General features: G+C 69.3%; 48 protein-coding genes and 1 pseudogene (2 of these 49 cut by a window edge). 23 read left to right on the forward strand and 26 right to left on the reverse strand.

What is annotated here, in order from left to right:
• Together NI1_RS17660 and fadD11 are read right to left on the reverse strand one after the other, a co-directional pair.
• Positions 1-25 carry the 5' end (the start) of a TetR/AcrR family transcriptional regulator gene (locus NI1_RS17660; RefSeq protein ID WP_067822521.1) on the reverse strand. The gene continues 626 nt to the left of window position 1, outside the view, so only the first 25 of its 651 coding nucleotides appear in the window; its start codon is at positions 23-25; the stop codon falls past the left edge of the window.
• Between the two features lie 107 nt (positions 26-132).
• Entirely contained in the window at positions 133-1,935 is a 1,803-nt protein-coding gene (fadD11, locus tag NI1_RS17665; RefSeq protein WP_067822524.1) for a fatty acid--CoA ligase FadD11, read from the reverse strand.
• A 305-nt stretch (positions 1,936-2,240) separates the two neighbouring features.
• On the opposite strand from fadD11, the gene NI1_RS17670 reads away from it, so the two are divergent.
• The 4 genes from NI1_RS17670 to NI1_RS17685 all read left to right on the forward strand — a co-directional run bounded on the left by NI1_RS17670 (position 2,241) and on the right by NI1_RS17685 (position 6,725).
• Positions 2,241-3,629, forward strand: a complete 1,389-nt coding sequence (locus NI1_RS17670) for an MFS transporter (RefSeq protein WP_067821544.1) — start codon at positions 2,241-2,243, stop codon at positions 3,627-3,629.
• A 91-nt stretch (positions 3,630-3,720) separates the two neighbouring features.
• Complete coding sequence (locus tag NI1_RS17675) at positions 3,721-4,383, forward strand: response regulator transcription factor (RefSeq protein ID WP_067821547.1); 663 nt, start codon at positions 3,721-3,723, stop codon at positions 4,381-4,383.
• A 3-nt stretch (positions 4,384-4,386) separates the two neighbouring features.
• A complete protein-coding gene (locus NI1_RS17680; RefSeq protein WP_067821550.1) occupies positions 4,387-5,790 on the forward strand; it encodes a sensor histidine kinase in 1,404 nt (467 codons plus the stop codon).
• A complete protein-coding gene (locus NI1_RS17685) occupies positions 5,787-6,725 on the forward strand; it encodes a TAXI family TRAP transporter solute-binding subunit (RefSeq protein ID WP_067821553.1) in 939 nt (312 codons plus the stop codon). Before NI1_RS17680 ends, NI1_RS17685 begins: the two co-directional genes overlap by 4 nt.
• A 73-nt stretch (positions 6,726-6,798) precedes the next feature.
• On the opposite strand, the gene NI1_RS39880 is transcribed toward NI1_RS17685, so the two are convergent.
• Positions 6,799-8,247: a hypothetical protein gene (locus tag NI1_RS39880; RefSeq protein WP_067821555.1), complete on the reverse strand. Its 1,449-nt coding sequence runs from the start codon at positions 8,245-8,247 to the stop codon at positions 6,799-6,801.
• Between the two features lie 471 nt (positions 8,248-8,718).
• Between NI1_RS39880 and NI1_RS17695 the strand changes: the two genes are divergently transcribed.
• The gene (locus NI1_RS17695) at positions 8,719-9,129 is read left to right on the forward strand and encodes a Fur family transcriptional regulator (RefSeq protein WP_439957281.1); all 411 of its coding nucleotides are present in this window, start codon (positions 8,719-8,721) and stop codon (positions 9,127-9,129) included.
• A gap of 36 nt (positions 9,130-9,165) precedes the next feature.
• Positions 9,166-11,391, forward strand: coding sequence for a catalase/peroxidase HPI (gene katG, locus NI1_RS17700; RefSeq protein WP_067821560.1), 2,226 nt, complete (start codon positions 9,166-9,168; stop codon positions 11,389-11,391).
• A gap of 70 nt (positions 11,392-11,461) precedes the next feature.
• Here the strand turns inward: katG and NI1_RS17705 are convergent, their stop codons facing one another.
• On the reverse strand, positions 11,462-12,346 hold the full coding sequence (locus NI1_RS17705; RefSeq protein WP_067821563.1) for an endonuclease/exonuclease/phosphatase family protein: 885 nt from the start codon (positions 12,344-12,346) through the stop codon (positions 11,462-11,464).
• Positions 12,347-12,472: 126 nt separating this feature from the next.
• Between NI1_RS17705 and NI1_RS17710 the strand changes: the two are divergent.
• Positions 12,473-13,045 (forward strand): annotated as a pseudogene (locus NI1_RS17710) (alpha/beta fold hydrolase); the annotation flags it as partial.
• A 38-nt stretch (positions 13,046-13,083) separates the two neighbouring features.
• Here NI1_RS17710 and NI1_RS17715 read toward each other — a convergent pair.
• Positions 13,084-13,830 (reverse strand): SCO6745 family protein, encoded by a 747-nt coding sequence (locus NI1_RS17715; protein WP_067821568.1) that lies wholly within the window; start codon positions 13,828-13,830, stop codon positions 13,084-13,086.
• 294 nt (positions 13,831-14,124) lie between these two features.
• Here NI1_RS17715 and NI1_RS17720 point away from each other — a divergent pair, with 294 nt between their 5' ends.
• Together NI1_RS17720 and NI1_RS17725 are read left to right on the forward strand one after the other, a co-directional pair.
• Entirely contained in the window at positions 14,125-14,835 is a 711-nt protein-coding gene (locus NI1_RS17720; RefSeq protein WP_067821571.1) for a metal-dependent hydrolase, read from the forward strand.
• A gap of 17 nt (positions 14,836-14,852) precedes the next feature.
• Positions 14,853-15,347, forward strand: coding sequence for a phosphoribosyltransferase (locus NI1_RS17725; protein WP_067709131.1), 495 nt, complete (start codon positions 14,853-14,855; stop codon positions 15,345-15,347).
• A gap of 63 nt (positions 15,348-15,410) precedes the next feature.
• On the opposite strand, the gene NI1_RS17730 is transcribed toward NI1_RS17725, so the two are convergent.
• From NI1_RS17730 to NI1_RS17750, 5 genes are all read right to left on the reverse strand, one after another.
• Entirely contained in the window at positions 15,411-15,908 is a 498-nt protein-coding gene (locus NI1_RS17730; RefSeq protein ID WP_067822527.1) for a peptidylprolyl isomerase, read from the reverse strand.
• Positions 15,909-16,204: 296 nt separating this feature from the next.
• The gene (gene gloA2, locus NI1_RS17735) at positions 16,205-16,591 is read right to left on the reverse strand and encodes an SMU1112c/YaeR family gloxylase I-like metalloprotein (RefSeq protein ID WP_067821574.1); all 387 of its coding nucleotides are present in this window, start codon (positions 16,589-16,591) and stop codon (positions 16,205-16,207) included.
• 276 nt (positions 16,592-16,867) lie between these two features.
• Complete coding sequence (locus NI1_RS17740) at positions 16,868-18,178, reverse strand: bifunctional o-acetylhomoserine/o-acetylserine sulfhydrylase (protein WP_067821577.1); 1,311 nt, start codon at positions 18,176-18,178, stop codon at positions 16,868-16,870.
• Between the two features lie 28 nt (positions 18,179-18,206).
• The gene (locus tag NI1_RS17745; RefSeq protein WP_067821580.1) at positions 18,207-18,722 is read right to left on the reverse strand and encodes an OsmC family protein; all 516 of its coding nucleotides are present in this window, start codon (positions 18,720-18,722) and stop codon (positions 18,207-18,209) included.
• A gap of 69 nt (positions 18,723-18,791) precedes the next feature.
• Positions 18,792-19,217 carry a VOC family protein gene (locus tag NI1_RS17750; protein WP_067822530.1) on the reverse strand — a complete coding sequence of 142 codons (426 nt, stop codon included), beginning with the start codon at positions 19,215-19,217 and terminating at the stop codon, positions 18,792-18,794.
• A 50-nt stretch (positions 19,218-19,267) separates the two neighbouring features.
• Between NI1_RS17750 and NI1_RS39885 the strand changes: the two genes are divergently transcribed.
• Together NI1_RS39885 and NI1_RS39360 are read left to right on the forward strand one after the other, a co-directional pair.
• On the forward strand, positions 19,268-19,399 hold the full coding sequence (locus NI1_RS39885) for a hypothetical protein (protein WP_281179500.1): 132 nt from the start codon (positions 19,268-19,270) through the stop codon (positions 19,397-19,399).
• On the forward strand, positions 19,396-19,662 hold the full coding sequence (locus tag NI1_RS39360; RefSeq protein WP_067821583.1) for a hypothetical protein: 267 nt from the start codon (positions 19,396-19,398) through the stop codon (positions 19,660-19,662). The genes NI1_RS39885 and NI1_RS39360 overlap by 4 nt, the downstream gene beginning before the upstream one ends.
• Before the next feature lie 13 nt (positions 19,663-19,675).
• Here NI1_RS39360 and NI1_RS17760 read toward each other — a convergent pair whose 3' ends face one another.
• Together NI1_RS17760 and NI1_RS17765 are read right to left on the reverse strand one after the other, a co-directional pair.
• Positions 19,676-20,527 (reverse strand): fructosamine kinase family protein, encoded by an 852-nt coding sequence (locus NI1_RS17760; protein ID WP_067821586.1) that lies wholly within the window; start codon positions 20,525-20,527, stop codon positions 19,676-19,678.
• Positions 20,528-20,573: 46 nt separating this feature from the next.
• Entirely contained in the window at positions 20,574-21,365 is a 792-nt protein-coding gene (locus NI1_RS17765) for a helix-turn-helix domain-containing protein (protein ID WP_067821589.1), read from the reverse strand.
• A 145-nt stretch (positions 21,366-21,510) separates the two neighbouring features.
• Here NI1_RS17765 and msrB point away from each other — a divergent pair, with 145 nt between their 5' ends.
• Complete coding sequence (msrB, locus tag NI1_RS17770; RefSeq protein ID WP_067821592.1) at positions 21,511-21,966, forward strand: peptide-methionine (R)-S-oxide reductase MsrB; 456 nt, start codon at positions 21,511-21,513, stop codon at positions 21,964-21,966.
• Positions 21,963-22,478, forward strand: coding sequence for a peptide-methionine (S)-S-oxide reductase MsrA (msrA, locus tag NI1_RS17775; protein WP_067821594.1), 516 nt, complete (start codon positions 21,963-21,965; stop codon positions 22,476-22,478). The genes msrB and msrA overlap by 4 nt, the downstream gene beginning before the upstream one ends.
• Positions 22,479-22,555: 77 nt before the next feature.
• Here the strand turns inward: msrA and NI1_RS17780 are convergent, their stop codons facing one another.
• The 6 genes from NI1_RS17780 to NI1_RS17805 form a co-directional block, all read right to left on the reverse strand.
• Positions 22,556-23,422: an NAD(P)H-binding protein gene (locus NI1_RS17780; protein WP_084523357.1), complete on the reverse strand. Its 867-nt coding sequence runs from the start codon at positions 23,420-23,422 to the stop codon at positions 22,556-22,558.
• A gap of 45 nt (positions 23,423-23,467) precedes the next feature.
• Positions 23,468-25,414, reverse strand: coding sequence for a CocE/NonD family hydrolase (locus NI1_RS17785; protein ID WP_067821601.1), 1,947 nt, complete (start codon positions 25,412-25,414; stop codon positions 23,468-23,470).
• A 200-nt stretch (positions 25,415-25,614) separates the two neighbouring features.
• Positions 25,615-26,181: a sugar O-acetyltransferase gene (locus NI1_RS17790; protein ID WP_439957272.1), complete on the reverse strand. Its 567-nt coding sequence runs from the start codon at positions 26,179-26,181 to the stop codon at positions 25,615-25,617.
• 24 nt (positions 26,182-26,205) lie between these two features.
• Complete coding sequence (locus NI1_RS39365; protein ID WP_245663270.1) at positions 26,206-28,152, reverse strand: DUF4153 domain-containing protein; 1,947 nt, start codon at positions 28,150-28,152, stop codon at positions 26,206-26,208.
• 75 nt (positions 28,153-28,227) lie between these two features.
• A complete protein-coding gene (locus tag NI1_RS17800) occupies positions 28,228-29,157 on the reverse strand; it encodes a HAMP domain-containing sensor histidine kinase (protein ID WP_084523415.1) in 930 nt (309 codons plus the stop codon).
• Positions 29,158-29,252: 95 nt separating this feature from the next.
• Positions 29,253-29,939, reverse strand: coding sequence for a response regulator (locus NI1_RS17805; RefSeq protein ID WP_157535170.1), 687 nt, complete (start codon positions 29,937-29,939; stop codon positions 29,253-29,255).
• A 119-nt stretch (positions 29,940-30,058) separates the two neighbouring features.
• Here NI1_RS17805 and NI1_RS17810 point away from each other — a divergent pair, with 119 nt between their 5' ends.
• From NI1_RS17810 to NI1_RS17825, 4 genes are all read left to right on the forward strand, one after another.
• A complete protein-coding gene (locus NI1_RS17810) occupies positions 30,059-30,613 on the forward strand; it encodes a hypothetical protein (protein WP_067822541.1) in 555 nt (184 codons plus the stop codon).
• A gap of 411 nt (positions 30,614-31,024) precedes the next feature.
• Positions 31,025-31,597 carry a copper chaperone PCu(A)C gene (locus tag NI1_RS17815; RefSeq protein WP_084523358.1) on the forward strand — a complete coding sequence of 191 codons (573 nt, stop codon included), beginning with the start codon at positions 31,025-31,027 and terminating at the stop codon, positions 31,595-31,597.
• Positions 31,590-32,807: a Dyp-type peroxidase gene (locus NI1_RS17820; protein WP_067821607.1), complete on the forward strand. Its 1,218-nt coding sequence runs from the start codon at positions 31,590-31,592 to the stop codon at positions 32,805-32,807. The genes NI1_RS17815 and NI1_RS17820 overlap by 8 nt, the downstream gene beginning before the upstream one ends.
• 88 nt (positions 32,808-32,895) lie before the next feature.
• The gene (locus NI1_RS17825; RefSeq protein WP_067821610.1) at positions 32,896-33,231 is read left to right on the forward strand and encodes a YnfA family protein; all 336 of its coding nucleotides are present in this window, start codon (positions 32,896-32,898) and stop codon (positions 33,229-33,231) included.
• A 96-nt stretch (positions 33,232-33,327) separates the two neighbouring features.
• Here the strand turns inward: NI1_RS17825 and NI1_RS17830 are convergent, their stop codons facing one another.
• Positions 33,328-33,951 carry a TetR/AcrR family transcriptional regulator gene (locus NI1_RS17830; protein WP_067821614.1) on the reverse strand — a complete coding sequence of 208 codons (624 nt, stop codon included), beginning with the start codon at positions 33,949-33,951 and terminating at the stop codon, positions 33,328-33,330.
• A 106-nt stretch (positions 33,952-34,057) separates the two neighbouring features.
• On the opposite strand from NI1_RS17830, the gene NI1_RS17835 reads away from it, so the two are divergent.
• Together NI1_RS17835 and NI1_RS17840 are read left to right on the forward strand one after the other, a co-directional pair.
• Positions 34,058-35,509, forward strand: a complete 1,452-nt coding sequence (locus NI1_RS17835; RefSeq protein WP_084523359.1) for an MFS transporter — start codon at positions 34,058-34,060, stop codon at positions 35,507-35,509.
• Positions 35,506-36,195 carry an SGNH/GDSL hydrolase family protein gene (locus tag NI1_RS17840; protein WP_369690142.1) on the forward strand — a complete coding sequence of 230 codons (690 nt, stop codon included), beginning with the start codon at positions 35,506-35,508 and terminating at the stop codon, positions 36,193-36,195. The genes NI1_RS17835 and NI1_RS17840 overlap by 4 nt, the downstream gene beginning before the upstream one ends.
• A 68-nt stretch (positions 36,196-36,263) precedes the next feature.
• On the opposite strand, the gene NI1_RS17845 is transcribed toward NI1_RS17840, so the two are convergent.
• On the reverse strand, positions 36,264-36,614 hold the full coding sequence (locus tag NI1_RS17845; RefSeq protein ID WP_067821618.1) for a hypothetical protein: 351 nt from the start codon (positions 36,612-36,614) through the stop codon (positions 36,264-36,266).
• A 175-nt stretch (positions 36,615-36,789) separates the two neighbouring features.
• Between NI1_RS17845 and NI1_RS17850 the strand changes: the two genes are divergently transcribed.
• Entirely contained in the window at positions 36,790-37,779 is a 990-nt protein-coding gene (locus NI1_RS17850) for a glycosyltransferase family 9 protein (RefSeq protein ID WP_067821621.1), read from the forward strand.
• Positions 37,780-37,828: 49 nt separating this feature from the next.
• Here the strand turns inward: NI1_RS17850 and NI1_RS17855 are convergent, their stop codons facing one another.
• Together NI1_RS17855 and NI1_RS17860 are read right to left on the reverse strand one after the other, a co-directional pair.
• On the reverse strand, positions 37,829-38,809 hold the full coding sequence (locus tag NI1_RS17855) for an EamA family transporter (protein ID WP_084523361.1): 981 nt from the start codon (positions 38,807-38,809) through the stop codon (positions 37,829-37,831).
• Between the two features lie 64 nt (positions 38,810-38,873).
• Entirely contained in the window at positions 38,874-39,200 is a 327-nt protein-coding gene (locus tag NI1_RS17860; RefSeq protein WP_067821624.1) for an ArsR/SmtB family transcription factor, read from the reverse strand.
• Positions 39,201-39,383: 183 nt separating this feature from the next.
• Between NI1_RS17860 and NI1_RS17865 the strand changes: the two genes are divergently transcribed.
• Positions 39,384-40,058 carry a M23 family metallopeptidase gene (locus tag NI1_RS17865; protein ID WP_067821627.1) on the forward strand — a complete coding sequence of 225 codons (675 nt, stop codon included), beginning with the start codon at positions 39,384-39,386 and terminating at the stop codon, positions 40,056-40,058.
• Between the two features lie 192 nt (positions 40,059-40,250).
• Positions 40,251-41,327, forward strand: coding sequence for a hypothetical protein (locus tag NI1_RS17870; RefSeq protein ID WP_067821630.1), 1,077 nt, complete (start codon positions 40,251-40,253; stop codon positions 41,325-41,327).
• On the opposite strand, the gene NI1_RS17875 is transcribed toward NI1_RS17870, so the two are convergent.
• A complete protein-coding gene (locus tag NI1_RS17875; RefSeq protein WP_084523362.1) occupies positions 41,299-41,625 on the reverse strand; it encodes a hypothetical protein in 327 nt (108 codons plus the stop codon). The two genes, NI1_RS17870 and NI1_RS17875, sit on opposite strands and share 29 nt — an antisense overlap.
• 207 nt (positions 41,626-41,832) lie before the next feature.
• On the opposite strand from NI1_RS17875, the gene NI1_RS17880 reads away from it, so the two are divergent.
• A complete protein-coding gene (locus tag NI1_RS17880) occupies positions 41,833-42,168 on the forward strand; it encodes an RNA polymerase-binding protein RbpA (RefSeq protein ID WP_067709173.1) in 336 nt (111 codons plus the stop codon).
• 143 nt (positions 42,169-42,311) lie between these two features.
• Here NI1_RS17880 and NI1_RS17885 read toward each other — a convergent pair whose 3' ends face one another.
• From NI1_RS17885 to NI1_RS17895, 3 genes are all read right to left on the reverse strand, one after another.
• Entirely contained in the window at positions 42,312-43,103 is a 792-nt protein-coding gene (locus NI1_RS17885) for an ABC transporter permease (protein WP_067822554.1), read from the reverse strand.
• 74 nt (positions 43,104-43,177) lie between these two features.
• On the reverse strand, positions 43,178-44,170 hold the full coding sequence (locus tag NI1_RS17890; protein ID WP_067821634.1) for an ATP-binding cassette domain-containing protein: 993 nt from the start codon (positions 44,168-44,170) through the stop codon (positions 43,178-43,180).
• Positions 44,167-57,671: the 3' portion of a non-ribosomal peptide synthetase gene (locus tag NI1_RS17895; RefSeq protein WP_084523416.1), read on the reverse strand. Its footprint extends 208 nt past the window's final position; only the last 13,505 of its 13,713 coding nucleotides appear in the window; its start codon lies beyond the right edge, outside the window; its stop codon occupies positions 44,167-44,169. Before NI1_RS17895 ends, NI1_RS17890 begins: the two co-directional genes overlap by 4 nt.

The following is a 57,671-nucleotide window of genomic DNA, read 5'->3' on the forward strand; positions in this document are numbered from 1 at the left end:
GGTCGTGGGTGCGGGGCCGGGGCATGAACCGAACCATAACAGAGCGAATGCTCTGTTATCTAGGTGGTGGAGACGGACCGGGCCGCGACCACCGGATCCCCCGGCGGTCGCGGCCCAGCTCGACACCCTTGTTCAGGCGTTCGCGTTCTGCCCGGCGGCCGGTTCGTGCACGCCGTCGGGAAGTTCGGGGGAGTACATGCGCTCGATCTGCTCGGCGTATTTGGCGGCGATGGGTTTGCGTCGCAGTTTCATCGTCAGCGTGATCTCGTCTCCGCCCGGCTCCCAGAACGTGGGCAGGATGGTGAAGCGTTTGATCTGCTCGACCCGTGACAATTTCGCGTTCCCGGCCGCCACCCCGCGCGCGATCTCGGCGACGACTTCCTTGTCCACCGCCAGCGCCGCGACCGACCCGTCGGCCAAATGATGCTGCGTCGCATAGGGTTGCGCGGTTTCGGCGTCGATGACGATGAGCGCGGTGTTGTAGGCGCGCGCGTCCCCGATGGTGGCGATGGCCCCGATCAGCGGGGTGGCGGCCTTGACCGCGTTCTCGATATTGGCCGGTGACATGTTCTTGCCGCCGGCGTTGATGATGAGTTCTTTCTTCCGGTCCACCACCCGCAGATAGCCTTCGCTGTCCTGGGTGACGATATCGCCGGTGTGCAGCCACCCCTGCTCGTCGAGCGCGTCGCGGGTTTTGGCGGGTTCGCCGCGGTAGGCGCGCATCACCAGCGGCCCGCGCACCAGGAACTCCCCGTCCTCGGCGATACGTGATTCCAGGCCCGGCAACAGTTTCCCGACCGTCCCCAGCCGGGCCTGCTGCGGCGGGCTGACGCTGGCGACGCAGGTCAGCTCCGACATACCCCACACCTCGGAGATGGGGATGCCGAGCCCGAAGAAGAACCCGAGGGTCTCCGGCGGGATCGGCGCGGCCCCCGACAGCGCCCACTTCAGTTGATCCAACCCGATTTTGGCGCGCAGCTTCGACAACACCAGCTCATCGGCGCGCTCCCACTCCGCGGCCTGCGTGTCGTCCAGGGCCGCACCGGCCAGGTGCGCGGCGGCTTTGCGCGCGGCCACCCCCAGCGCCCACTCCAGCACGGATCTGCGCTCGGGGTCGGGTTCGCCTGCGACCGAGAACTCCACGGCCGCTTTGAGTTTCTCCCACACGCGCGGCACCGCACCCCACACGGTCGGGTGCACGTCGGCCAGCGCCGCCGGCAACTGGGTGCGGTCGGGTACCACGGTGATCTGGGTGCCGTAGTACTGGTGCAGGTACAGGGCGGTGACCCGGTCGGCCATGTGCGCGGTCGGCAGGAACGAGGTGACGCGGTCCCCGAACTCGACCGGCATCACCGAGGCGTAGGCGCGGCATTCGAAGGCCAGGTTGGCGTGGCTGATCTCCACGCCCTTGGGGTTGCCGGTGGTGCCGGAGGTGTAGCAGAGGGTGACGATATCCTCGCCGGTGATCGACTGCCAGCGGGCGTCGAAGTCGAAGTCCTCGCGCCCCGCGGCGATCAACTCCTGGACGCTGAGCGTGCCGGGCACCGGGCCGTCCACGCACACGATGGTCTCGATCGGCACCCCGCTCGCACGCACTCGCGGCACGTATTGGGCCTCGCAGATCACCACCCGGTTACCGGCATTGCCGAACACGTACTCGAGTTGCTCGGCCGAGAGGGTGTTGTACACCGAGAACGCGGTCGCCCCGGTGTGCTGGGCGCCGACCTCGAGCGGATAGAACTCGACCCGGTTGGCCATCATCAACGCCACGGTGTCCCCGCGCCCGATTCCCAATCCGGCCAGCCCCGCCGCCACCGCTTTCACCTGCGCCGCGTACTCGCCCCAGGTCAAGGTTCGGGTGCCGCCGATCGTGCGGACCGCGATCGCGTCCGGGTCGATCGCGGCCGTCGCCTGGAACGCCGCAGGGGACGTCATCGCTTCACTCATCACGCTTCTCGCTCCACTCACCACCGGGCCTTGCACCGACGGTAGAGCCGCACCCGCCCCCACACACCCCGAATCCGTACATTTCCCCCAGCCGGGTCGGGGTTGCCGCACCGCGCCCAGGATTTCGCTCGATTGCGCGATGCCGCCCGCCGAACCCGCCGTGTCCCCGCCGATTTCAGCTCCGCCGGCACCGGCGGCGGCGCCGCGATCCCGTTCGTCCTAAGGGACTGTTAGGAAACCCGCGGACCTCTTCTGCCGGGATGTGTCGCCCGCCACAGTGGGTGCGGGATGCGATGCGGCATCTCGCGCCAGTGAAGGAGAACCCAGTGACAACAACAGCGCCGGGCGGGGAACGCCGGGTGGTAGCGAACGTGCTGCGCGGCTCGATCGGCAATCTCGTCGAATGGTACGACTGGTACGTCTACGCGGCGTTCAGCGTCTACTTCGCCAAAGCGTTCTTCCCCGAAGGGGACGCGACCGCGCAATTGCTTTCGGCCGCAGCGGTATTCGCGGTCGGATTCCTGATGCGCCCGCTGGGCGGCTGGGCGCTGGGCCGCTACGCCGACCGGTTCGGGCGGCGCGCGGCCCTGACCCTGTCGGTGACGGTGATGGCGGCGGGATCGCTGTTGATCGCGGTGACACCGAGTTTCGCGACCATCGGGCTGGCGGCGCCGGTGATCCTGCTGCTGGCGCGGCTGTTGCAAGGACTGTCGGTGGGCGGGGAGTACGCCACCAGCGCCACCTACCTGTCGGAGGTGGCCTCGGCGGGGCGGCGCGGGTTCTACTCCAGCTTCCAATACGTGACCCTGGTGGCCGGGCAGCTGATCGCGCTCGGGGTGCAGCTGGTGCTCTTGCAGTTCCTGACCAGTGCGCAAATGTATGCGTGGGGTTGGCGGATCCCGTTCCTGATCGGGGCGAGCGCGGCCATCGTGGTGATGTGGCTGCGGCGCGGCATGGACGAATCCGAATCCTTCCGCACCGAAAACGCTGCCGCGCAACCCGGATCCGGTCAGGGCTCGTTGCAGGTGCTGTTGAAGTATCCGCGCGAATGCCTGCTCGTGGTCGGCTTGACCCTCGGCGGCACGGTGGCGTTCTACACCTACACCACCTACATGCAGAAATACATGGTCAACACCTCCGGCATCTCGAAATCGACCGCGGCGTGGATCAACTTCGTGGCGTTGCTGGTGTTCGTGGTGTTGCAGCCGATCGCGGGCGCGCTCTCCGATCGCATCGGGCGCCGCACACTGCTCATCACCTTCGGGGTGGCGGGCACGGTGTGCACGGTGCCGATCATGACGATGCTCGGCCACACCACCGACGCGATCCCCGCATTCCTGCTGATGCTGGCCGCACTGGTCATCATCACCGGATACACCTCGATCAACGCGATCGTGAAGGCCGAACTGTTCCCCACCCGCATCCGCGCCCTCGGGGTCGGGCTGCCGTACGCGCTGACCGTGGCGATCTTCGGCGGCACCGCGGAGATGATCGCGCTGGCATTGAAGAAGGCCGGCCACGAATCGCTGTACTTCTGGTACGTGACCGGCTGCATCCTGATCTCGCTGCTCACCTACTTCTTCATGCGCGAAACCTCCGCCGATTCGGCGATCGACGCCGAATCGCGAACCCCCGCGCAGGCACCGGCGGCGGGCGCGGACACACCCGTCACCGCCCGCTGAACCCCTCGAGGCCGGACATCAGCGGTGCCCGGCCTCACCCCATCCCGGCCCGGCGGCCCTGCGGCCGGCCCTTCAGGAGAGAATCAGCCCCATGCGTTTGGCGGTGGTCGAAGACGATGACGGGGTCGGTGACGCGCTCGTCGAAGCGTTCACCGCGCGCGGGCATCACACCGACCGGATGCGGCGCGGCGCGGATCTGCTGACCGCGCACCGCGGATACGACGCGATCGTGCTGGATCTGGGATTGCCCGACGCGGACGGGCTGACCATCCTGCGGCAGCTGCGGGAAGTCAGCACGGTACCGGTGGTGATCTTGACCGCGCGCAGTGACGAACGCTCCATCGTGCGCGGATTGCGCGGCGGGGCCGACGATTACGTGGTCAAACCGCCCCGCATCGCCGAACTGCTCGCCCGCATCGACAATGTGGCGCGCCGCCATGCGATGTCCGCCGCCCCGGCCGGGGCGCGGATCGTGCAGACCGGGGATGTGCGCGTCGATCTGCAAGCCCGGCGCGTGGAGCTCGCGGGCGTCGAGATACCGCTCACCACAAAGGAATTCGAGCTCGTGGAAGCACTGGTGGAGCGGCCCGGGGCGGCGGTGAGCCGCCAGCAGCTGATGGACCGCATCTGGGGGGACGCGTTCGTGGCGGTCTCACGCACCCTGGACGTGCACATGACCGGGTTGCGCGCCAAACTCGACCGGCCCGGACTGATCACCACCATCCGCGGCTACGGCTACCGCTGGGGCGAATGATCCGTGCGTCGCCGCCTGCTGTTCGCCTTGACCGTGTTCGCCACCCTCGCGGTGCTCGCGTTCGCGGTCCCACTGTGCCTGACCGCCGCCACCAGCCGCACCCAGCAGCTCGTGGGCGACCGGATCGGTGATGCCGACCGCTTCGCCGCGCTCGCGGTCACCGCGGCCACCCTCGGCGACAATCGCGGACTGGCCGCAGAAGTGGACCGCTACCAGCAGCTGTACGGGGAACCGGTGCTGGTGGTGGACGCACGCGGAGCCCCGATCGTCAACGCCGGAGTCGACGCCGGCGATCCGGCCATCGCCGCGGCCCTGGCGGCCGCGCGCCGCAATCAGCGGCCCGCCACCCCGGCGCGGCTGCTGCCGTGGGGGCCTTCGACACTGCTGATCGCCCGCCCGGTCGGCAGTGACGTGCACGTGGACGGCGCGGTACTGATCACCGTCTCCACCGCACCCGCACGCACCGACATCACCCGGCTGTGGGCGGTTGTCGCGGTGGGCGCGCTGGCCGCCATGACCGTGTTCACGGCGCTGGCGTTGATCCTGTCCCGCTGGGTGCTGCGCCCACTGGCCGGACTGTCGGCCGCGGTCGCCGCACTCACCGCGAGCCTGCCCAAACCGCGCACCACCGCCGCCATGACCCGCCGCCACGGCGGGCCACCGGAATTGCGGGCGGTCGCCGAATCGGTGGACACCATGGCGCTGGCGGTGCGCGATTCCGCGGCCGCGCAACGCCGCCTGGTCGATGACACCGCGCACGCCATGCGCAATCCACTGGCCGCGTTGACCATCCGCCTCGATTCGCTCGAACCGGCCATTCCCGCCACCGCCGCACCCACCTTCCACGGGGCGACCCGCGAAGTCGAACGGCTCACCGCACTGCTGGACGATCTGCTCACCCTCGCCGTCGCCGAAGGCCACGCCGTCACCCCGGTCCGGCACAGCCGATCCTGTGCGGTGCGGGCGGTCGCCGCCGACCGGATCGATGCCTGGCACAGCGCGTTCGAACAGGCGGGTATGGCGTTGACGCTCACCGGCACCGAGACCGAACGCCTCGAGGCGGCGGTGTCGGCGGATGTGCTGGCACAGATCCTGGATGTGGCGCTGAGCAATTCGTCCCGCTACGCCGGCCCCGGCGCCCATACCCGTATCACCCTGTCCGCCACCGCGGGCGGCGCCGCGATCACCGTCACCGACGACGGCCCCGGAGTGCCCGAGCCCGAACTCGCCGACCTCACCACACGTTTCTTCCGCGGCAGCACGGCGCAGGGGATCGGCGGCTCCGGGCTCGGGTTGCCGATCGCGGCGGCACTGGTGAAATCGGTGCACGGCAGCCTTCGTATCGAATCGGTGCGACCGCACGGGCTGGCCGTGATCATCGAGCTGCCCGCACCGGAGCAACCATGAACCCGCGACACCCCGACGGGCTCTCCCGCCGCCGATTCCTGCGCTACAGCGCGGCTTTCGCCACCGCAGCGGGCCTGCTCGCCGCCACCGGCTGCGCTTCCGGCGCGAATCGAGCCATGGTGCGGCTGGCGGCGGGGGAGACCGGCGGCTTCTATCACGCTTTCGCGCAACAACTTTCCCGCATCGCCGCACCCACCGGCCTGCGCATCGAAGTGATCGCCACCGCCGGGTCGGTCGACAATCTGGCGCTGCTCGCGCGCGGGGACGCCGACACGGCCTTGATCCTGGCCGACTCGCTCGACGACAACCCCGACCCGCCGCCGGCGATCGGCCGCGTCTACGAGAACTACCTCCAACTCGCTGTCGCCGCGACCGGGACGCTGAGCACGGTCACCGAGCTGCGGGGTGCGCGAATCAACCTGGGCGCCTCCGGTTCCGGCGCCACCCATACCGGCGAGAAACTGCTGCTGGCGGCCGGGCTCACCCGCGGCGAGGTATCCATCAGCCATCTGCCGCTGCGTGAGGCGGTCACCGCGCTGAACGCCGGACAGCTGGACGCGTTGCTGTGGGCGGGCGGGGTGCCCACGCCGGCGCTGGCCGAGCCGTCGATCCGGTTGCTGGATCTGGCCGGGTTGGCCGAGCCGATGCGGGACCGCTTCGGCTATCTCTACGATCCGGTGCTGATTCCCGCGGGCACCTACCCCAATTCGCCCGCCGTGCACACCATCGGTGTGGCGAACCTGCTCGTCACCAGTCCGTCACTGCCCGACGATACGGCGGCCGCGCTGACCGAACTGCTGCTCACGCACCCGGATTCGCTGGTTCCGGCGGAGGCGGCGGGCACCCAGTTCCTGGAGGCGCGTTCGCTCATCGGCACCGGGATCGCACCATTGCATCCGGGCGCGGCGGGCGTATATCGCCGCAATCATGGATGACCAGACACCAGCCCTCATTACGTCACTGTGACGAATAGTGTTGGGGGAGTAGCGGAATCGCGGGGGAGGAGCCTCAACCACTGCGATGAACACTCCAGTCCACGATAGCCCAATCACCGATCACGTAGTACCCGTCGAACCGCAGCACACCGCCATCGTTCTGATACGCATCCAAATGCATGTACACCGTCGACCCGCCGGTCGGATACACCGTCACGACATCCTTTGCCAGCGTGTCGAACTGGTGCACGAAATGATCCCAATCACCGTTGTCGATCTTGCGCCCGCCCAGCTGCCACGCGGTCGCGAAATCCTTGCGATTGATGGCATCGAAATAGGCGACGACCACCGCGGCATACGGATCGGCCGCCGGGGGAGTCGTCGTGGTCACGGGCGCGGCGGTCACCACCGGCGCAGGAGACCCCCCGACGCTCGGCGGATCGGCACTGACCATGGCCTTGGTATCCAACGCGACGGTAGCGGTCGAGAGCGGATCGGCGTTCGGCGCCGCGTCACGCCCGGACCGGCCGGTGAGCGCGGCCGTCCCCATACCGATTCCGATCGCCCCGCCCAGCAGCACCAGCACCGCGGCCGCGATCGCCGCGATCCGAGCCACCGACATCCGCGACGAAGCAACCGGCGGCGGATCGAATCGCCCCGGCCAGGTCGCCACCGGCCCGATCACCGTGCCCCGGAAATGCTCCGCCTGCTGATCCAGCAACCGCAATTCCGCGCTCCGATACGCCCCCGCGTCAGCGGTCAAATACACACCGGTCAATGCCACCCGCCATTCCGAGGCGGTCGGCAGCCCGTCGCGGCCCCCATCGAAAGCCCGCTCGAACAGCCCCCGCAACCGCCAATCCACCTCACCCAGCAACTGATTCGCCCGCCACGCCGCCACCACCTGCGACGCCGCCCCGGGCCCCAGGAACAGCCCCTGATAGATCAGCACCGCCAGCGCCAGCCGATCAGCCTCGGGCTCACGCACCTGCTCCCGCGGCCGTAACCGATCCCCGTCCAGCAGATACGCCTGCACCGGCTCCGCACCCCAACCCAGCCCGCGCAAGCTCACCCCGCCATGCACATACCCATCCACCTCGAGCGCCGCGAAGATGTCACACACCCGGATCAGCACCCCCACCCGTCGCGCCGCCCCGGGCGGATTCCGTGAAGGCAGGCACAGATATTCCAGCGTCCGCACCATCCCGCCCTCGAGCAGACACCCCTGCGGCACCACCGGCACCATCACCGCCACCACCGAATCCCCCTCGGACACGGTATCGATCGGCCACTGCACCGCACTCTCCACACTCACCGCCGCACTGCGCTCGGCCGCCCACACCGCGGCCCGCCCATACCCGGCCACCTCCCGAACCCCCGCATCCACCACGCCCCGCTTACACACCCGCTCACGTCCCCACCCATCCCGGCACCGATACCCCAGCACGCCCGCCCCGAGCTCCCCGAACGGCATGTCGTCGACCTCGTAGTGTTCACCCGAGTCACCGATGACGGTCCCCATCCCTCCATTATTCCGTCACAGTGACGCTTTGAAGGTGGAGCGCGGGGCACGGGGGAGCGTCGAATCAACCCCCGATCAGCCCCGATTGCACCAACCACGCGGATCCGTAAATTTTCCGGCAAACCCACACTGAACCGAAAAATAAACTCCGGCAGCAGTTTCCGCCTCGAACGACCCACACAACACCGAACCAGCCGGACACGCATAACCGACAGCCCAGGAGGGGGATCCACACGGCAGGCACCGAATGCGCATGTCACACAACAGTTTTCCCCGCTCCGGCCCCCGTCGTAAATACGCCGATAATCAACATTATGTCAAGTAGTCGTTCGTTGGGTGGCCCCCACCTTCGTCGCATCCTCCAAATGAACGGCCGAGGAATGACTCGAGGATGGTTGGTTGAAACGGGTCCCCGCAAGACTTGAATGAGTCATACTTCGGGATGTGTCCAGTGGTTCGGACTTCGAGCGGATGCTCCGCGATGCGTCACTGCGTGTGACGGCGCCGCGGGTCGCGGTGTTGCGCACCGTGCACGAGCATCCGCATGCCGATACCGACTCGATCCTCGTGCAGGTTCGACACAGTCTCGGAGCGGTCTCGCATCAGGCTGTCTACGACGTGTTGAAGGCATTGACCGCGGCGGGACTCGTGCGGCGGATTCAGCCGATGGGATCGGTGGCCCGGTACGAGACCCGGGTCGGCGACAACCACCACCATTTGGTGTGCCGGTCCTGCGGGGTCATCACCGATGTCGATTGCGCCGTCGGTGACGCGCCCTGCCTGACCGCTTCCGACGACAACGGGTTCGTACTGGACGAAGCCGAGGTCATCTATTGGGGCCTGTGCCCTGCCTGTTCGAAAACCTCAGTGCCCCAACAGTGATCGCAGCCCGATCGCACTCCCCTGAAAGGAATCGCCGTGTCTGTTGAACACCCGCCCATCGGAGAGGCCAGCACGGAGCCCGCCGCGGGCTGCCCCGTGACCGGACGCCTCAAGCCGCCGACCGAGGGCGGCAGCAACCGGGACTGGTGGCCCGACCAGGTCAATTTGAAGATCTTGCAGAAGAACCCGGACGTCATCAACCCGATGGGCGCGGACTTCGATTACGCGGCCGCGTTCAAGACCCTGGACCTGGCGGCGGTGAAGGCCGATATCGAAGCGGTCATGACCACCTCGCAGGACTGGTGGCCGGCCGACTTCGGGCATTACGGGCCGTTCTTCGTCCGCATGGCCTGGCATGCCGCGGGCACCTACCGCATCAACGACGGGCGCGGTGGAGCCGGTGCGGGCATGCAGCGCTTCGCTCCCCTGAACTCCTGGCCCGACAACGCCTCCCTGGACAAGGCGCGCCGGCTGCTGTGGCCGGTGAAGCAGAAGTACGGGCAGAAACTGTCGTGGGCCGACCTGATCGTGTACGCCGGTAACGTCGCGCTCGAGTCGATGGGCTTCGAAACCTTCGGTTTCGGTGGCGGCCGCGAAGACCAGTGGGAGCCCGAAGAGGACGTGTACTGGGGTCCCGAGCACACCTGGCTCGGCGATGAGCGCTACACCGGCACCCGTGACCTGGAGAACCCGCTCGCCGCGGTCCAGATGGGCCTGATCTACGTGAATCCGGAAGGCCCCAACGGCAATCCGGACCCCCTCGCTGCCGCGATCGATATCCGCGAAACCTTCCGGCGCATGGCCATGAACGATGTGGAGACCGCGGCGCTGATCGTCGGCGGCCACACCTTCGGCAAAACTCACGGCGCCGGCGACGCCGAACTCGTCGGCCCCGAACCCGAAGCCGCGCCGATCGAACAGCAGGGCCTGGGCTGGAAGTCCAGCTTCGGCACCGGCGTCGGCAAGGACGCCATCACCTCCGGGCTCGAAGTCACCTGGACCCCCACCCCCACCAAGTGGGACAACTCGTTCCTGGAAACCCTCTACGGCTACGAGTGGGAGCTGACCAAGTCCCCCGCCGGCGCCAACCAGTGGACGCCCAAGAACGCGGGCGGCGCGGGCACGGTGCCCGATGCGCATGTGGAAGGCAAGACCATCGCGCCCGGCATGCTCACCACCGACCTGTCGATGCGCCTGGACCCCATCTACGAGCAGATCACCCGCCGCTGGCTCGAGCATCCCGAAGAGCTGGCCCAGGAGTTCGCCAAAGCCTGGTACAAGCTGACCCACCGCGATATGGGTCCGGTCGTGCGCTACCTGGGCCCGCTGGTGCCCTCGGAGACCCTGCTGTGGCAGGACCCGATCCCGGCCGTCGACCACGAGCTGGTCGGCGCCGCCGAGATCGCCGACCTCAAGTCGCGCATCCTGGCCTCGGGTCTGACGGTGGCGCAGCTGGTTTCGACCGCGTGGGCCGCGGCCTCCTCCTTCCGTGGCAGCGACAAGCGCGGCGGCGCGAACGGCGGCCGGATCCGGCTGGAACCGCAGTCGGGCTGGGAGGTCAACGACCCCGACGAGCTGGCGCAGGTCATCCGGGTGCTGGAAGGCGTTCAGGAGCAGTTCAATTCGGCCCAGACCGGCAATGTGCGGGTCTCGTTCGCGGACCTGGTGGTGCTCGGCGGTGTCGCGGCCATCGAGCAGGCGGCCAAGGCGGGCGGGTTCGATATCGAGGTGCCGTTCGCGCCGGGCCGCGCCGACGCCACCCAGCAGGACACCGATGTGGAGTCGTTCTCGGCGTTGGAGCCGACCGCCGACGGGTTCCGCAACTACCTGGGCAAGGGGCACCGGCTGCCGGCCGAATACCAGCTGGTGGATCGCGCGAACCTGCTGACGCTGTCGGCGCCGGAGATGACGGTGCTCATCGGTGGCCTGCGGGTGCTGGGCGCCAATCACAAAGGCTCGCAGCAGGGTGTGTTCACCTCGAACCCGGGTGTGCTGAGCAACGACTTCTTCGTGAACCTGCTGGATATGGCGACCGAATGGAAGCCGTCAGCGGCCGATGACGGCAGCTACGAGGGCGTGGACCGCGCCACCGGCAAGACCGTGTGGACCGGCAGCCGCATCGACCTGTTCTTCGGGTCGAACTCGCAGGTGCGCGCCATCGCCGAGGTGTACGCCACCGATGACGCCAAGCAGAAGTTCGTGACCGATTTCGTCAAGGCCTGGACCAAGGTGATGAACCTGGATCGCTTCGACCTGGCCTGAGCACTCCCCTGCCGTCGCGCCCCGCGAACCGGACGGGTTCGCGGGGCGCCGCGCTGTGCGGGCCGAAAGGTCAAGCGGTGGCGGGTTTCTGCGGCCAGCGGATATCGGCGACCAGACCGTAATGGTCGCTGGCGAGGATGCCGGTCAACGGTTCGTGGAAGGCCGGCTCGACCTCCAGCAGCCGCCCGGCGCCTTCGGGACGCAGGAACGGATCCCCCACCATCACATAGTCGATGCGTTGCGGCGGCACGTTCAGGAACCGCGCGGACGGATTGGTCAGCGGATCGTAGGTGCGGCCGGGATCGCCGGGGCGCAGGGTCGACCAGGCGTCCACGTAATAGGTGCTGCGGCCCTCGATGACCGCGTTGGCGCCCAGGAACCGCATCTCGTCCGAGTCCGGTTTGGCGTTGAAGTCACCGCACAGGATCGGCGGCAGCGCGGTGGTGTCCTTCTCGTGGCGAGCGCGGATCGCGGCGTCGATGGCCAGGACCTGCCGCACCCGCTGATACGCCTGCGCGGGCGGCGGCGCGAGATGAGTGCTGAACACGTCAGCGCCGGCGGTGTGCGCGTACAAAAGTTCGGCCTGCATGGTCCAGGACGGGTGCGGATCCGGCGGCGACGGATCCACCGGCAACGCGATCACCTCATGACGATCGATCGGCCAGCGGCTCAAAACGGCCGACCCGAACCGCAACTGCGGGCGATCGGGCAGGAACGGCAGCGCGTAACCGCCGAAACACCAGTGCCAGCGCCCCTCCGGCGCGTTCTGCACCAACCAGCCCGCCGTATTGCTGCCCGGCTCCCCCACATCCTCCCAAACCTCTTGCAGGCACACCACATCCGGGTCCAAGCGTTCGAACCACGCCAGGATCTCCTGCCGCCGCCGCTCCCAATGCGGCTCCAGCAGCGACCCCATGTTCAGCTGCGCGACCCGCAGCACTCCCGCCTGCGCCATACCCCGATCCTTCCCGCTCCCCTGTTCCCGCGAGCCTATGCCGCGCCACGGAGTTCACGCGATCGAATTGCGCATGCGCGGTATGCGATTCACTCATGCAAGCACCCCGCCACCGCACTGAAACCTCTCGAATCCGCCGCACTCATCGGCAATTCCATGGGCGGCGTGGTCGCGGTCAACGTAGCGGTCCAACATCCCACCCGAGTACGGAAGATCATCTCCATCGGCGGGGTCGGCACCGGACTGTTCGGACCCACCCCCAGCGAAGGCACCCGGCTGCTACAACAGTTCGCCGACGCACCCAGCCGCGACGGGCTGCTGCGCTGGCTGGAATGCATGGTCCACGACCCGAAGATGCTCACCGACGACCTCATCGAAGAACGCTGGGAGACAGCGAAGAACCCCGAATCGCATGCGGCGCTCAAAGCCATGTACGGCTCGGAAGCCTTCGCCATCCAACAACAATTCCGCACCGGCTCCCCCACCCCGCCCTACTGGTCACTCCTGCACCAGGTGAAATGCCCGACGCTGCTCGCCTGGGGCGCCGACGACCGGCAATGCCCGCTCGATATGGCACTGGTACCGCTGCGAGTCATTCCGAACGCCGAAATGCACGTGTTTCCCCAGTGCGGGCACTGGGTCATGTACGAAGCGAAGCAAGCCTTCGAACGCGTGAGCCTCGAGTTCCTGCAACGGTGAACCCGGCCGGGGCGGCCCACACCGCCCCGCAGCCTTCCTCAGCGGCGCGCGAAAACCGTTTCGTGACAAGCAGTCAGCAAAGACACCAACTCCCGGCCCTCCGCCTCGCTCAACACCGCGAACACCGGCGCACTCAACTCATCGGTCAGCGCCTCGGCCTGCATCCACCGGCCCTTCAACTCCGCGGTGATCTCCTCGAACGGCTCCGGCCAGCCATAACTACGCGCCTGATCCGGCCCCGACGAGAGCGGAGAACCCCCAATCAGCACCGCCTGCAACGGGGTCAAACCACTGGCCCGCACCGCCATCAAATGCAGGCCGCCACGCAGTTCCCGCAGAGCCTGAATCAAATGCAGCACGCGAGCCGGGGCATCCTGCGCCTGCGGCAGCGCCCGCCAGCCCGCGAACAACGGCACCCCCGCCGGATCCGCCGCCGACACCACCTTGTCCAACAGCTCCGCCAAACGCTCGGCCGGTTCGAACCCCGCCAGCTTGCGACGCCCGAAATCCTGGCAGGCCCGCAGATAGCCCTCCGCGCCCTTGGCCGCGGGCATCGCCGCCGTCGACTCCCAAGCCGCGCTGATCGGCCCGGCGGGGAAGAAACCGAAGGCCGCCACCACGATATCGGCGGGCACCTCCCCCAGCACGCCCGCACGCCCACGCGTGTAGGCCGGTAGGAAACCCGGCACCCCCACCTCCGCGACGAAGACCTTCGCCTCCCGGGAGAACATGAATCCCCCACCGATCTGCTGGATCTGATCCTTCACCGCGGACGCTACCGACATGTCCGTTCCTCTCTGAGCGGAAAGCGTATTCGGCTCCGACACTATTTCACCCGATTCGGACGCCGTACAGGGGCCACCCATCCCCCGGCCCGAGAGACCAAAACAACTCCGCCACAGCCGCTTTCGCATGCCGTACGCTCGAAGACGACGAGAGGTGAGCTCCATGACCTGTCCACCACACCCGCCGCCGGCGACCCGCACCCGCGAAAACCCCAACTGCGTTGCCGCCGAACGTTCCTCAGCTCACACCCGCACCTCCCGGACCACACCGGCAATTCAGCTAACGTTCACGCGGTGCTAGGACATTCACACGCGACCAGCGGCGCGCTCGCCTGGTCGGCAGCAGCCGCGGCGCTCCCGCTCACCGTATTGACCTACCCCGCAATGCAATCCGGGGCCATCGGCGGCGTCGACCTCGTCATGGGAACCTTCCTCACCGCCGGCGCCGCCCTGCTCCCCGACGCCGACCACCCCAACGGCACCATCTCCCATGTCCTCGGGCCCGTCAGCCACGCCGCCTGCAAAGCCATCTCGTGGATCTCCGGCGGACACCGCCACGGCACCCACAGCTTCGCCTTCGTCGCCCTCGTCACCTACGGCACCTGGGCCGGCGAACACTGGATCGGACGCAACTTCACCCTCGCGCTCGTCTTCTTCCTGCTCGCCCTCGCCGTACGCGCACTCAACCTCGCACCCACCGGCGACAGCATCAAAGCCTGGGGCACAGTGGTGATCCTCGCCGCCTGCGGAACCTTCGCCATCGACCACTGGATCAGCGACAAACCCGCCTGGCTGCCCTTCTCCGTCGGACTCGGCGCCCTCGCCCACCTCATCGGCGACTGCCTCACCGACCGCGGCTGCCGGCTGCTGTGGCCACTCAAGGTCCGCACCCGGCTACCCATCATCGACCGCACCGGCAACAAGATGGAAACCCTTGTCGTCGTACCACTGTTCGCCCTCGGAACACTCGCACTGCTGTGGTACACGATCACCCACCAGCCGTGAGTCGATACGATGCGCGGATGAGCGATCGCGAGGAACTCAGCTGGGAACTATTCGGTGACGCGAGCCGCGAGCTCGCGCAAACCATCGCAGACGACGGCTTCGAACCCGACCTGATCCTCTCGATCGCCCGCGGCGGGCTATTCGTAGCCGGATCCCTCGGCTACGCCCTCGACGTCAAGAACCTGCACGTCATGAACGTCGAGTTCTACACCGGCGTGAACCAGCGGCTCGACCTGCCCGTCATGCTCCCGCCCGTCCCCAGCAAAGTCGACCTCACCGGCGCGACCGTCCTGGTCGCCGACGACGTCGCCGACACCGGCAAAACCCTGAAACTCGTGCGCGACTTCTGCGCCGACCACGTCGCCGAAGTCCGCTGCGCGGTCATCTACCAGAAACCCCACTCCGAAGTGGACTGCGAATACGTGTGGAAACGCACCGACCGCTGGATCAACTTCCCCTGGTCGGTACTGCCGCCCGTCGCCAAACACGAAGTCCGCGTCCTCGACGCCTGACCGCCGAAAACACAACGCGCCGGGTTCGATTCGAACCCGGCGCGTTCACGTTGCGAGCAGACGTCAGGCCAGCTCGGCCGAGAGAATGGTCACGCCGGCGAGATCCTTCGGCACATCGCCGTGGCCGCCCTTGTTACCGGTCGCCACACCCTCGATCGCATCCACCACATCGGTGCCGTCCACGACCTTGCCGAACACCGCGTAACCGAAACCATCCTGGCCCGGGTAGTTCAGGAAGCCATTGTTGCTGGTGTTGATGAAGAACTGCGCGCTCGCCGAATGCGGAGCCGACGTACGCGCCATCGCGACGGTGTACTTGTCGTTCTTCAGCCCGTTCGACGCCTCGTTCTCCACGGTCTGCGGCGCCGGCTTCTGCTGGAACTCAGGAGTGAACCCGCCACCCTGAATCATGAAATTCGGGATAACCCGGTGGAACACCGTATTGGAGTAGTGGCCCGCCTTGACGTAGTCGACGAAATTCGCGACGGTCTTCGGCGCCTTGGCCTCGTCGAGTTCCAGGGTGATATCCCCGGCGGAGGTCTTCAGGAGCACTTTGGTCATGCGCCCCATCGTATGGGAGACCCGGAACGGATAACCGCGCGGCACCGCAAGATCTCGCCGCGAAGCCCGCAAATGCTTGCGGCACAACCACACTCGCACCCCGATACGGTCCAGCCGATCGCACGGTAACCAGCCGACGGGACGAGCCCCTCTTTTCAAGAGCCTTCAGTCTGATTGGTTGGACTCGTTCTGTTCGCCGGGTGGTGAGGACGGGATTCTTCAATCAGGAATACATGCATAGATGCGCATAGTGCCATTGCCTAATTGGATGTCCGAGACGCCGAGGGCGCCGCCGCTCATGCTTCGTACAGTTCGAGCGGCAGGCCATCCGGATCGAAGAAGAAACCGAAACGCTTCCCCGTGAACTCGTCGACCCGCAGCTCCTCCACTCGCGCACCCCGTCCTGCGAGTTCGGCCAGGGCCTCACCCACATCCGGTACCACGAAGGCCAGATGGCGCAGGCCGGCGGCCTCCGGCCGGGACGGCCGCGGGGGCGGCTCCGGGAAGGAGAACAGCTCCAGCTGCCCGCCGTCCGGGAGCGCCAGATCCAGCTTGTACGAACACCTTTCGACCCGAAGGTGCTCGGCCAGCACTTTCAGCCCGAGGACCTCGACATAGAACGCCTTCGACTTCTCGTAATCCGAGGCGATGATCGCGACGTGATGGATCCGTTGCAGCTCCACCTGCCAGACGCTAGCCCACCCCTCCGACAGAAATCGGCCGGCGCGGCCGGCCCCCTCCCCTGGGCTGTTCTTTGAACAGTTCGAGAGTGTGTGGCGTTCCTGCGACATACTGACGACCACATGCGTAGATGCGCATATTTCCATGTAGATATGTAATTACTACAGGTTTGAGCTGCGGGGGCGCGCAATGCGAGGGCCGGTTCGGCTCATCGCTCACGCCATAACAGGTAGGGGGCCCGACGCCTCTACGGCGTTGAGCCCCCTACCCCGCTTGAATCACGCTGCGGCGGCGGCAAATCCGGTTCGCAGATCGGCGAGGATGTCCTCGATGCCCTCGATTCCGACGGCGAGGCGGACCAAGCCCGGCGTGACGCCCGCGGCGAGCTGTTCTTCGGGGGTGAGCTGGGAATGGGTGGTGGAGGCGGGGTGGATCACCAGGGAGCGCACGTCGCCGATATTCGCGACGTGGCTGTGCAGGGTCAGGGCCTCGACGAAGCGTTTGCCCGCGTCCACTCCCCCGGCCAGTTCGAAGCCGATGATGGCGCCGACGCCCTTGGGTGCCAGTTGTTTTCCGCGCTCGTACCACGGCGACGACGGCAGCCCCGCGTAGGAGACGGTGGTGACCTGCGGTTGTTCGGTGAGGAATTCGGCGACCGTGCGGGCGTTGGCGACGTGACGTTCGAGGCGCAGGCTGAGGGTTTCCAGGCCCTGGCTGATGAGGAAGGCGTTGAACGGCGAGATCGCCGAGCCGAGATCGCGCAGCAGTTGCACGCGGGCTTTGAGGGCGTAGGCGGGCGCGCCGAGGTCGGCGTAGACGACGCCGTGGTAGCTCGGGTCGGGTTCGGTGAACCCGGGGAATCGTCCACTGCGCCAATCGAAGGTGCCGCCGTCGACGATCACGCCGGCGATGGCGGCGCCGTGCCCGCCCAGGTATTTCGTCGCCGAATGCACGACGATGTCGGCGCCGTGGGCGAAGGGCTGGATGAGGTAGGGGGTGGCCACGGTGTTGTCGACGATCAGCGGGATGCCGGACCCGTGCGCAATTGCCGCGATGCCCGGGATGTCGAGGACATGGTTCTGGGGGTTGGAGACCGTTTCGCCGTAGAAGGCCTTGGTGTTGGGGCGGATCGCGGCGCGCCACTGTTCGAGATCGTCAGGATCGTCGACGAAGCTCACTTCGATGCCGAGCCGCGGCAGGGTGTATCGGAACAGGTTGTAGGTGCCGCCGTAGAGCCGCGGGCTCGACACGATGTGGTCGCCGGCGCCGGCGATGTTCAGGATCGCGAAGGTTTCGGCCGCCTGCCCCGAGGACAGCAGCAGCGCGGCCACTCCGCCTTCGAGTGCGGCGATCCGCTGTTCCACCGCGTCCTGGGTGGGGTTCATGATGCGCGTGTAGATGTTGCCCGGTTCGGCCAGCCCGAACAGTGCTGCCGCGTGTGCGGTATCGCGGAAGGTGTAGGAGGTGGTCTGGTAGATCGGCAGCGCCCGCGCGTTGGTGGTGCCGTCCGGGGTTTGCCCGACATGAACCTGCTTGGTCTCGAAACTCCAAGTGGCCGTGGGGTCTTCGGGCACAGCGGTGTCGGTCATCGGGGGCCTTCCATGGGTGAGGGGTGGGTCAGTTCGTGACGAGGGTGGTCTCGACCGGAGTGTGGCCGGTGGTGAGGTCGAGGACCGGGCAGTGTGCGTCGACGGCGCGCTGCAATTCGGTGTATCGCTGCGCGGTTTCCGGGCCGCTGATTCGCACGGTGACGCGCACGGCTCGGAAGCCGGGGCGCACCGTGTCGTCGAGGCCGAAGAAGCCGCGGACGTCGAGGTCGCCTTCGGCGTCGATGGCCAGTTCGTCGATGGTCACCCCGAGCCGTTGCGCCCAGAATCGGTAGGTGACGACCTGGCAGGAAATCAGGGACGCCAGGTAGACCTCGACCGGATTGGGTGCGGCCCCGGCGCCGCCCAGCGACGGCGGCTCGTCGACCCGAATGGTGTACCGGCCTGCCGCGATCGCGCTCCCGACCACTCCCTCCGGGGTGCCGGTGGCCCGGAAGACCACCTGGGCGCGTGCGGGATCTTCCGCGACCGCGGCGGCGGTGGCATCGACGATATCGTTGAGCGGCGTACCCAATTCGGTGGTCATACCCGGTGAAGCTACGATGCGTGGCCCGGTGGAGGCGATGCTTTGGCTCGTCGTGAGCGCAATCGCGTTTCAGGAGCCGTCGTGGTCGCCGACCGCGTCCAGAACCCAGGTGACGCCGAACCGGCCGGTCAGCATTCCATACAGCGGTGCCCTTGGCGCGTGCGCCAGTTGTTGTAGGACGGTTGCTCCTTCGGAGAGGCGTTTCCAGTACTGGGTGATCTCCTCCGGTTCCCTGCCGCGGACCGAGACGAAGAAGGAGGTGTCGCCCCGACTCCATGGCAGCCGTGCCGGTGCGTCGTAGGCCATCACTCGGAAACCGTTGCTGGACACCACCTGTCCCCACATCACCTGGTCGGCTTCGGCTGGGTTTTGCCCCGCGCCCGCCTCTCGGTAGGTGATGACGGCCAGGTCCCCGCCGAAAACGGATCGGTAGAATTGCAACGCGGCCCGGGCATCGCCGCGGAAGTTGAGGTGGGTGGTGGTGTCGACGGGCATGAGATGCAGGATCCGAGCTTCCCCCACTGCTTTTCGATGATGAGCAAGCGGTGGCGCTGGCGGTCGCGCTGCGGATCGCCGCCACTGCCGGGGCCGGTATCGAGGAGGGCGCCGCCCGCGCATTGACCACTGTCCGCCAGGTCATGCCCGCACGGTTGCGTCGCCGCATCGAGGGGAGGTGATCCTGCACGTTCCGGCGGCGACCGTGACGGATTTCGTACCGACGGCAATCGTCGAGGAACTCGGGCCGGACCGCTGCCGTCTCGTCTCGGGCTCGTGGTCGTGGGTCGCGCTGGCCGCCGCGCTCGGCAGGTTCGACACCGATATGGAGGTCGTCGGCCCGGATGAGCTTCGTGCGGCGTGTGAACTTCTGGCCCGCCGCTATTCCGCCGCGGCGGGTGGTGGCGGGTCACGGCAGCGCTTGGCGCAGGGTGCGGATCGGTGAGGTGATTCTGGTGTCAACCGGCTAGGGCCGCTGCCGCGGCGGCCAGCAGCATGCCGCGATAGGGGCTGCCGAACAGCACCACGTGCACCAGTAGCGGATGCAGTTGATGCAGGGGAATCCGTTGCCGCCAGCCTGAACTCAAGGGTGCGGCCTCCTGGTAGGCATCCAGGATCCGGTCGAGATGGGGTGCGCCGAACAGGGCGAGCATGGCCAGGTCGGTTTCGCGGTGGCCGCCGTGGGCGGCGGGGTCGATCAGGTAGGCGCGGCCTGAGCTCCAGATGACGTTGCCGGACCAGAGGTCGCCGTGCAGGCGGCTGGGCGGTTCGGGTGGTCCGGCCAGTTCGGTGCTGCGGTTGATGACTTGTTCGATGAGGCGGACTCCGTCGCGGCCGAGGAGTGGGGCGGCGGCGGGCAGGTAGGGGGCGAGGCGGCGTTCGGCGTACCAGCTCCCCCACTCCCCCGGGCCGGGTGAATTGTCCAGGGGCAGTTCGGCGATGAAGCCGGGCCAGGGTGCGCCGTAGGTGGCGGGGGCCGAGGTGTGCAGGGCGGCGAGGGAGCGGCCGAGGGTTTCCGCGGCGTCGCAGGTGGCTGGTTGGGTGGTGAGCCAGGGTAGGACGAGGACGCGGTCGTCGGCGGCGAGGACTTGCGGGACGAGCCGGTTGTCGGCCGCGCCGAGCCAGCGCAGGCCGGCGGTTTCCGCGCCGAGGACGCCGGGGTTGCCCGCGCCGTCGAGGGCTTTGACGAAGATGGCTGTGCCGCTGCCGGTTTCGGCGCGGTGCAGGGTCCATTCGTGGCGGTGTCCGAGCTGTTCCAGCCGGGTGATGGTGTCGCCGAGCAGCCCGGCCAGGTGCGCGGTCAGGTCCATGACGTCACATTCTGGCCGATGCGGTGCCGGTGCGTCGTGGTGTCGCCTATTCGGCGGGCGGGGTGAGGCGCCGGCGCATGTGGGCGGCGGTGGCGGGGTCGGCGGGGAAGAAGGCTTCGATGGCGAGTTCGGCGACGGTGACGTTCATGGGGGTGCCGAAGACGGTGGTGACGCTGATGAAGGCGAGTTCGTGTCCGTCGAGGCGCAGGCGTAGGGGTACGACGGCTTGGTCGGGTTCGGGGAGGCCGGGGGCTGCTTCGCCGCCGGGGTAGGCGCGCAGTTCCGCGAGCAGGTCGATGAGTTCGGGGGCGCCGCTGACGTCGATCTGGCGTTGTAGTCGTTCGAAGAGGTGGCCGCGCCATTCGGGCAGGTTGATGATGTTGGGTGCGAGGCCGTCGGGGTGCAGGCTCAGGCGCAGGGCGTTGACGGGTGCGGTGAGCAGGCGCGGGTCTACGCCGGCGAGGAAGAGGGCGATGCCGGCGTTGGCGTCGACCATGTTCCAGCCGGCGTCGACGGCGAGCGCGGGGTGGGGTTCGTGTCCGGTGAGGATTTGGCGGATGGCGGTGCGCACGGGTTCCATGGCGGGGGTGTCGAGGGCGGGTTCGGTGTAGACGGGTGCGTATCCGGCGGCGAGCAGCATGCGGTTGCGTTCGCGCAGTGGGATGTCGAGTTCGTCGGCGAGGTGCAGGATCATCTGCCGGCTGGGGACGGCGCGGCCGGTTTCGATGAAACTGAGGTGCCGCGTGGAGGTTTCGGCTCGTCCGGCCAGTTCGAGCTGGCTGAGCCGCCGGGTGGTGCGCCAGTGTCGCAGCAGATCTCCGGCCGTCTGTGTAGGCATGTTCCGATCCTACGAACGGGTGGGTGCGGTGATCCATTACCTGCTGGGTAATAGCGGTGGTGACGAAAGTCTGACGTGGCGGTGGGGTGGGGAACGGATCGGGCCGGATGCCGCGTTGTAGGTCGTGTCACCACGAGGAGGTTCCATGGCCAGGGAGTACATCAAGAATCCCGCTGCGGTCGATGCGCTGTCGCCGGAGCAGTATCACGTCACTCAGGAGAACGGCACCGAGCGGGCGTTCACGGGTGAGTACTGGGACAATCACGAGCCGGGTCTCTATGTGGATGTGGTCTCGGGTGAGCCGTTGTTCGCTTCGGTGGACAAGTTCGACAGTGGGTCGGGCTGGCCGAGTTTCACGCGTCCGGTCGAGTCGGCGAATGTGGTCGAGAAGCGGGATATGAGTCATTTGATGATTCGTACCGAGGTGCGGTCGGCGCATGGCGACAGTCATCTGGGTCATGTCTTCACCGATGGGCCGCGGGCGGCGGGCGGTCTGCGCTATTGCATCAATTCGGCCGCGTTGCGTTTCGTTCCGCTGGATAGGTTCGACGCGGAAGGCTATTCGGAGTTCAAGGCTCTGTTCACCAAGGAGGAAGTGTGACCAACACGCGTAAGGCGATTCTGGCGGGCGGCTGTTTCTGGGGTATGCAGGATCTGATCCGCAAGCAGCCGGGTGTGCTGTCGACGCGGGTCGGCTACACCGGTGGCCGCAATGATCATCCGACGTACCGCAATCATCCGGGTCATGCCGAGGCGATCGAGATCGAGTACGACCCGGCGGTGACCGATTACCGGGCGCTGCTGGAGTATTTCTTCCAGATTCACGATCCGACCACCAAGGATCGGCAGGGCAATGATGTCGGCACTTCGTATCGGTCGGCGATTTTCTATACCGATGACGAGCAGAAGGCGGTCGCGCTGGACACCATCGCCGATGTGAATGCCTCCGGTCTGTGGCCGGGCACGGTGGTGACCGAGGTGACTCCGGCGAGTGACTTCTGGGAGGCCGAGCCCGAGCATCAGGATTATCTGGAGCGTTACCCCAACGGCTACACCTGCCATTTCCCGCGGAAGGGCTGGAAGTTGCCGAAGCGGGCGGCCGCCGGTCAGTGACGGCTGATCCGGGCGGGATGATCGAATAGTCGCGGCGCCGCTGGAATTCTCCGGCGGCGCCGTCGTTTTCGTCGCCGTCAGTGGCCGGGGCGGTGAACGGCGTAGTCGGCGAGGGTGATCGGCGGGTGGCCGCCGAGTTCGGCGATGGCGGGGGTGATCTGGTAGAGGCCGGTGCCTTCGCTGAGCAGGCGGAAGATCTCCCAGAGTTTGGTGAGATGGTCGGCGGCGTGCCGGGAGCCGTAGTAGTCGTGGGCCCAGGCGTGCCAGGCGTCGGGGTCGATGTCGCGGTAGGTGCGGCCGAGGGTGCGGGCGGCATCGCCGATGGTTCGGACGTCGCCGGTCAGCAGGATCACGGGCTCGGATTTGCGGGCGGGGTCGGCGAGCAGGGCGGCGGCCACGCGTGCCACGTCGGCGGCGGCGATCAACGGTAGTTCGGTGTGGGCGGGCCCGAGTGGGAGGGTGAGGGTGGTGGGGTCCCCGGTGTCGGCGATGAGGGCGAGATTTTCGTGGAAGACGGCGGCGCGCAGGTGGATCGCGCCGATGCCGGCCCAGTCCAGGATCTGCTCGGCGACCCAGTGCTGGCGCATGCGCGGGGTGAAGGCGTCGGGTCCGGCGGCGAGTTGGGAGACCGCGACGACGCGTTCGAGTCCGGTTTCGCGGGCAGCGACGGCGAACGCGCCCGCGGCGTCGAGCAATCCGTCGATCACGGGATAGGTGAAGTAGGCGGCGCGCACCCCGTCCAGGGCGGTGCGGGCGTCGGCGAGATCGCGCAGGTCGCCGACGACCACTTTCGCCCCGAGGGCCCGCAGCACGGTGGCGCGTTCGTCGTCGGTGTGCACGAGGGCGCGCACTGGTATCCCGCGCCCGAGTAGTTGCGCTGTGAGATGCCGCCCGGTCGATCCTTGACGTCCCCCGGCGGCACCGGTGACAAGTACCGGCTCCATCTCCCCACCGTACGGGCTTCCCCGTTGCGGCACAGCCACTTCGGGTCAGGCGGGCCGGTCGGCGGCTTCGGGTGCGAGGGTGGTGGCGAGGAAGGTGAGGTGGCTGGGGTGGCGGGGGTCCAGCAGCAGCGTTTGGTCTTTGATGGTGCGGGCGACGGCGGGGGTGATGAAGTAGCGCGGCCAGCTGGCGCGGGTGAGGGCGACGCGCAGGCGGTGGCCGGTGCGCAGGACGGCTTCGGTGGCGGTGATGTCGATGTCGAGTTCGTGGGCCACACCGGGTTTCACGGGCAGGATGCTGTCGGCGGTGAGCGGATGGTCGGGGGTCAGGAGGGCGCCGTCGTGGTAGCGGCTGGTCTGCTCGTCGATGGCGCGGCGAGTGGATCGCAGTGCCCCGCGGGCGATGACCGAGGAGGTGCCGTCGGGGGCGACGTCGCAGACGGTGGCCGCCCAGCAGGCGTCGGTCCCGCCGGTGGTGACGCGCAGGTGCAGGTTCAGCGGGCCGGTGAGCAGGGTGTCGGCGTCCAGGGGCGGGCTGGTGAAGGTGAGGGCGGCGGTTTCGTAGGCGCGGTCGTCGATGGACCAGTCGCGGCCGAGCAGGGTGGGCAGCCCGCACAGGATCCAGCTGGTGGTTTGGGAGGCGAGGCCGGGGCGCTTGCGGGGCAGCCGGATTCGGCGCGGATGGCGGTCGGGGTGTGCGGTGAGTGAGCCGTCGAGGGCGGCGTGCGGGGCGGCGCCGCTGGTTTCGTGGGACAGGTACCAGGTGTGGGTGTGGGCGGCGGGGTGGGTGAAGCTGTCGCGGCTGACCCAGCCGCCGCCGATCTGGCGGACGGTGACCGGTCCGTAGGCGTCGATGCCGTTGTCGATGCCTTTGACCCAGCGGTCGAAGAACGCGCATTGCAGTTCGTCCAGGCGTTGCGGGTGTGCGGTGCTGCCGAAGCCGCTGCCGGGGCTGATGTGGTAGCCGTCCTCGATGACCAATTGGGCTGCGCCGGGCGGTAATCCGAGCCGTTCGTAGAGGGCGGGCGCGGAGCGGGCGAACACGTCGTGCCAGCCGGCGTGGATCCAGGTGGCGGCGGTGAAGTTCTCCAGTTGGGGGCGGCGCCGGCGGGCGTCTTCGTGGTAGTAGTGCTCGCGATGGCGGTCGTCGAGGATGACGCCGGTGATATCGCCGAGGCGGGTGAACGGGGTGGCGGCACGGTCGCGGAGGTAGCGGGCGGTGGTGCCGGTTTTCAGCAGGCCGGGGATGGAGGGCAGCCATTTGAGGCCGTTGACGCCGGCGAACCAGGCCAGGCTGAACATGGATTGGATGCCGCCGGTGAGGATCAGGTCGCGGGTGGGGTCTTCGGAGCCGACCAGGGAGAACACGGCTTTGAGGCCCTCGGGGCGGTGGCCGGCGGTTTGCAGAGCGGTGAGCGCGAGGTAGGAGATGCCGGTCATGGCGAGATCGCCGTTGCACCAGGGTTGTTGGCGCACCCAGGCCAGTACTTCGAGGTGGTCGCGTTGCTCACGGTCGGACATGATTTCCATGCGGCCGGTGGAGGTGCCGGTGCCGCGCACGTCGACAGCCAGGTGGACGTAGCCGCGGGAGATGAGGGTGCGGCTGGCGCGGATCGTTTCCAGGGCGCCGCCGCCGAGGGCGCGCAGCATTTCGCGGCCGCCCGCGCGGCCGTGCGCTGACGGCGGTATCGCGCGATATACCAGCGGTGCGGCCATCGATACGGCGCTGATCAGCGGGTTCGCGCGGGTCATCAGGGTTTTGTTGTAGGGGGTCAGGGTGATGACGGCCGGTAGCGGGGTGGTGATGGGCGTGCCGGAGCGGTCGGCGGGCCTGGTGATGTCGGCCGACAGGACGGTGCCGTCGCTCATGCGGATGGCGGTGCCGCGTTCGAGGTGGACTCTCGGGTAGACGGCGGGCCCGATGGGGAAGCGCGTGTCCGGTGGGAGCGGCAGGCTCTGTCCGGGGGTTGACGAATGCTGTTGCGGTTGCGCCATGGCCGGCTCCTTTGCCGATGCCGCCCGCCACCTCGCGGACGCGTTGTCTCAGACAGTAGCGCGTCCGTGGGGTGCGCGTCATCGGTGCAGGGTGCCGAATTCCGGTGCGCGGATAGTGCATTCGACCAAGGTCCGGAAACGTTGCCGGGCAGAGACTTTCGCGTAATCACGGGAAACCCGGTGCCGGGAGCCGTGCGGGGTTACAACTCCCGGATCACCCGCGCGGGATTGCCCGCCGCGAACACCCGCTCGGGCAGTGACCGCGTCACCACGCTGCCCGCGCCGACCACCGTGTTCGCTCCGATACTCACCCCCGGGCACACGATCACCCCGCCGCCGAGCCACACATTGTCGCCGATCGTGATGGGCGCGGCCGTCTCCCACCGCTGCCGCCGCAGTTCGTGATCGGCCATCGGATGCAAGGCGGTGAGCAGTTGCGCGCGCGGCCCGATCGACACATCGTCGCCTATGGTCACCGGCGCGCAATCGAGCACGATGGCGTCGTAGTTGAGGAAACTGTTGCGCCCCAACCGGATCAGATACCCGTAATCGCATTGGAAGCGCGGCATGATCCACGAGCCCTCCCCGATCTCGCCGAGCAATTTCTCCAGCACGCCCCGGCGCCGCGCCTCCTCCCCCGCCCCGGTGGCATTGAATTCGTCCAGCAACTCCTGACAGTGCCGGCGCTCGGCCAGCAGCTCGGGGTCGTTGTCGCGGTACAGCTCACCGCGCAGCATGCGGTCCTTGTGTTCACCCACCCGATCCATCCTGGCCGACCGCGCCGGCCGCCGTCAGTTCCGGGCGGCGCGGCGGGAGAGGTTGAAGCTCTGCCAGGTGTCCTGGCCCAGCCGTTTGCGGATCGTCTCGGCGATATCGGTGCGCATCGGCTCCGGCAGCCGGTCCAGGGCGGGCAGCGCGTCCGCCGACAGCTGGCTCAGATAGAAGCCGTCGATGGTCTTGCCCGTCTCCCACCGGTCGATATTGCGATCGGCGATGAACCGCTCCGGATTCAGCGCCGCCAACCCCACCAGCATGCTCAGCGCCGTCCCCACCGCGGCCCGGCTCACCCAGCCGGGCCGCAATGCCACCAGCCCGGCCAGCACCAGCAGATACACCACCCCGATCCAGGTTTCGAACACGATCACCGTCAGCCGCGGGACGGTGAACCCGTACGCCTGCTGATAGGTCCACATGCGATGCGCCGCCGAGGCCACCATCACCAGCGACAGGGCGCTCACCACGCCGAGCAGGCTACGCAGCCACATCCGGTCGGCCACCGATTCCCTTGCCGCCCAGCGCGATACGGCCGCGATCACGATCAACGTCAGCACGGTCACCAGCGACAGCTGCCCGAACCCGCTGCGCGCGTACTCGGCATAGGTCAGCCCCGCCGTGCGCTGCACGTACCCGTCCCCGCCGAACAACACCACCACCTGCGTGGCCACGAACACCGCGAACACCACGCTCAACGCCCCCACCGGCAACACCCACTCCCAGCGTGACACCGTGCGCCCGCTGCCCTCGGGTCGTGCGGCCGGCGGCGGTCCCGCCAGCAGATACAACGCACCCGCCGCACCCAGCGCGCCGAGCACGAACACACACACCCAGCGCGCGACGGGCGCCGCGTCCCACTGCGGGATCAGCCCCGACACCAACTCCGCGAACACCGCGTCCGCAGCCGCCAGCAACGGCACCACCACGATCAGCAACCCGGCCGTGGCCAGCACCGACCACCACATCCGGGCCGCCCCCTCCGCACTCACCTGCCCGCGCCGCCAGCGCACCCGGCCGATCCCGCGCGCCACCCACGGCAGCGCCAGCGACGCCGAAATCGGCACCGCCAGCACTTCGAACACGATCCCGTACACCGACCGCCGGCCCAGCACCGCCAGCGACCCCGCCGCCCCGGCCCCCAGTACACACACCAGGAAAAGCCAAGGCGCGTCGCGGAATACCCCCACCGCCAGCAACACCAGCGCCAGCCCCGTCCACCACACCCGGCCCCAGGCGATACTCCGGCCGGACGCCGCGACCCCCGTCTCGAGCGTTCCCACGGCACCGGCCTGAGCCACAACGGCATCGCCATCAGCCACAACGGCATCGCCATCGGCTCCGGCAGCACCGCGATCAGCTGCGGCAGCACCGCGATCAGCTGCGGCAGCACCGTCGTCGGCTGCGGCGGCACCGTCGTCGGCTGCGGCGGCACCGTCGTCGGCTGCGGCGGGCACACTCGAATCCGGGCGCACACCATCGGCGCTGCGCCGAGCCGCACGGTCCACCACGTACACCGCCGCGGCCGCCACCGATCCGGCCAGCAGCCAACCGATCCCCGGCCCCTGGAACGGCACGCACACCGCCGCCGCCACACCCGCCACCCCGATCGCGGGCAAGGTCCCGCGCGGCATGGGAATTCGCATCGAGCGCGGCACCACGCGCCCGGGCGCGGCACTCGGCCAGGACAACGCCGCCACACCATGGGGGCCGGGCGCGGGCGGCAACTCCCCGCCCGCCACGTGCATACCCGTGTCGAAGGAGGAGGAGGTGGGCGGTACCGATGCGGACGATCCGGATTTCACCGATCGTGCGGCCTGCGACCCCACCGACTCGCCCGCGCCCACCGCCACCACGGGATTCGGCGCGGACGCGATGGATGTCTCCGGCGCGGCGGCGGGTTGCGGCGGCCCGTCGTCGTGCGGGGACGGGGTCGGATCGGCGACGGGCTCGGGGGTTTCGGGCATCGGGTGTCCTTCGGTAGGTGTGCGGGAGCGGCCCGTGGGCACTCGGCGGACGGGAAGCGTTGGGCGAGAACGTGATTACTGGGCCGGGAGGGTGAGGCGGATGCGCGAGCCCGGGTCGGCGACGGCGATGCTGCCGCCGTGTAGTTCGACGATCCAGCGGGCGATGGCCAGGCCCAGGCCGGTGCCGCCGTTGGTGTGACCGCCGCGGGTGAAGCGTTCGAAGACGCGGGCGCGTTCGGCCGCGGGGATGCCGGGGCCGTCGTCCTGGACCTCGATGACGGTGCCGGTGCGGGCCGAGTGGGCGTGGATGCGGACTTCGCCGTGCGCGGGGCCGTGGCGGGTGGCGTTATCGAGCAGGTTGAGCAGCACCTGGTGCAGGCGAGCGCGGTCGGCGTGCACGAGCAGGCCCGGGTCGTCGAGATGAACCGAGAAACGGACCGCGCGATCCACCGCGGCGGCCATCACCTCGGCTTCGGCGACAACCTCTTTCAGCAGCGGTTGCAGCGGGAGCGGTTCACGATCGAGGTGGACGGCCCCGGCTTCGATACTGGAGAGCGCGAGCAATTCGGTGACCAGCAGGCTGAGCCGTTCGGTCTGCGCGAGAGCGGTGCGCAGGGTGGCCGGGTCGGGTTCGGCGACACCGTCGACCAGGTTCTCGAGCACCGCACCCAAAGCGGTGATGGGAGTGCGCAGTTCGTGCGAGACGTTGGCGATGAATTCGCGGCGCTGCTGCTCGGCGGCGGCCAGATCGGCGGCCATCTGGTTGAACGCTTCGGCGAGCTGGCCGACCTCGTCCTGGGAGGTGGCGCGCACCCGGCGTGAATAGTCGCCCTGCGCCATCTGTTTGGCGGCGGCGGTCATCTCCCGCAGCGGGCGGGTCATACCGTGGGCCAGCAGTTGCGAAGTCGCCAGCGCCAGCAGCATGGCGGCGAAGGTGGTCTTCGGCGGCAGCCAGCCGATACGCAGGGCGAAGAAACCGAACGCGACCGCGCCCGCGCCGACCATCAGGATGGCCAGCTTCACCTTGATCGAACGCACCCGATCCAGCGGCCGCGGCAACCAGCTGCGAATCCAGTCGGCCACCGCCCGCGCCAGCGCCCTCACCGCGCCTCCAACGCGTAACCGACACCGTGCACGGTCCGGATCAGGTCGGAACCGAGCTTGCGGCGCAACGCCTTGATATGACTGTCCACCGCGCGCGTGCCCGACGCATCGGCCCACCCCCACACCTCGCTCAGCAGCCGCTCCCGCGCCAGCACCGTGCGCGGCCGCCGCGCCAGCTGCACCAGCAGCTCGAATTCCAAAGGCGTCAGCTGGGTTTCGGTCTCGGCCCGCCACACCCGGCGTTGATCCAGATCGATGCGCAGATCCCCGGCCACGATGGTCGCGGCGGGCGCGGCGCCGCGCTCCACCCGGCGCAGCAGCGCGTGGATGCGCGCGGTCAGCACCCGCAGCGAGAACGGTTTCGTCAGATAGTCGTCCGCGCCGACACCCAGCCCGACCAGCACATCGGTCTCATCGGTGCGCGCGGTCAGCATCAGCACCGGCACCGGACGCCGCGACTGGATGCGCCGGCACACCTCGAGCCCGTCGAACCCGGGCAGCATCACATCCAGCACCACCAGATCCGGGTCCAGGCGTTCGGCCGCCGCCACCCCGGCCGGCCCGTCGTGCGCCAGCTCCACGGTGAAACCCTCCGCACGCAACCGGGCCGCGATCGACTCGGCAATGGTCGGCTCGTCCTCCACCACCAGAATGCGCCGACCGCCGCGCTGACTCAGTTCCATGGGAAGGACCCTATGCAGTCGGCGTGGAGATGGTTCGCGCCGCGTGTGAAGATCCTGTGGAGACGCCGCTCACGGCCCCTGCACGCGGGGTGTAGGGACCGCCGCCGTAGCATGTGCGGGTGCGCTCACCGACGGATCACACCGCGCGCCTGCGCGGCGCTGCCGTCGGGGCCGCGTCCGGGGCCGTCGCCATTCTCGCGCACGCGCTCGGCGGCGGGACCGCTTTTCCCGACAGCGCCGCACTCACTCTGCTGTTCACCGCTTGCGTCCTGATCGGCGTCGTGGTGGCATCGCTGCGGCCGCGCCACGGCCTGCTGTCGCTGATGGGCATGCTCGCGGCCGGGCAGACCATCGGCCACACCGCCTTGACCATGTCGCCGGGGCACCATCACCACCACGGCCTGACGCCGGTGATGCTCGCCGCGCACCTGCTGGCAATCCCGCTCGGCGCGTTCGTGATTCGGGCCGCCGAAGCGGGTCTGCGCCGCGCCCTGACCAGCGTGCGCCGCTTCATCCTGCACCTGTTCCGGGCCCCGCAGCCCCCGGTGCGGCATGCGCGCCGGATCCGCAGCGACGATCGTGCCCGCGCCCAGCAGCTGCTGGTCACCCCGGGCATCGCGCGCCGCGGGCCACCCCGCCCGCCGCATTCCCGCACTCACCTCATTCCAGCCTGACCTGCCTCGCGATTGCGGCACGCCGCCGATCGATCCGCTGTCCGCCGGACCGATCACCATCCGTGACCACGTGATTCGGTGACGCCATCGCTGCACGCCGCAGCGGCAGCACCGCACGCCCGGCCGGACGCGGTCCGCACAGCGGCGCGACGCTCACCGCACGACGCCCGGTACGCCACCACGCCTGATGGCCGATGTGGCCCGGACCGACGCACCGCACGACCGGTGTAGTTCGGCTCGCACGGCAGCCCCGGTTCGACCGACGTAGTACGACTCGCACCGCGGCTCTCGTTCGACCGGCGCAGCACGACTCGCACGGCGGCTCCGGTTCGACCGGCGCAGCACGGCGCGCACGGCGGCCCTGGCTGGAGAGGTGATTTCCCTGTCTCCCTGACGAATCGGAGTTCCGTCATGTCCCAGTTCCCCCACTGCCACAGCTTCCGCCTGCGCACCGGCGGATTCGCCCGCCGGCTCGGCGTGGCCGCCGCGGTCACCACGCTCGCACTGCTGCCAACGGCCTGTTCTTCCGGCGATACGGCCTCGCAGGCCGATGCCAAGGCCGCCGACTCGGTGACCATGAGCGATCAATGGATCAAGGCGGCCGACAGCGGTATGTCGGCCGCGTTCGGTCAGCTCGCCAACAACAGCGACCGGCCGGTCCAGCTGGTGGCGGCATCGAGTCCGGCGTCGGCGCGGGTGGAGATCCACGAGGTGGTGGCCGACGCTCCCGGTGGCGACAAGACCATGCGGCCCAAGGAAGGCGGGCTCACCATTCCCGCGCACGGCACCGCCACCTTGAAGCCGGGCGCGGAGCATCTGATGTTCATGGAATTGACGGGCCCGCTGCGCACCGGCGCGGAAACACCCATCACGCTGACCTTCTCCGACGGCTCCACCACGACCGTCACCGCCCAGGTGCGCGACTTCGCCGGCGGTAAGGAGAATTACGCGCCCACCACCGCGAATCCCGCGCACGGTGGCTGAGCCGGCCGGCACGCGCACCCAGCGGGTTTCGCGGCGGCGACTACTCGGCGGCGGGGTGGCCGCCGCCGGGGTCGCCGGGGCCGCCGGAATCGGCTGGGGCGCGGCCACTCTCCCCCATCGCGAGCACGATCGGGATGCCGGTCTGGACACCGTGCCGTTCTACGGGCCGCACCAGGCGGGCATCGACACCGACCCCGCCGGATATGTGGCCTACGCCGGATTCGATCTCGTCCCGGGGACCGGCCGCGAGGACATCATCGGGCTGCTGAAGATCTGGACCGATGACGCCGCCCGCCTCACCCAGGGCCGTCCCGCACTCGCCGACACCGAACCCGAACTGGCGCAACGGCCCGCCGGGCTCACGGTGACCGCCGGATTCGGGCCGGGCCTGTTCACCGCGGCCGGACTCGAGCACCAACGCCCGCACTGGCTGAAACCATTGCCCGCGTTCGAGATCGACAAGCTGGATCCGGCCTACACCGGCGCGGATGTCATGTTGCAGATCTGCTCCGACGAAGCCACCACGGTCTCGCATGCGGTGCGCGTGCTGTCCAAACACGTGAAATCGCTGGTCGCGGTCCGGTGGGTGCAGCGCGGATTCCGCAACGCGCCCAAAGGACAGACCATGCGCAACCTCATGGGGCAGGTCGACGGCACCGTCAATATCGCCGCGGGCACACCGGATTTCGATCGCCTGGTGTGGTGCGACGACAGCGCCCGGCCCTGGCTGGCCGGCGGCACCTCGATGGTGTTGCGGCGCATCGCCATGAACCTGGACAGCTGGGACGAGCTCGACGCCGACGGGCGCGCCATCACCCTGGGCCGCACCGACTCCAACGGCGCACCCCTGGGCGGCAGGCACGAATTCGACGATCCGGATTTCACCGCCGTCGACCAGTACGGCATCCCGGTCATCCCGCCGTCCTCGCATATCGCCCGCGCGCACCATCAGCACGACGGTGAACGCTTCCTGCGGCGCGGCTACAACTACGACGACGCACCCGCCCCCGGGCAGGTGTCGAACTCGGGGCTGCTGTTCGTCTCCTGCCAGCGCGATATCGACGCCCAGTTCCTGCCCGTGCAGCAGCGGCTGGCCGAATTCGACGCGCTCAACCAGTGGACGACACCGGTCGGTTCGGCCGTCTTCGCGATTCCGCCCGGCGTGCCCGCGCCGGGCGGATACCTGGGACAGCAGCTGTTCGACAGCTGAGGGCGCGCCCGGCCGGACCGCGGATACAGAGGCGGTCCGGCCGCGGCACGTCATCGGTCAGCGGGCGGCCGCCGATAAGGTTGCCCGCATGACCGTGCTGCGATCCATTCCGCTGTTCGCGCTCGCCGCCGTCGCCGAGATCGGCGGGGCGTGGCTGATCTGGCAGGGCGTGCGCGAGCATCGCGGCTGGGCGTGGATGGGGGCGGGCGTGATCGCGCTCGGGCTCTACGGATTCGTGGCCACCTTGCAGCCCGACGCGAACTTCGGGCGCATCCTCGCCGCCTACGGTGGCGTGTTCGTGGCGGGCTCGCTGCTGTGGGGTATGGCCCTGGACGGTTTCCGGCCCGACCGCTGGGATGTGATCGGCGCGCTGGTCTGCCTGGCCGGTGTCGCGCTCATCATGTACGCGCCTCGTTCTACGTGAAACCAACTGTGGGCGAACTGCATTCGCGCATCGGATGCAATTCGGACCACCGGCGGCGAAATTGCACGCAATGCAAACCCGCAGTGCGCCGGTCGATTACGTGCCCAATAGCGCGTCGATGATCCCGCGCGCGGTGGGGATCGCGCTCTGGTCACCCATCTGCGAGGCGGTATTCGCCGCCGAAACCAGGGCATCGAGCTGGAAGGCCAGCGCGTGCGGCTGCTGCCCGGGCAGCAGGCCCTGATCCTGGGCGCGGCGGATCTCCTTCTCCAGCACCGCCAGCCAGTCCCGGTGGTCGGCGGCCAGCGCATCACGCACCGGGCCGGGCCGGCTGTCGAACTCGGCCATGCCCGCCACCCGGAAGCAACCGCCCGGCATGACCGGTTCGCCGATATAGGCGAACCAGTGCTCCATATACGCCCGTAGCCGCTCGATGCCCCGTGGCCTCGAGACCGCCGGCCGCCACACCGTATCGATGAACACCTCGCGCGCCGATTCGACCGCGGCCAATTGCAGGTTCTCCTTGGACCCGAACAGCGTCGCCACTCCGCTCTTGCTCACCCCGAGATCCCCGGCCAGGCGTCCGAGGCTGAGCCCGTTGAGCCCTTCGACGGAGGCGACCTCGGCCGCCCGGCGCGCGATGGTGGCGCGGGCACGCGCGCCCTTCAGCAATCGCTGATCGGAAATCTGCTGGTCGGAGCTTTGAATCGGATCGGCCACCCCACCATCATGGCACCGCGGTCTTGCAAATACGAACGATCGGTCGTACTTTTCAACAATACGAACGATCGTTCGTACACTTCCGCTTCGTCTCGAAAGTTCGTCCATGACAGAGACACCCGCGCGGCCCGCGACCGCGCCACCCATTACCGACCAACCGGACGCGACCCCGGCCCCCGCACCGAGCGGGCCCGCGGAATCGGCCACCGCCCGCCGCGCCCTGCTGGTTGCCTGCGGGGCCGCATTCGTCGCCTTCCTCGACCTGTCGGTGGTGAACATCGCCTTCCCCGCCATCAGCCGCGACTTCCCCGGCACCGCCGCCACCAGCCTCACCTGGGTGGTCAGCGGGTACGCGGTCGCCTTCGCCGCACTGCTCACCCCGGCGGGCCGGCTCGCCGACGCACTCGGGCGCGGGCGCGTATTCCTCTACGCCCTGGCCGCTTTCGCCCTCACCTCCCTGCTGTCCGCACTCGCCCCCGGCGCCGAATGGCTGATCGCCGGACGGTTCCTGCAAGGCGCGAGCGCCGCCTTCCTGATTCCGGCCGGGCTCGGCCTGGTGCTGAGCACCACCGCACCCGAACGCATCGGGATCGCCATGGCGGCGTGGACGGCGGCCGGTGGTTTCGCCGCCACCGTCGGACCGGCCGCGGGCGGCGCGCTGGTCGAGTGGTTCGGATGGCGATCGGTATTCGTCATCAATGTGCCGATCGTGGCCCTGCTCATCGGTTTCGGGCTGCGCCTGGCCCGCGACGAGGCTCGTCACGGTGACGGCCTGCCCGATCTGCTCGGCACCCTGGCCACCGCGCTCGGCATCGGCGCGGTCGTCGCGGCGGTCACCCAGGGCCAGCCGTGGGGCTGGACCGACCGGCGCACGCTGGCCTGCGGTCTCGGCGGCATAGCGCTGATCGTGTTCGCGCTGTGGCGATCCGGCCGCCATCCGCGTCCGGCCATCGCGGTCGGGCTGTGGCGCAGTCACCGGTACGCGCTGGTGAACGCCACCGCATTCGTCTTCGGCGCCACCATGTTCGCGTGGCTGCTGGCCGGACCGCTGTGGCTCGACGCCGTCTGGCACTACTCGGTGCTGGAGTCGGCCGCCGCCATGACCGTCGGCGCGATCACCTCGATGGTGACCGCCGTAGCCGCCGGGCGTGCGACCGAACCGATCCAGCGCCGCCTCGGTGTGCTGGGCGCGGTCATGTTCGCCGCCTCCACCCTCTATATGAGCGTCGGCCCCTTCGGCGCCACCCCGGAACTCTGGCGGGGCTGGATTCCGGCCGGGATCCTGGGCGGCGGCGGCATCGGCCTGATCGTCACCGTACTGGGCACCACCGCCGCGAGATCGCTGCCCCCGCAACGCTTCGCCGCCGGGGTCGGGATGAACCTCACCGCCCGCCAAGCCGGGGGCGCACTCGGCGTCGCCGTGCTGGCCGCGGTCTTCGCCGCCCGGCCCGCCGACCCCCTGGCCGCGTTCCACACCCTGTTCGCGATCTGCGCCGGCATCTCCCTCGCCGCCGCCGTTCTCGCCGCCCTGCCCGCCCGCGCCGAGGAGAACCTGTGAGCCACACCGATATCGCCGCACCCGGCCTCGCCCCGACCGAGGCGGACGATCCCATGCTGCTCGACGACCTGACCGCCGCCGCGCTGCTGGTGGACGCGCCCTGGCGGCGGTTCGCGGTCATCGGCGACTCCACCGCCGCGGGCACCGGAGATTCCTGGCCCGGCTACCGCGACCTGCCCTGGGCCGATCGGGTCGCGCACCTGCTGGCGGCCGCCCACCCCGGTACCGCCTACCTCAATACCGGCAAGGTCGGCGCACTCATCGAGCAGGTTCGCACCGAACAACTCGGCGCACTACGGGAATTCGAGCCCGATCTCGTCCACATCAGCTGCGGCGGCAACGACCTGTTCCGGCGCGGGGCGAACCTGGCGAGCGTGGAACGCGAACTCGACGAACTCTGCGCCCGCGCCGCCGGGACCGGAGCTCGACTGTCCATGTTCACCCTCGCCGACGCCTTCCGCGGCAAACTGGTCCCGCTGCGTCCGCTCTTCGAAGGTTTCGCCGGCGTGGTGCGCCGCGTCGCCACCCGCCACGACGCCATCCTCACCGAATTCTGGGCCCACCCGGCGGGGCAGCGTCCGGATTGGCTCAGCGCCGACCAGATCCACCTGACCATGGCCGGGCACGCGGTGGTCGCCACCGAGATCGTGAAAACCCTGGCGCAGCACGCGAACTCCGGCCGCTGACCGCGGCGACAAAGAAAGTCGCACGGGGTGCATGCGTGCACCCCGTGCGATACGGCCTTATATAACGGTCAGTGCCAGAGCGCCGCGACGAACACGTTCAGCACGGCCAGCCCGCCCGCGGCGTGCGTCATCCACGGAACGGCCTTGCCGCGCTTGGCATCCGCGCGCCCGACCTCGGCGAGACCGGCCACCGCCACCGAGATCACCAGCTTGACCACGATCTTGGTCATATTCGGGTCCTTGCCGAGCGAATCGATCGACTCGGCCAGGCCGACCAGCACGATGCCGGTGAGCAGCTGAATCCGCGCACCCCACACCATCAACTCGGACACCCGCGGCTGGGCGGCGGCGTAACCGCCGACCACCGCCGCCATACCCAGCAGATGGGCCACTACCACCAGGTTGTAGACGAAGGTCATACCGCACACGCTAGTTGATCGCCGCACCCCAACGACAGCCGGTAGTACCACAATCCCGTCGATCGGGCCGACCGCCGGGTTTCACCGGGAAAGCCATCGGGTAGTCCCCATCCAGGGCTCTCCCCAGCAGGAGAGCCGAACGGTTATGGGCGGTCAGTCGGCTAGGAGAACTCAGGTGGCGGTTGTACTCGTGCTGCGAGCACGCGGACTGGGTGATCTGCTCACTGCGGTCCCCGCGCTGCGCGCACTCCGCCGGGCCAGGCCCGGCGATCACATCGCACTCGCCGCACCACACCGACTCAAACCCATCGTCGATCTGATCGCCTCCGTCGACGAGATGGTGCCCGTCGGCGAAGCCACCGGAATGCGCTGGGACGGAGGGCCGCCCGCGCTCGCGGTCAACCTGCACGGGGCAGGCGCCGAAGGCATCGTGGAATTGGTGCGCACCCGGCCGCAACGCATCCTCACCTACCGCAATCCGGCCTTCCCGGAGTTGGCCGGACCGGACTGGCAGCCCGATATGCACGATGTGGACCGCTGGTGCCATCTGCTCGAATCCGACGGGATCACCGCCGACCGCCGCAATCTCGGTCTGGTCCCGCCGGTCGCCACCACCAGCCATCGCGATGCGGTGGTGGTGCACATCGGCGCCAGCGCGGCCGCGCGCCGCTGGCCCGCCGATCGGTTCGCCGCGGTGATCCGGCATCTGCTGGTGCAGGGGCGCGAAGTCATCCTCACCGGGGACGACGCCGAACGCGATATCGCCCTCGAGGTCGCCCACCGCGCCGGACTCGCACCCGCCCGGGTCGCGGCCGGACAGCAGAACCTCATCGAACTCGCCGCCACCGTCGCCGAATCCGCGCTCGTGGTGTGCGGGGACACCGGAGTCGCGCATCTGGCAACGGCTTTCGGCACCCGCACCGTGCTGCTGTTCGGCCCCACCCCGCCCAGCCGCAACGGCCCGCCGCCGCATCTGCTCGGCCGGCACGCCGTGCTGTGGGCCGGGCAGACCGGGGACCCGGACGGGCGCGAGGTCGACCAGGGGCTGCTGAAAATCGGCGTACCCGAAGTGCTCAATGCCGTGGACAAACAACTACGCAAAAGGCCGTGGCCGGGAACGGGATTGGATCGGCGGGGGCAGCAGGCGTATCGCCGGGTCGGCTGAGCACGGCGCATCACCGGAGCGTGTTCCGACGCGGAGTGCGATCGGCTGCCTATATAACGGTGCGGTCGGCAGCTGGAATGCGGCCGGCACCGGGAGTTCGGTCAGCGGCGGGAGTTCGATCGGCCGGGTCGAGGTCGGTCGCGGATCGCTTCGACGCGGGGCGGGCACTGACCGTCAGCGCCAGCATCACCAGGGCGATACCACACACCTCGGCAAGGCCGGGTATCTGACGCAGGGCCAGCGCGCCGACGACCGCCGCGGTCGCGGGTAGCAGCGCCAGCAGCAGTGCGAAACGGGCCCGCCCGACCCGCTCGAGCACCACCTGATCCAGCGCATAGGGCACGGCGCTGGACAGGACGCCCACGCCCGCACCGAACAACCAGGTTCGCGGATCGGCGAAAACGCTTGCGTCGATGAAGGTTTGACGGGTCAGCAGAAGCGGGGCGAGCAGCGCGGCGGCGATCGCCATACCGACGGCCAGCGAATCCAGCCCCGCCCCCGCATCGGCCACCCGTTTGCCGAGCAGGATGTAGCCCGCCCACATGGCGGCGGCGCCCAGCGCGAAGACCACGCCCAGCGCATCCGCCCGCAAGCTCACCCCGGCGAGCAGGACCACGCCGATCGCCACCAACACGACAGCCACCACATCCCGGGTACGGCGCGAACCGAGGGTGGCCACCGCGATGGGTCCCAGGAATTCGATGGCCACCGCCGTGCCGAGCGGGATTCGCGCGATCGCCTCGTAGAAGGTGATGTTCATGGCCACCGTGACCGCCCCGAATCCGGCCGCCACCGTCATCGCGCGCCGGGTCCACCGGTTCCGCCACGGCCGCCGCCACGCCAGCAAAACGATTCCGGCCGCGGCGGCGCGCAACCAGGCGACGGTGGCGGGCTCGACGGTGTCGAACAGGAACACCCCCACCGCCGCGCCCGCGTACTGCGACAGCGCGCCGACGACGAACACCAACGGCACCGACCAGCCGGGCAACCGGAGGCGGCGACGGGGTTCGGCGGCGACGACGGCACTCATTCCGACACCCTAACGACCGGGTCCGACACCGGAAGCGGTCCCGTAGCAACGCAACTCGGCCCGTTCAGGGCCCGGGTGCGTCGGTGCGCGCGGTCGACAGGGCCGCGGAGTAGGCGGCGATGGCACTGGGCCAGAACTGTTCGAGATAGTCGCGGGCGTCGGCCAGACCGCGCGGGTCCAGGGAGTACAGGCGGCGAGTGCCCACCGGCCGCACCATCACCAACCGCGCGTCACGCAGCACCTTCAAATGCTGAGAGATAGCCGAACTGGTGACACCGAGCGCCGCGGCGAGCTCCCCCACCGATTTGCCGCCCTGTGGCAGCGCTTCGAAAACGGCCCGGCGAGTGGGGTCGGCGAGCGCGCTCAACACTTTCACTCCATTAGCGACCACTTAAACAGAGTGCCCGCACGCTCGATCTCGGTCAATACAGCACATCCCGGGCATTTCCCTACGTCACCCGGGAATCACCGGCGTGTCGTTACCATGTCGTGACATATCAACTGGGCTTTTGTATCGATGTGGCAGTGCTCACAGGGTTTCTGAACGTCAGCTGAGTTGGCATACCTTCGATGCATGCCCGTAACCGTTCCGTTATCTCTCAGCCGCAAGGCCGGCAAGTACCGGACGGCCGCAACTCGTGCAGTGGCCGTTTCCGCCGTCGTCGCCTCCTCCCTCGGAGTGCTGGCGGCCGCAGACCCGAGCGCCGCGGGCGAACCCGTCAGCGATCAAGTAGCGAACACCGTTTCCGCTCCCCTGGCGTTCACCCCCGTGGAAGCTCAGATGCCGCAGATCGTCCCGCAGGAGGTCCTGGACTTCCTCAACGGCCTGCACGTCGAGCAGGCCCGCCCCAAGACCGTGCGCCCGGTGGCCGGTCCGCTCACCTCCGGCTTCGGCCAGCGCTGGGGCGCCGCGCACAACGGCATCGACTTCGGCGACGGCTTCGGCACGCCGATCCGCGCCGTCACCGACGGTACCGTCATCGAAGCCGGACCGGCCTCGGGCTTCGGCCTGTGGGTGCGCGTGCAGCAGGACGACGGCACCATCGGCGTCTACGGCCACATGCAGGACATCCTGGTGCAGGTCGGCCAGCAGGTCCGTGCCGGCGACGAGATCGCCACCGTCGGCAACCGCGGCTACTCCACCGGCCCGCACCTGCACTACGAGGTGCACACCTCCCCCGGCGCGCCCATCGACCCGATTCCGTGGCTCGCGGGCCGCGGCATGGATGTCGGCGCGCCCGTCGACTGACCACCGTTTCACCGCCCACGCCGGCCGTGGCCGGGGACCGAATGAGGGGTCCCCGGAAACGCCTCCGGCACAAGCATTTCCGGTACAGCCCCGGCGCACCCCGCCGGGGCTGTTCTCATACCCGGGTACTACGGCCCAACCGCACCGCCGGGTGAGGTGGCGCGCGGATCGGCGGCCATAGCGTCAGCGAGCATGAGCACCGCGCCTCTCGCCCCCGGCACCGACCGCACCCGACGCCCGCATCGCCCGCTGCTGTTCACCACCGCCGTCATGACCGTCCTCGCCCTGTGCTGCCTGGTCGCCATGGCCGTCGACGACCGCATGCTGCTCGGCGAGTCGGTGTGGGTGAAACCGCTCAAGTTCGCTGTCGCCTTCGTCCTCTACACCGGCACCCTGGCCTGGCTGCTGTCCTTCCCGCATCGCGGGCGGCGGCTCACCTGGTGGATGGGGACCGTCTTCGCGGTCACCGGCATCGTGGATGTCGGGTTCATCGTGGTGCAGGCCGCGCGCGGCACCTTCAGTCACTTCAATCACCAGACCGACGCCTGGAACCAGATCGGGCAGCAGGTGTTCCAATCCGGAGTACCCGGTCTGTTCGTCGCGAATCTGGTTATCGTGCTGGTGCTTTCGTGGCAGCGCATCCTGGACCGGCCGACCAGCCGCGCGGTGCACGCCGGGTTGTTCATCGCGGTGGCCGGCATGTTCCTGGGCTATTTCATGGGATTCACCGGCGAACAGCAGGTCACCGACGCGTACGGGCGGCCGGTGCGGCTGGTGGCCGGGCATACCGTGATCGACGGTCAGCCGGTGGTGCGCGACGGTGTGGGCGGCATGCCGATCACCGGCTGGAGCACCGTCGGCGGCGATATGCGCATCCCGCACTTCGCCGGGCTGCACGGCATCCAGTTGCTGTTGCTGGCGGTCTTCGCGCTGGCCTGGCTCGGTCGCACGCGGGTGCCGTGGCTGCGCGGCGAACGCGCCCGCGCCGAGCTGATCGGAGTATTCGCGCTCGGGTACGCGGGTTCGGTGGGCGTGCTGCTGTGGCAGGCGCTGCGCGGACAGTCCGTCGTGCACCCCGACGCCGCGACCCTGACCGCGCTGGCCGGTATCACCGTCGTGGTGGCCGCCGGGACCGGGCTGGTCTATCTGGTGCGCGGCCGCGGCGAGCACGCCACGACCTCCGCACCGTCATTTCCGGTCTCCGCCAGCGAGATTACCCAGCCGATCCCCGCGCGCTCACTCAGCGCAGCCGCTCGGCATCGCGCGTGAGTTTCACCAAAATCGCCGCCAATTCGGTCAATTCGATGGTGTCGGCTCCCTCCGCGACCGCCGTGGCCACATCCTCGGCGGCGCAGCGGGCCGCGAACCAGCGATCGGAGAGATCGGCGACCTCCTGGGCGCTCAGCACCACCGAATCCTCGGGAATACCGGTGCCCTTCACGCTGTTTCGATGTTCGTACGCCCGCTGCCGGCAGGACTGGCGGCAATAACGACGACGACGGCCGAGTTCGGATTCGGCGATCTCCCTCCCGCACCACAGGCAGGACAGCAGGCGCGTGCGCGACATGGTCCGTCACCTTAATGGTTTCCGGGCGCGCGCGGGCGGTGGGCACGCCGGGCGCGAGCATCGTCGCCGGACCGGTAGAATGGCAGGGTTCTCCCCACGGGAACCGAAACGTGCGCGGTGGCGTTGACATGACGGTAACGACATGACAGAGCGCCGCCGCAGTAACTGATGTAGAACGTTGCCGACAGGCGAGAAGGGACCGCACTCATGGCAGATCGCGTACTCCGTGGCAGTCGGCTCGGAGCGGTGAGCTACGAGACCGACCGCGACCACGACCTCGCGCCGCGTCGGATGGCGAAGTACCGCACCGAGAACGGTGAGGAATTCGACGTTCCCTTCGCCGACGATGCCGAGATCCCCCCGACCTGGCTGTGCCGCAACGGCCAGGAGGGCATCCTGCTCGAGGGCACCACGCAGGAGCCCAAGAAGGTGAAGCCCCCGCGTACCCACTGGGACATGCTGCTCGAGCGTCGCAGCAAGGAGGAGCTCGAGGAGCTGCTCCAGGAGCGCATGGATCTGATCAAGAGCCGCCGCCGCGGCTGAGGGTCTCCGGCCCAGCGGGCCGAAACCGACGAAGGACCCCCTTTCCCGTACGGGAGAGGGGGTCCTTCGCTATGTCCTCGGGAGGCCAGGGCGAGCGCCCCTCGTCACTGACGCGAGTGGGCGCTCCGCGGTGGGACCCTCGGTCAGTGGCTGGCGACCTTGCGGTATTGCAGCAGGGCCAGCGGTACCGCGATCGCCAGGATGGCCAGCGAGCACATCACCGAGTACTCCACGCAGTGCTCGGCGGGCCAGCCGTCGGCGGGAGTGAAGGTCGGGGGCGAGCCGTTGTCGAAGAGCTTGCGGCCGGCCGCCGAAACCGCGGTGATCGGATTCCACTCCGCGATGGTCCGCAGCGGCCCCGGCAGCGACTCCCCCGAGATGAACGCCGAGGAGATGAAGGTGAGCGGGAACAACCAGATCAAGCCCGCGCTCTGCGCGACCTCCACGCTCGGCGACATGAGCCCGGTAATGGCTCCCACCCACGACATGGCGAACGCGAACAGCAGGATCACCGCGAAAGCCAGGACGGCATCGGCGATTCCGCCGTTGATCCGCCAGCCCACCACGTACCCGCAGCCCACCATGACACTGAGCGCCAGGATATTGACCACGGTGTCCGACAGCGTGCGGCCCATCAGCACCGCGAGCCGCGACATCGGCAGCGTCCGCATCCGGTCGATCATGCCCTTGTGCAGATCGTTGGCCAGGCCGACGGTGGTGAAGGCGGCGTTGAAAGCGACCGTCTGGGTGAAGATTCCGGCGAGCAGGAACTCCCGGTACTGGCTGCCGCCCAGCGACGCGCCGAAGACGTAGGCGAACAGGAACACGAACATCAGCGGCTGGATGGTCGCGGTCACCAGCAGGGTCGGCACCCGCAGGATGGTCAGCAGATTGCGGTAGGCCACGGTGGCACTGTCACGAAAAACCCTGGGCAGCAACAGCAGTGGTCCGGGCGCGTCGGATCGCCCCGGCGGCGCGGGCGGCGCCGCCGGGGTGGCGTTTGCGGTGGTCAAGACAAGATCTCCTCTTGCACATCGTGGTTGGTGCGTACCGGCGGGACGCGTTCGGCGGATTTGCCGGTGAGTGAGAGAAATACGTCGTCGAGGCTGGGGCGGTGCACGTGCGCGTCGAGCACGCAGACGCCCGCGTCGTCGAGGCGGCGCAGCGCCTCGACCATGGTGCGGGTGCCGTCGCCGACCACCACGAACACCTGATCGGCGTTGGCGTCCTGGCCCGGTTCGCCGACGCCGACCCCGGCCAGCACGCGCAGCGCGGGCGCGGGGTCCTGGCCGGCGGCGAGGGTGACGGTGAGTTTGTCGCCGCCGATGGAGGTCTTGAGTTCGTCGGCGGAACCGCGGGCGATGACCCGCCCGCGGTCGATGACGGTGATGCGGTCGGCCAGCAGATCGGCCTCTTCCAGGTACTGCGTGGTGAGCAGGACGGTGGTGCCGTCGTCGACGAGTTCGCCGATGACCCGCCACATGTCCAGGCGCCCACGCGGATCCAGGCCGGTGGTGGGTTCGTCGAGCACCACCACCGGCGGGCGGCACACCAGTGCGCCCGCCAGGTCGAGTCGCCGCGCCATACCGCCGGAGTAGGTGCCGGCGCGGCGGCCGGCGGCGTGTTCGAGACCGAGCGCGGCGAGCAGTTCGTCGGCGCGGTCGGCGGCACGCTTGCGGGTCATGCCGTACAACCGGGCCACCATGCGCAGGTTCTCGAACCCGGACAGGTTGGCGTCGACGGCGGCGTACTGCCCGGAGAGCCCGAGCCGGGTGCGGGCGCGGGCCGGGTCCTTCAGCACGTCGATGCCCGCGATCCGGATTTCGCCCGAGCTCGGGCGTAGCAGGGTGGTGACGATGCGGACCGTGGTGGTCTTGCCCGCGCCGTTGGGCCCGAGCAGGCCCATCACCGTGCCGGCCGGGATCTCGAGGTCGATCCCGTCCAGCACCCGCATCTTGCCGTAGTACTTGACCAGTCCTCTGATCTCCACCGCGAGGCTCATCGGGTCTCCTCCCGTTCGGCGCGAGCTGCCAACTCCGCCAGGTGATCCCGCAGTACCGGTCCGATCACGGACAGGGCTTCGGGGGTGGTCATTCCGGAATGGCGGCAGCGCACCTTCTGGTCGTGCACCGTGCCGGTGACGTACGGCTTCCACGCCGCGGCGCAGCGTTCGGGGTCGGCCAGGTTGATCTCGTCGTCGGCGGCGGTGAAGAAGAGCAGATCGCCGTCGAAGACGCGGGGCCGGAAGCCGTGCGCCTGTACCGCGCCGTTGGTGTAGCCGGTGTAGAGCCGTTCCATGTGCTCGACGGTGAGCGCGGCGAACGGCCCGGGGCGGCTGCGCAGCAGTTCGGCCGCCTCGTGCAGGTTCATCCGCTGGTCCACGTCGGTATCGCCGCCGAGCAGGTCGGAGCCGAATTCGCCGATGATGTCGGCGACCGACGGGACGGCGTGCTCGAGCCAGCGGTCCGACAGCTGGTAGCTGTCCATCAGACCGAGCAGCGCCACTTCGTCGCCGCCGGCTTGCAGCTGCACCGCGACCTCGTGGGCGATGAGCCCGCCGAGCGACCAGCCGAGCACGTGGTACGGCCCGTGCGGCTGCACCTCTTTCATATGCGCCACATAGTATTTCGCGGCTTCGGTGATGCTCGGGTGGCTCTCTTCCCCGCAGACGTGCGGGGCTTGCAGGCCGTACACCGGCCGCTCATGCGGCAGGTGCGAGACCAGTCCGGCGAAGCACCAGGACAATCCGATGGCCGGGTGCACGCAGAACAGCGGCGGCAGCGAGTCCGCGCCCGCCGGGCGCAGCGGCAGCAGCGCCTCGAGCGCGGCGAGCAGGGCAGCGCCCGCGTCACCGTCGGCGTCGGCGAGTCGGCGCGCGATGGCGGCCGGGGTGGATTCGCCGAACATGGCCTGCACCGGCAGCTCGACGCCCGCGGCCCGCACCTGCGCGACCACCTTCGTGGCGAGCAGCGAGTTGCCGCCGAGTTCGAAGAACCCGTCGTCCGCGCCGACCTGTTCGATGCCCAGTACTTCGGCGAAGGCCGCGCACAGGGTTTCTTCCATCGGGTTGGCCGGCGCCCGGTAGCCCTCGCGGGCCGCGAACACCGGTTCCGGCAAGGCTTTCCGGTCGAGCTTGCCGACCGGGGAGAGCGGGATCCGGTCCAGCAGCATGATCGATTGCGGGACCATGTAGTTGGGCACCAGGTCGGCCACGTGCGCGGTGAGTTCGGCGACGGTCGGCGCGGTTCCGGTGCGCGGCTTCACATACGCCACCAGCGCGGTGGAGCCGGCCGGGGTGCGATGGCCGATGGTGGTGGCGAACTCCACCTCCGGGTGCCGCGCGAGCGCCGAGTCGATCTCGCCGAGTTCGATACGGAAGCCGCGGATCTTGACCTGATGGTCGGTGCGGCCGACGTACTCCATATCCCGTGCGCGCCCGCCTCTTTCGAGCCAGCGCACCAGGTCACCGGTGCGGTACATGCGCTCGCCGGGCTTGCCGAACGGGTTGGCGACGAACCGCTGGGCGGTCATTCCGGGCCGCCGCAGGTAACCGCGCGCCAACGCCGCACCCGCCAGATGCAGTTCGCCGGTGACGCCGGCCGGGGCCGGATGCAGTCGCCCGTCGAGCACGCTGACGCCGACGCCGCGGATGGGTCCGCCGATGGTGATCTGCCCGCCGGGCGTCATCGGCTGCGAGATCACCGTGACGATGGTGGTTTCGGTGGGCCCGTACACGTTGTAGAGCTTGCGGCCGGGAGCCCATCGGGTCACCAGGTCCGGCGGCAGCGCCTCGCCGCCGACCAGCACGTGCCGCAGCGCGGTCACGCCGGTGGGGTCGACGGTGCCCAGCGCCGAGGTGGTGATGAAGGCGTGCGTGATGCCTTCCTCGACGAACACCTGCCCGAGCTCCTGCCCGCCGACCACCCCGGGCGGGGTGATGACCAGGGTCGCGGCCCCGCCCAGTGCCAGCAGCAGATCCAGCATGGCGGCATCGAAACTCGGTGTGGCGAAGTGCAGCACGCGGCAGCCGGGCCGCACGTCGAAGCGCTGCGCGGTCTCGGCGGCGAAGTTGGAGAGGCCGCCGTGGGTGACGACCACGCCCTTGGGGATGCCGGTGGAGCCCGAGGTGTAGATGACGTACGCCGGATTGTCCATGCGCAGCGCGCTGGTGCGCTCCGAATCGGTGATCGGGGCATCGGAGGTGGCCAGCACGCGCCGCCGGAACGAAGGCGCGTCCAGCACCGTCCAATTGGCGCCGTCGGGCATGCGTTCCCGATGCGCGGCCAGGGTGATGCCGACGGCCGCACCGGAATCCAGCAGCATATGGCTGATGCGCTGTTCCGGATAGTTCGGGTCGACCGGCACGAAGGCGGCGCCGGCCTTGGCGATGGCCAGCGTGACCGCGACCGATTCGGCCGAGCGCGGAATGCCCATGGCGACCAGGACTTCCGGTCCGACGCCGTACCCGATGAGGACGCGGGCGAGGCGGTTGGTCCAGCGGTCCAGGGCGTCGTAGGAGATCTGGGTGCCCGCCGCCCGCACCGCGATGGCGCTGCGGTTGAGGTTGGCGGCGGCCTCGAACACCTCCGGGAAGGTGATCGGCAGACCGGCTTCCGCGCCGCGCACGGGGGCCAGCGCCGACCATTCGGCTTCGTCGAGGAGCTCCAGATCGCCCACGGCGGTGGCCGGATTCGCGGCCGCCGCACCGAGCAAGCGCACGAACCGCTGCGCCAGTCGCTGCGCCGTGGCCGCCTCGAACAGGTCGGCGGCGTAGTTGACCGACACGGTGATGCCGTCGGGTTCGCGCCGCTGCGTCCAGGATTCGGTGAGGGTGAATTGCAGATCGAATTTGGCGATGCCGGGGTCGGCGTCGTCGGCCTCGATGCGCATGCCCGGCAGCTCCAGCACTCGCACGGGCTGGTTCTGCACCGACAGCATCACCTGGAACATCGGGTGATGGGCTTGCGAGCGCGCCGGATTGAGCACCTCGACGAGGCGTTCGAAGGGTACGTCGGCGTGCGCGAAGGCCTCCAGGTCGGTGTCGCGGACCGCGCGCAGCAGGTCGCCGAAGCCGGCGCCGCTGTCGACATCGGTGCGCAGTACCAGGGTTCCGACGAACATGCCGATCATGCGGTCCAGCGCGGGGTGCCCGCGTCCGGCGATCGGGGTGCCGACGGTGATGTCGTCACCGGCGGTCAGTCGATGCAGCAGTGCCACCAGTGCCGCGTGCAGCACCATGAACATGGTGACGCCGTGTTCGGCTGCCAGCGCCTGCAATTCGCGATGGGTGAAGGCGTCGATCCGGCATTCGACGGTGCCGCCGCGATAGCTCGGCACCGGCGGGCGCGGCCGATCGGCGGGCACCGCGAGCAGTTCCGGAATGCCGTCCAGCGCGCGCCGCCAGTAGTCGAGCTGGCGGCTGATCACCGATTCCGGGTCGTCCTCGCGGCCCAGCACATCCTGTTGCCACAGCGTGTAATCGGCGTACTGGATGGGCAGCGCGGGCCACTGCGGTTCCTGCCCGGCGGTGTGCGCCCGGTAGGCGGCGGCCACATCGGCGGCGAGGGGTTGCAGCGACCAGCCGTCCATGGCGATGTGGTGGACGACCAGCACCAGTACGTGCTCCTCGGCGTCGGTGCCGGTGAGCCGCAGCAGCGCCGCACGCAACGGCACCTGGGCGGCGAGATCGAAGCCCGCGGCCGCGGTGCGCCGGATCTCCGCGGCCACCTGGGCCTCGTCGACCGTGCGCACCGGCAGGCCGATGGCGGCCTCGCCGGCCTCCAGGATCCGCTGGCACGGTTCACCGTCGAGCTCGGGGAACACGGTGCGCAGCGTCTCGTGCCGCGCCTGCACCGCATGCAGCGTGGCACGCAATGCCTGCACGTCCAGCTTGCCGCGCAACCGCAGCGCCACCGGAATGTTGTACGCGCCCAGCGCTTCCCCGTGATCCCCGGAGGCGTTGAACTTCTCCAGGAACCACAGCCGCCGCTGTGCCGCCGACAGCGGAATCCGCTGCGGGCGGGTCCGCTTGCGCGGTTCGGGCAGCAGGTCGCCCGAGGGCGTCCCCGTGTCCAGTTGCGCCGCGAGTCCGGCCACCGTCGGTGCGGCGAACACGGCCCGCACCTCCAGCCGTACCCCGGTGGCGGCCGCGAGCCGCGCCACCAATTGGGTGGCGAGCAGCGAGTTTCCGCCGACCTCGAAGAAGCTGTCGTCCGCGCCGAGCGCCTCGGCCCCGACCAGCTCCCCCATCACCTCGGCGACGAGGCGTTCGGTCTCGGTCTCGGGGTCACGTGACACCACGGCCACCACGGCCTGCGGTTCGGGCAGGGCGTCGCGATCGAGCTTGCCGACCGGCGTCAGCGGGATTCGGTCCAGCAGTGTGAGGCTGCTCGGAACCATGTGCGCGGGCAGATGTCCGGCGCAGTGCGCGCGCAGTTCGTCGAGATCCAGCGCCCGCGAGGCTGCCGGCGCGCCCCCACCGAGGGTTTCGGCCGCACCGTTCTCCGCCGCGCCCACCGCGAGCGGCAGCACGTAGGACACGATGCGCCGCTCGCCGGCGATCTCGCGAACCTCGGTGTGCGCGAACCGGATCGCGGGGTGCGAGGTGAGCACGGCGTCGATCTCGCCGAGTTCGATCCGGAACCCGCGCACCTTGACCTGGTGATCGCTGCGGCCGAGGTAGACGAGCTCACCGTCGGCGGTCCAGCGCACCACGTCGCCGGTGCGGTACATGCGGGTGCCTTCGGGGCCGTGCGGGTCGGCGACGAAGCGGGTGGCGGTGAGGCCGAGCCGATCGAAATAGCCGCGCGCACAGGACTGTCCGCCGAGGTAGAGCTCGCCGGGGACGCCGACCGGCACCGGGTGCAGGCGCTCGTCGAGCACCAGCGCCCGCGCGCCGCGCACCAGGCCGCCGATGGTGACGGTCTCCCCCGGAATCATCGGCCCGGCGATGCTGATCACCACGGTGGTCTCGGTGGGCCCGTACCCGTTGAACATCATGCGGCCGGGCGCCCAGCGCGACACCAGTTCCGGTCCGCACGCCTCGCCGCCGACCATGACCGCGCGCAGATTGGGCAGCGGCCACCGGTCCCGGTCGATGGTGGCCAGCGCGGCCGGGGTCATGAAGGTGTGGCTGACCTCTTCGCGATCCATCAGCGCGGCCAGTTCGTCACCGCCGTAGATGTCCGGCGGCACGATCACCATGGTGGCTCCGGAGCCGACCGCGAGCAGCAGGTCGAAGACGGCGGCGTCGAAGCTGGGCGAGGAGAAGTGCATGGTGCGGGCTTCGCGATCGACCCGCATGCGGTCGCGGATCTCGTCGGCGAAGTTGGAGAGGCCGCCGTGGGTGACGGCCACGCCCTTGGGTTTTCCGGTGGAGCCCGAGGTGTAGATGACGTACGCCAGGTCGGCGGTCCACAGGGTGGCGGTGCGCTCGGCATCGGTGACCGCGCCGTCGTCCAGCGCCTCGAGTTCGTCGAGCAGGTCGGCGTCGTCGAGCAGCAGCCAATCGACGGGATGGTCGCCGCCGGCCCGGTAGAGCCGGTCGGCGTGCGCGGTGAGGCTCACCCCGACCCGGCAGCCGGAGTCGGTGAGCATGTGCCGCACCCGGTCCGCCGGATAGTTGGGGTCGACCGGCACGTACGCGGCTCCGGCCTTGGCGACGGCCAGCACCGCGAGCACCGACTCCACCGAGCGGGTGAGGCCGAGCGCCACCCGGTCGCCCGGGCCGAGGCCGCGCGCGATGAGCGCTCGCGCCAGGCGATTGGAGTACACGTCCGATTGCAGGTAGGTCAGTTCGGTGTCCTCGTAGCGCAGGAACACCCGGTCGGGGTTGAGGTGCGCGGTGGCGGCGAAGTACGCGGCCAGGCTGCACTGCGGCTCCGGCGCGGGACCCCACGCCGGGGTGAGCAGTTCGCGTTCGATATCGGTGCGCGCGTCGATATCGCGCACCTTGATCCGCGGGTCGGTGGTGACGGCGTCGAAGACCCGCACCAGGCGTTCGGCGAGGGTGGTCACCGTCTGCTGCTCGAACAGTTCCGCGGCGTAGACGAATTCGAAGATCCGGTCCTCGTCGTCGCCGGGCAGCACCCGCAGTTCCAGATCGAACTTGGCCAGCGCGATATCGAGTTCCTCGGCGGCCAATCCCAGTCCCGGCAATTGCAGCGCGGGCGCGGGTTCCTGCACGGTGAGCGCGACCTGCAACAGCGGCCGCATCCCGCCCGCACTGCCGCCGATCTCCTCCACGATGCGTTCGAACGGCACCTCGGCGTGCGCGAGCGCGGCCAGTTCGGTATCGCGATCGGCTTGCAGCAGTTCGGCGAAGCTGCGGTCCGGGTCCACGTCCGAGCGCAGCACCAGGGTGTTGACGAACATGCCGACGAGCTCTTCCAGGCGCGTATCGGTGCGCCCGGCGACCGGGGTGCCGATCACGATGTCGCGGCCGCCGGTGACCACCCGCAACAGCACGGCCAGGGTGGAGCGCAGCACCATGAACAGCGAAACCCCGTGGGCGCGTGCCACTTCGGCGAGTCGCCGCTGGAGTTCCTCGGGTACTTCGAAGCGCACCGCGCCGGCCCGCTGGGTGGGTTCGGCCGGGCGGGCCCGGTCGTAGGGCAGCGGCATCTCCTCGGGCAGGTCCGCCAGCGCCGTCCGCCAGTAGGCGAGCTGGATGGCGGCCGCGCTCTCGGGATCGGCCTCCTGGCCCAGGCATTCGCGCTGCCACAGGCTGAAGTCGGCGTACTGCACCGGCAGTGGCGTCCACGCGGGGGCGACGCCGCCGTGGCGGGCGGTGTAGGCGACCGCGAGGTCCCGGGTGAGCGGGCCCAGCGACCAGCCGTCGGCGGCGATGTGATGCAGCACGATGCCCAGCAGGTGACGGCGATTCCCGGTGCGCAGCAACGTCATTCGCAACGGGATCTCGTGCGCCAGATCGAACCCGCGGCGGGCCAGCGAACGCAGGGCCGTGCGCGCGCCGACATCGTCGGTTTCGACGGCCTCCAGCACCGGCAGGCACTGCGCGGTGTCCAGGACCGTCTGGTAGGCGCCCTGCTCGTCCTCGGGGAAGACGGTGCGCAGCACCTCGTGCCGCTCCACCACGTCGCCCAGCGCCGCCCGCAGCGCGGGCAGATCCGGATCGCCATCGATACGCAGCACGAAAGCGATGTTGTAGGCGCTCGATTCCGGGGAGAATCGATTGAGGAACCACAGTCGCTGCTGCGGCAGCGACAGTGGTACGCGCTCCGGGCGCGGGGTGTGCAATGCCAGCGCCGCCCGCCGCGTCCGGGGCGCTTCCGCCAGCCGGGCCGCCACCCCGGCCACGGTGGGCACCTCGAAGATGGCGCGCACCGGCAGCTCCACGCCGAATTCGGCGTGCAGGGCCGCGGTGAGGCGGGTGGCCAGCAGCGAGTTGCCACCGATCTCGAAGAAGTTGTCCTCCGCACCGTGCACGGGCGAACCGAGCACGGTGCCGAAGACCTGCGCGACCTGCTGCTCGACCTCGGTTTCGGGGGCGCGGGAGGGGGCCGCGGCCACGAAATCCGGTGCGGGCAGCGCCTTCCGGTCCAGCTTGCCGGACGGGGTGACCGGCAGCGTTTCCAGGACGCTGACCGCCGAGGGCACCATGTAGCCGGGCAGCCGGCCGCGTGCGGTCTCAAGCACGGCCGGGACATCGATCTCGGTGTCGGCGGTGAGATACGAGACCAGGCGCGGGATTCCGCGCTCGTCGTGATGGACCACGGTGAGCGCGAAGGTGACTCCCGGATGCGCCAGCAGCACGTGATCGATCTCGCGCAGCTCCACCCGGAAGCCGCGGATCTTGATCTGGTCGTCGGCGCGGCCCAGGAAGCGCAGCTGCCCGGTGCCGTCGGCGACCACGAGATCGCCGGTGCGGTACATGCGTTCGCCGCGGCGGCCGTGCGGGTTGGCCGGGAAGCGTTGCGCGGTCAGGCCGAGCCGGCCGAGATAGCCGCGCGCCAGGCCGGGCCCGGACAGATACAGCTCGCCCGCCACACCCGGCGGCACCGGGTGCAGGCGGCCGTCGAGCACGAACAGTCGCATACCGCGCACGGGCAGGCCGATGGGCACCGGCCGCCCCGCCACCATGGGCCCGGTGGCGGTGGCGGCGACGGTGGCCTCGGACGGGCCGTACATATTGTGCATGCGCCGCACCGGCATTCCGGCGGGTCGCGCGTCGTCGGCGGTCCAGACCCGGACCAGATCCTCGGGGCAGGCTTCGCCGCCGACGATCACGGCCTCCAGATCGGGCAGGTCGTCGGCGGGCACGGTGCCCAGCGCGGCCGGGGTGACGAAGGCATGGGTCACCCGTTCCGCGCGCAGCAGCGCCGCGAGTTCGGCGCCGCCGTAGATCCCGGCGGGCGCGACCACGATGGTGGCGCCGGCCGCGAAGCCGAGCAGCAGTTCCAGCACCGAGGCGTCGAAGCTGGGCGAGGAGAAGTGCAGGGTGCGTGCGGCATCGGTGACGCGGAACAGCTGCATCTGCTCGTGCGCCAGCGAGGCGATGCCCGCGTTGGTGACGACGACGGCCTTGGGTTTGCCGGTGGAGCCCGAGGTGTAGATGAGATACGCCGGGCCGCCGGTACGCAGCGGATGGTGCCGGTCGGTATCGGTGACCGGGGCGTCGGTCTGCTGCGCGCACTCCGCCGCGAGGGTCTCGGAGCCGAGCAGCAGCCAATCCACGTACGACTTGCGGTGCCGGCCACGACTGCCCGGCCAATCCGGCATCTCGGCGCGCCGTTCGGCATTGGTCAGGCCGAGCATGGCGCCGGAGTCGGCGAGCATGTGCGCGATGCGGTCGGACGGATAGTCCGGGTCGATGGGCACGTACGCGGCGCCGGTCTTGGCCACCGACCACACCGCGAGAACGCTCTCCAGGCTGCGCGGCAGCGCGATGGCGACCACCACCTCCGGGCCCGCGCCGTGCTCGATGAGCACCCGCGCCAACCGGTTCGAGCGTTCGTCGAGTTCGCGGTAGGTGGTGTCGTGGCCCTGATAGCGCACGGCGACGGCGTCGGGCACGCGTTCGGCGGTGTCGGCGAGCAGGCGCGCCAGGGTGCTGGCCGGTTCGGCCGGGGACCCCATGATGGGCACCAGCTTCGCGGTCTCCCGGGCATCCAGGATCGGCAGGTCGCCCACCGGCACGGCCGGGTCGGCGACCGCCGCCGCGAGCAGGGCCGCGAATCGGCGGGCCAGCGCCTCCACCGTGGCGTGGTCGAAAACGTCGGCGGCATAACCGAATTCGGCGGTGAGCGGCGCGTCCTCGGCGGCGCTGCCGGCGGGTTCGTGCACGGTCAGCTGAAGATCGAATTTGGCGATGTCCATGGCCATGGGCAGCACGCGAGCCGCCACCCCGGGCAGGTCGACGCGCAGTTCCGGGCTGCTGTCGTAGGAGAGCATGACCTGGAACAGCGGGTGCCGGGCGGCGGACCGCTCCGGGTTCACCACCTCGACGAGGCGTTCGAAGGGCACGTCGGCGTTGGCGAAGGCATTGAGGTCGGTGTCGCGGACCTCGGCGAGCATGCGATCGAAGCCGGCGGCCGGGTCGATGCGGGTGCGCAGCACCAGGGTGTTGACGAACATGCCGACCAGGTCGTCGAGCGCCGGATCACTGCGCCCGGCGATCGGGGTGCCGATGGCGATATCGGTCGAATTGCACACTCGCGCAAGCAGTGCCGCGAGGGCGGCGTGCAGCACCATGAAGGTACTGACACCCCGCTCGGCGGCCAGCGCCGCCAGATCCCGGCGGATCTGTGCGGGCAGGGTGAACTCCACCCGCCCGCCTTCGGTGGAGCGCTGGCGCGGGCGCGGCCGGTCGAGCGGCAGGTCCAGCTGATCGGGAAGGTCCGCCAGCGCGGCCCGCCAGTAGGCCAGCTGCCGCGAGAGCGCACTGGCCGGATCGGCTTCGTCGCCGAGCAATTCGCGCTGCCACAAAGCGAAGTCGGCGTACTGCACCGGCAACGGCGTCCACGCCGGTGCCTGCCCGGCGGCTCGCGCGGCCACCGCGACCATGATGTCGCGGGTGAGCGGTGCGACCGACCAGCCGTCGCCGCTGATGTGATGCAGCACGACCAGGAACACGTGGGTATCCGGCCCGGTCGCGTAGAGCGCCACCCGGATCGGGGCCTGGCTGCGCAGATCGAAGCCGTAGCCGGCGAATTCGGTCACCAGCTGGTTCACATCGGAGTCGTAGGCGTCGACGGGCTCCAGGGTGAGCGGGATCTCCGCGGCCGGATGCACGCGCTGGCACGGCCCTTCCGGGGTGTCCGGGAAGATCGTGCGCAGGCTTTCGTGCCGTTCCAGCACATCGATGAGCCCCGCCCGCAGCGCCGGAACATCCAGCGGCCCGGTCAGTTCCACCGCGAGCGGCATGTTGTAGGCGGCGGCGTGCTCGGCGAACCGGTTGAGAATCCACAGCCGCTGCTGTGCCAGCGACAGCGGAATCCGTTCCGGCCGTTGCCCCGCCCGCAGTTTCGGCGAGGCGACCTCGGCCTGCGGCGTCGCCACCCGCGCCGCCAGCGCGGTGACGGTGGCCGATTCGAACATGTCGCGAATGGTCAGCGCCGCCCCGACGCTGGCGTTCACCCGCGCGATGGCCCGCGCGGCCGAGAGCGAATTGCCGCCCAGGTCGAAGAAGTTGTCGGCCACGTCGATCTCGTCGGTGCCGAGCACCTCCGCGAAGATCCCGATCAGCTGCTGCTCCACCGCATTCCGCGGTCCGGTCGGCGTGGTCCGCGCCGGACGCCGGACCCCGCTGCCCGGTTCCGGCAGCGCCTTCCGGTCGACCTTGCCGTTCGCGCTGAGCGGTAGTTCGTCGAGCACCATGATCACCGAAGGCACCATGTAGCTGGGCAGCCGCAGTCGCAGCGCCGCGCTGAGCTCGGCGGCGTCGAGCGTCTCGAGGCCGGCCGCCGAGGCCGCCGGTGCGGCCACGACGTACGCGACGAGTTCGTCGCCGCCGCGGCCGCGCCGGGCCACGCACACCGCGCGGGCCACGCGTTCGTCGGTGAGCAGCGCGTTCTCGATCTCACCGAGTTCGATGCGCAGGCCGCGGATCTTGACCTGGAAGTCGCTGCGGCCCAGGTACTCCAGGACGCCGGTGCGGCCGCCGCGCCAGCGCACCAGGTCGCCGGTCCGGTACATGCGGGTGCCGGGGGTGAAGGGGTTGGCGACGAAGCGGTCCGCGGACAGGCCGGGACGGCCCAGGTAGCCGCGGGCGAGCTGGACGCCTGCCAGGTAGAGCTCGCCGACCACGCCGGGGGCGACGGGTTGCAGGCGCGTGTCGAGGACGTAGGTGCGGGTGTTCCACACCGGGGAGCCGATGGGGACCTCGGTGGTGCCGGGGACGCAGTGCCAGGCGGTGACGTCGACGGCGGCTTCGGTGGGGCCGTAGAGGTTGTGCAGTTGCGGCGCTTCGGGTCCGGTGCCGAGCGCGGTGTGGAATTCGGTGACGGTCTTGGCGGGCAGCGCTTCGCCGGAACAGAAGACCCGGGTCAGGCCGGTGCAGCCGCGCACATCGGTGTCGGTGAGGAAGACCGAGAGCATGGAGGGCACGAAATGGGCGGTGGTGACGTTCTTCTCGGCGATGACGCGGGCCAGGTAGCTGGGATCGCGGTGCCCGTCGGGGGCGGCGATGACCAGGCGGGCGCCGATCTGCAAGGGCCAGAAGAATTCCCACACCGAGACGTCGAAGGTGGCGGGGGTCTTCTGGAGCACCACATCGCTGTTGTCGAGCGGGTAGGCGTGCTGCATCCAGCGCAGCCGGTTCACGATGGCGGCATGGCTGACGCCGACGCCCTTGGGCTTACCGGTGGAGCCGGAGGTGAACAGCACGTACGCCAGATGATCGGCGCGCAGCGGCGCGATCCGATCGGCGTCGGTGATCGGGCGGCCGCCGCGTTCGGACAGATCGGCGGTGTCGATATCGAATCGCGGGGCGGCGGCGGGCAGTTCGAGCCCGTCGCGCGCCACCGTCAGCACGCACAGCGGCGCGGCCTGCTCGAGGATCGCCGCGGTGCGCTCGGCCGGATGGTCGGGGTCGATGGGCAGGTACGCCGCCCCGGCCTTCACGATGCCGTACATGCCGATCAGCAGGTCCAGGCTGCGGCGAATCGCCAAGCCCACCAAGGTGTCCGGCCCGGCGCCGCGCGCGACGAGTTCGCGCGCGAGCCGGTTGGCCCGCTCGTCGAAGGCCGCGTAGGTCAGCGTCTCACCCTCGAACTCCAGCGCCACCCGGTTCGGGCACCTGGCCGCCCGCTCCGCGAAGAGCCCGGGCAGCGTGCCCTCCTGGCGGGCCACCTGCGTCGAGTTCCATTCGTGCAGTACCCGTTCGCGTTCCAGCTCGGTGAGCACCGGCAGATCCCCGACGGGCGTCGCCGGCTCGGCCAGCACCAGGCGCCGCAGGAAGTCGATGAACCGCCCGTGGTGCACGCTCAGTTCGGCGTCCCCGTACAGCCGCGGGTTGGCCTCGAAGTCGATGTGGATGCGGTTGCCGACGCCGTTGTAGAGGTTGATCGACAGGTCCTCGACCGGCCCGGTGGAGAGCACGTTGATGGCCCCGACCAGGCTGCCGAACTTCAATTCGCTGTGGAACAGCATGAGGTTGACCATCGGCCCGAAGAAGCCGCGGGCATCGCGCGAGTAGCCGCATTCTCTGCGAATGTCGTCGCTGCGGTACCGCTGGTGCCGCAGCGCGCCGGTGATCTGCAATTCGATGGCGCGCACGGTGTCGGCGACGGTGTCGGATCCGTTGAACCGCACGCGAATCGGCACCACATTGGAGACCACGCCGCCCGAGCGGCGCAGGGCCACGGTGGTGCGCGCGGAAACCGGCAGGCTCAGCACCACGTCCTGATTGCCGGTGATGGCCCGCACGTAGCAGGCGAGCGCGGCCACGAACAGCGCGGAGCTGTTGGTGCCGAAGGTGTTCGACGCGGCTTCGATGGCCGCTTCCAGCTCCGGTCCCAGCACCGCGGTGGCGGTGCGCCGCCCGGAGTCGGAGATGGGGGCCAGCATCCCGTTGCCGGACAGGGTGATCGGCTCGCCGACGCCGGCGAGCTGTTCACGCCAGTACTCCGCGTCACTGCGGAAGCGGGTGGTCTCGCGGTAGCGGCTCTCGTCGGCGTAGATGGTGGCCAGCGGCGTGGCGCGGGAGACGACCGGTTCGGTCTGGTTCTCCAGTGCCGTATATATCTCGGCCGCGCGGGTGGTGCCGTTCATGGCCCCATAGCCGTCGATGACGATGTGATGCCCGCGGGTGTACCAGATCCAGTCCGAATCCCCGGTCCGCAGCACCACATTGATGGTGAGCGGATCGTTCTCGATATCGATGGGCGAGCTGGCGTGGTCGTTCATCCACGCCAGGGCCGCCGCCCGCGGGTCCGGCTCCTCGCGCAGGTCCAGGCGTTTCCAGCCCGGCCGCCAGGTGGGGTCGACCACCTGATGCGGTTCCCCGTCGATCTCCAGCAGCCGCACATGCCCGACCTCGGTCT

Source organism: Nocardia inohanensis NBRC 100128, assembly GCF_001612945.1.
GTDB lineage: Bacteria > Actinomycetota > Actinomycetes > Mycobacteriales > Mycobacteriaceae > Nocardia > Nocardia inohanensis.

Excerpts from the sequence above, each read along its gene's own strand:
- NI1_RS17765 (WP_067821589.1), bottom strand. The coding sequence starts at position 21,365 with ATGCCTACACAGACGGCCGGAGATCTGCTGCGACACTGGCGCACCACC.
- NI1_RS17695 (WP_439957281.1), top strand. The coding sequence starts at position 8,719 with ATGCTCCGCGATGCGTCACTGCGTGTGACGGCGCCGCGGGTCGCGGTG.
- NI1_RS39365 (WP_245663270.1), bottom strand. The coding sequence starts at position 28,152 with ATGCCCGAAACCCCCGAGCCCGTCGCCGATCCGACCCCGTCCCCGCAC.
- NI1_RS17870 (WP_067821630.1), top strand. The coding sequence starts at position 40,251 with ATGAGCACCGCGCCTCTCGCCCCCGGCACCGACCGCACCCGACGCCCG.
- NI1_RS17750 (WP_067822530.1), bottom strand. The coding sequence starts at position 19,217 with ATGCCCGTCGACACCACCACCCACCTCAACTTCCGCGGCGATGCCCGG.
- NI1_RS17865 (WP_067821627.1), top strand. The coding sequence starts at position 39,384 with ATGCCCGTAACCGTTCCGTTATCTCTCAGCCGCAAGGCCGGCAAGTAC.
- NI1_RS17780 (WP_084523357.1), bottom strand. The coding sequence starts at position 23,422 with ATGGAGCCGGTACTTGTCACCGGTGCCGCCGGGGGACGTCAAGGATCG.
- NI1_RS17890 (WP_067821634.1), bottom strand. The coding sequence starts at position 44,170 with ATGAGCCTCGCGGTGGAGATCAGAGGACTGGTCAAGTACTACGGCAAG.
- NI1_RS17685 (WP_067821553.1), top strand. The coding sequence starts at position 5,787 with ATGAACCCGCGACACCCCGACGGGCTCTCCCGCCGCCGATTCCTGCGC.
- NI1_RS17815 (WP_084523358.1), top strand. The coding sequence starts at position 31,025 with ATGTCCCAGTTCCCCCACTGCCACAGCTTCCGCCTGCGCACCGGCGGA.
- NI1_RS17730 (WP_067822527.1), bottom strand. The coding sequence starts at position 15,908 with ATGACCAAAGTGCTCCTGAAGACCTCCGCCGGGGATATCACCCTGGAA.
- NI1_RS17725 (WP_067709131.1), top strand. The coding sequence starts at position 14,853 with ATGAGCGATCGCGAGGAACTCAGCTGGGAACTATTCGGTGACGCGAGC.
- NI1_RS17835 (WP_084523359.1), top strand. The coding sequence starts at position 34,058 with ATGACAGAGACACCCGCGCGGCCCGCGACCGCGCCACCCATTACCGAC.
- NI1_RS17790 (WP_439957272.1), bottom strand. The coding sequence starts at position 26,181 with ATGGATCGGGTGGGTGAACACAAGGACCGCATGCTGCGCGGTGAGCTG.
- NI1_RS17800 (WP_084523415.1), bottom strand. The coding sequence starts at position 29,157 with ATGGTCGGCGCGGGCGCGGTCGCGTTCGGTTTCTTCGCCCTGCGTATC.
- NI1_RS17845 (WP_067821618.1), bottom strand. The coding sequence starts at position 36,614 with ATGACCTTCGTCTACAACCTGGTGGTAGTGGCCCATCTGCTGGGTATG.
- NI1_RS17705 (WP_067821563.1), bottom strand. The coding sequence starts at position 12,346 with ATGGCGCAGGCGGGAGTGCTGCGGGTCGCGCAGCTGAACATGGGGTCG.
- NI1_RS39880 (WP_067821555.1), bottom strand. The coding sequence starts at position 8,247 with ATGGGGACCGTCATCGGTGACTCGGGTGAACACTACGAGGTCGACGAC.
- NI1_RS17745 (WP_067821580.1), bottom strand. The coding sequence starts at position 18,722 with ATGACCACCGAATTGGGTACGCCGCTCAACGATATCGTCGATGCCACC.
- NI1_RS17875 (WP_084523362.1), bottom strand. The coding sequence starts at position 41,625 with ATGTCGCGCACGCGCCTGCTGTCCTGCCTGTGGTGCGGGAGGGAGATC.
- NI1_RS17760 (WP_067821586.1), bottom strand. The coding sequence starts at position 20,527 with ATGGACCTGACCGCGCACCTGGCCGGGCTGCTCGGCGACACCATCACC.
- NI1_RS17855 (WP_084523361.1), bottom strand. The coding sequence starts at position 38,809 with ATGAGTGCCGTCGTCGCCGCCGAACCCCGTCGCCGCCTCCGGTTGCCC.
- NI1_RS17825 (WP_067821610.1), top strand. The coding sequence starts at position 32,896 with ATGACCGTGCTGCGATCCATTCCGCTGTTCGCGCTCGCCGCCGTCGCC.
- NI1_RS17715 (WP_067821568.1), bottom strand. The coding sequence starts at position 13,830 with ATGTCGGTAGCGTCCGCGGTGAAGGATCAGATCCAGCAGATCGGTGGG.
- NI1_RS17670 (WP_067821544.1), top strand. The coding sequence starts at position 2,241 with ATGCGGCATCTCGCGCCAGTGAAGGAGAACCCAGTGACAACAACAGCG.
- NI1_RS17880 (WP_067709173.1), top strand. The coding sequence starts at position 41,833 with ATGGCAGATCGCGTACTCCGTGGCAGTCGGCTCGGAGCGGTGAGCTAC.
- NI1_RS17805 (WP_157535170.1), bottom strand. The coding sequence starts at position 29,939 with ATGGAACTGAGTCAGCGCGGCGGTCGGCGCATTCTGGTGGTGGAGGAC.
- msrB (WP_067821592.1), top strand. The coding sequence starts at position 21,511 with ATGGCCAGGGAGTACATCAAGAATCCCGCTGCGGTCGATGCGCTGTCG.
- fadD11 (WP_067822524.1), bottom strand. The coding sequence starts at position 1,935 with ATGACGTCCCCTGCGGCGTTCCAGGCGACGGCCGCGATCGACCCGGAC.
- NI1_RS17785 (WP_067821601.1), bottom strand. The coding sequence starts at position 25,414 with ATGGCGCAACCGCAACAGCATTCGTCAACCCCCGGACAGAGCCTGCCG.
- NI1_RS17675 (WP_067821547.1), top strand. The coding sequence starts at position 3,721 with ATGCGTTTGGCGGTGGTCGAAGACGATGACGGGGTCGGTGACGCGCTC.
- NI1_RS17740 (WP_067821577.1), bottom strand. The coding sequence starts at position 18,178 with ATGACCGACACCGCTGTGCCCGAAGACCCCACGGCCACTTGGAGTTTC.